This window comes from Streptococcus gallinaceus (assembly GCF_040545695.1).
Taxonomy (GTDB): Bacteria; Bacillota; Bacilli; order Lactobacillales; family Streptococcaceae; genus Streptococcus; species Streptococcus gallinaceus.
Genome location: NZ_JBEPMK010000004.1, coordinates 115,344 through 173,014 on the forward strand (window position 1 = coordinate 115,344; position 57,671 = coordinate 173,014).

56 protein-coding genes and 1 tRNA gene (2 of these 57 cut by a window edge) are annotated in these 57,671 nt (G+C 42.6%); 8 read left to right on the forward strand and 49 right to left on the reverse strand.

The genetic code is table 11. The features are described from left to right. From fabT to ABID27_RS06490, 3 genes are all read right to left on the reverse strand, one after another. Positions 1 to 315 carry the 5' portion of a fatty acid biosynthesis transcriptional regulator FabT gene (fabT, locus tag ABID27_RS06480; RefSeq protein ID WP_354281083.1) on the reverse strand. It extends 120 nt beyond the left edge of the window, so 315 of the gene's 435 nt are visible here — the first part of the coding sequence; its start codon is at positions 313 to 315; the stop codon falls past the left edge of the window. Between the two features lie 80 nt (positions 316 to 395). Continuing rightward, a complete protein-coding gene (gene fabM, locus ABID27_RS06485) occupies positions 396 to 1,187 on the reverse strand; it encodes a trans-2-decenoyl-ACP isomerase (RefSeq protein ID WP_354281085.1) in 792 nt (263 codons plus the stop codon). Positions 1,188 to 1,337: 150 nt separating this feature from the next. After that, positions 1,338 to 1,988 carry an HAD family hydrolase gene (locus ABID27_RS06490; RefSeq protein WP_253365114.1) on the reverse strand — a complete coding sequence of 217 codons (651 nt, stop codon included), beginning with the start codon at positions 1,986 to 1,988 and terminating at the stop codon, positions 1,338 to 1,340. A 159-nt stretch (positions 1,989 to 2,147) separates the two neighbouring features. On the opposite strand from ABID27_RS06490, the gene ABID27_RS06495 reads away from it, so the two are divergent. After that, a complete protein-coding gene (locus ABID27_RS06495) occupies positions 2,148 to 3,503 on the forward strand; it encodes an aspartate kinase (protein ID WP_354281087.1) in 1,356 nt (451 codons plus the stop codon). Positions 3,504 to 3,545: 42 nt separating this feature from the next. Here the strand turns inward: ABID27_RS06495 and nagA are convergent, their stop codons facing one another. The 7 genes from nagA to ABID27_RS06530 all read right to left on the reverse strand — a co-directional run bounded on the left by nagA (position 3,546) and on the right by ABID27_RS06530 (position 12,846). Continuing rightward, positions 3,546 to 4,694: an N-acetylglucosamine-6-phosphate deacetylase gene (nagA, locus tag ABID27_RS06500; protein ID WP_354281089.1), complete on the reverse strand. Its 1,149-nt coding sequence runs from the start codon at positions 4,692 to 4,694 to the stop codon at positions 3,546 to 3,548. Between the two features lie 100 nt (positions 4,695 to 4,794). Then, positions 4,795 to 5,898, reverse strand: a complete 1,104-nt coding sequence (gene alr, locus ABID27_RS06505) for an alanine racemase (RefSeq protein WP_354281091.1) — start codon at positions 5,896 to 5,898, stop codon at positions 4,795 to 4,797. Further along, positions 5,888 to 6,250: a holo-ACP synthase gene (gene acpS, locus ABID27_RS06510; protein WP_253365098.1), complete on the reverse strand. Its 363-nt coding sequence runs from the start codon at positions 6,248 to 6,250 to the stop codon at positions 5,888 to 5,890. Before acpS ends, alr begins: the two co-directional genes overlap by 11 nt. Before the next feature lie 60 nt (positions 6,251 to 6,310). Next, positions 6,311 to 8,842, reverse strand: coding sequence for a preprotein translocase subunit SecA (gene secA / locus ABID27_RS06515; protein ID WP_354281201.1), 2,532 nt, complete (start codon positions 8,840 to 8,842; stop codon positions 6,311 to 6,313). A gap of 82 nt (positions 8,843 to 8,924) precedes the next feature. After that, on the reverse strand, positions 8,925 to 9,866 hold the full coding sequence (gene manA / locus ABID27_RS06520) for a mannose-6-phosphate isomerase, class I (protein WP_253365094.1): 942 nt from the start codon (positions 9,864 to 9,866) through the stop codon (positions 8,925 to 8,927). Between the two features lie 107 nt (positions 9,867 to 9,973). Next, entirely contained in the window at positions 9,974 to 10,852 is an 879-nt protein-coding gene (gene scrK, locus ABID27_RS06525; RefSeq protein ID WP_354281093.1) for a fructokinase ScrK, read from the reverse strand. A 104-nt stretch (positions 10,853 to 10,956) separates the two neighbouring features. Continuing rightward, positions 10,957 to 12,846, reverse strand: coding sequence for a sucrose-specific PTS transporter subunit IIBC (locus ABID27_RS06530; protein WP_354281095.1), 1,890 nt, complete (start codon positions 12,844 to 12,846; stop codon positions 10,957 to 10,959). Positions 12,847 to 13,050: 204 nt separating this feature from the next. Here ABID27_RS06530 and ABID27_RS06535 point away from each other — a divergent pair, with 204 nt between their 5' ends. Continuing rightward, on the forward strand, positions 13,051 to 14,490 hold the full coding sequence (locus ABID27_RS06535) for a sucrose-6-phosphate hydrolase (protein ID WP_354281097.1): 1,440 nt from the start codon (positions 13,051 to 13,053) through the stop codon (positions 14,488 to 14,490). A 1-nt stretch (position 14,491) separates the two neighbouring features. Then, positions 14,492 to 15,457 carry a LacI family DNA-binding transcriptional regulator gene (locus ABID27_RS06540; protein WP_253365087.1) on the forward strand — a complete coding sequence of 322 codons (966 nt, stop codon included), beginning with the start codon at positions 14,492 to 14,494 and terminating at the stop codon, positions 15,455 to 15,457. 60 nt (positions 15,458 to 15,517) lie between these two features. Here the strand turns inward: ABID27_RS06540 and ABID27_RS06545 are convergent, their stop codons facing one another. The 5 genes from ABID27_RS06545 to ABID27_RS06565 form a co-directional block, all read right to left on the reverse strand. Continuing rightward, positions 15,518 to 18,427, reverse strand: coding sequence for an EndoS/ChiA family endoglycosidase (locus ABID27_RS06545; RefSeq protein ID WP_354281100.1), 2,910 nt, complete (start codon positions 18,425 to 18,427; stop codon positions 15,518 to 15,520). Positions 18,428 to 18,737: 310 nt separating this feature from the next. Further along, entirely contained in the window at positions 18,738 to 19,160 is a 423-nt protein-coding gene (gene nusB / locus ABID27_RS06550) for a transcription antitermination factor NusB (RefSeq protein ID WP_354281102.1), read from the reverse strand. Then, complete coding sequence (locus ABID27_RS06555; RefSeq protein ID WP_253365080.1) at positions 19,150 to 19,542, reverse strand: Asp23/Gls24 family envelope stress response protein; 393 nt, start codon at positions 19,540 to 19,542, stop codon at positions 19,150 to 19,152. The genes nusB and ABID27_RS06555 overlap by 11 nt, the downstream gene beginning before the upstream one ends. A 48-nt stretch (positions 19,543 to 19,590) precedes the next feature. Beyond that, entirely contained in the window at positions 19,591 to 20,151 is a 561-nt protein-coding gene (gene efp, locus ABID27_RS06560) for an elongation factor P (RefSeq protein ID WP_253365078.1), read from the reverse strand. 105 nt (positions 20,152 to 20,256) lie between these two features. Continuing rightward, a complete protein-coding gene (locus ABID27_RS06565) occupies positions 20,257 to 21,333 on the reverse strand; it encodes a M24 family metallopeptidase (RefSeq protein WP_354281105.1) in 1,077 nt (358 codons plus the stop codon). Positions 21,334 to 21,564: 231 nt separating this feature from the next. Here ABID27_RS06565 and ABID27_RS06570 point away from each other — a divergent pair, with 231 nt between their 5' ends. After that, complete coding sequence (locus ABID27_RS06570) at positions 21,565 to 22,401, forward strand: hypothetical protein (protein WP_253365074.1); 837 nt, start codon at positions 21,565 to 21,567, stop codon at positions 22,399 to 22,401. An 83-nt stretch (positions 22,402 to 22,484) separates the two neighbouring features. Here ABID27_RS06570 and ABID27_RS06575 read toward each other — a convergent pair whose 3' ends face one another. The 3 genes from ABID27_RS06575 to uvrA form a co-directional block, all read right to left on the reverse strand. Beyond that, positions 22,485 to 23,189, reverse strand: a complete 705-nt coding sequence (locus tag ABID27_RS06575; RefSeq protein ID WP_253365072.1) for a DUF4811 domain-containing protein — start codon at positions 23,187 to 23,189, stop codon at positions 22,485 to 22,487. Between the two features lies 1 nt (position 23,190). Continuing rightward, positions 23,191 to 24,690: an MDR family MFS transporter gene (locus tag ABID27_RS06580; protein ID WP_354281108.1), complete on the reverse strand. Its 1,500-nt coding sequence runs from the start codon at positions 24,688 to 24,690 to the stop codon at positions 23,191 to 23,193. Positions 24,691 to 24,845: 155 nt separating this feature from the next. Next, positions 24,846 to 27,674 carry an excinuclease ABC subunit UvrA gene (uvrA, locus tag ABID27_RS06585; RefSeq protein ID WP_354281110.1) on the reverse strand — a complete coding sequence of 943 codons (2,829 nt, stop codon included), beginning with the start codon at positions 27,672 to 27,674 and terminating at the stop codon, positions 24,846 to 24,848. Between the two features lie 127 nt (positions 27,675 to 27,801). On the opposite strand from uvrA, the gene ABID27_RS06590 reads away from it, so the two are divergent. Both ABID27_RS06590 and ABID27_RS06595 read left to right on the forward strand, forming a co-directional pair. Continuing rightward, positions 27,802 to 28,746: a magnesium transporter CorA family protein gene (locus tag ABID27_RS06590; RefSeq protein ID WP_253365061.1), complete on the forward strand. Its 945-nt coding sequence runs from the start codon at positions 27,802 to 27,804 to the stop codon at positions 28,744 to 28,746. A gap of 24 nt (positions 28,747 to 28,770) precedes the next feature. Next, a complete protein-coding gene (locus ABID27_RS06595) occupies positions 28,771 to 29,415 on the forward strand; it encodes a DUF1129 domain-containing protein (protein WP_253365055.1) in 645 nt (214 codons plus the stop codon). Between the two features lie 88 nt (positions 29,416 to 29,503). On the opposite strand, the gene rpsR is transcribed toward ABID27_RS06595, so the two are convergent. From rpsR to truA, 19 genes are all read right to left on the reverse strand, one after another. Next, on the reverse strand, positions 29,504 to 29,743 hold the full coding sequence (gene rpsR, locus ABID27_RS06600; RefSeq protein WP_049618463.1) for a 30S ribosomal protein S18: 240 nt from the start codon (positions 29,741 to 29,743) through the stop codon (positions 29,504 to 29,506). Positions 29,744 to 29,778: 35 nt separating this feature from the next. Further along, on the reverse strand, positions 29,779 to 30,273 hold the full coding sequence (locus ABID27_RS06605; RefSeq protein WP_253365054.1) for a single-stranded DNA-binding protein: 495 nt from the start codon (positions 30,271 to 30,273) through the stop codon (positions 29,779 to 29,781). 9 nt (positions 30,274 to 30,282) lie between these two features. After that, positions 30,283 to 30,573 (reverse strand): 30S ribosomal protein S6, encoded by a 291-nt coding sequence (gene rpsF, locus ABID27_RS06610; RefSeq protein ID WP_253365053.1) that lies wholly within the window; start codon positions 30,571 to 30,573, stop codon positions 30,283 to 30,285. Between the two features lie 132 nt (positions 30,574 to 30,705). Next, positions 30,706 to 32,367: a DAK2 domain-containing protein gene (locus tag ABID27_RS06615; RefSeq protein WP_354281113.1), complete on the reverse strand. Its 1,662-nt coding sequence runs from the start codon at positions 32,365 to 32,367 to the stop codon at positions 30,706 to 30,708. Positions 32,368 to 32,369: 2 nt separating this feature from the next. Beyond that, positions 32,370 to 32,735: an Asp23/Gls24 family envelope stress response protein gene (locus ABID27_RS06620; RefSeq protein ID WP_222347130.1), complete on the reverse strand. Its 366-nt coding sequence runs from the start codon at positions 32,733 to 32,735 to the stop codon at positions 32,370 to 32,372. A 134-nt stretch (positions 32,736 to 32,869) separates the two neighbouring features. After that, on the reverse strand, positions 32,870 to 33,058 hold the full coding sequence (rpmB, locus tag ABID27_RS06625) for a 50S ribosomal protein L28 (protein ID WP_001140949.1): 189 nt from the start codon (positions 33,056 to 33,058) through the stop codon (positions 32,870 to 32,872). A 294-nt stretch (positions 33,059 to 33,352) separates the two neighbouring features. Next, positions 33,353 to 34,234, reverse strand: a complete 882-nt coding sequence (locus ABID27_RS06630) for a class II fructose-bisphosphate aldolase (RefSeq protein WP_253365050.1) — start codon at positions 34,232 to 34,234, stop codon at positions 33,353 to 33,355. A gap of 163 nt (positions 34,235 to 34,397) precedes the next feature. Continuing rightward, positions 34,398 to 34,483: transfer RNA gene (locus ABID27_RS06635), tRNA-Leu, on the reverse strand. Positions 34,484 to 34,551: 68 nt separating this feature from the next. Then, on the reverse strand, positions 34,552 to 36,156 hold the full coding sequence (pyrG, locus tag ABID27_RS06640) for a CTP synthase (RefSeq protein WP_354281116.1): 1,605 nt from the start codon (positions 36,154 to 36,156) through the stop codon (positions 34,552 to 34,554). A gap of 145 nt (positions 36,157 to 36,301) precedes the next feature. After that, positions 36,302 to 36,892, reverse strand: coding sequence for a DNA-directed RNA polymerase subunit delta (rpoE, locus tag ABID27_RS06645; protein ID WP_253365046.1), 591 nt, complete (start codon positions 36,890 to 36,892; stop codon positions 36,302 to 36,304). Between the two features lie 85 nt (positions 36,893 to 36,977). Next, entirely contained in the window at positions 36,978 to 37,127 is a 150-nt protein-coding gene (locus tag ABID27_RS06650) for a FeoB-associated Cys-rich membrane protein (protein WP_435533070.1), read from the reverse strand. Beyond that, on the reverse strand, positions 37,128 to 39,281 hold the full coding sequence (gene feoB / locus ABID27_RS06655) for a ferrous iron transport protein B (RefSeq protein ID WP_354281204.1): 2,154 nt from the start codon (positions 39,279 to 39,281) through the stop codon (positions 37,128 to 37,130). Beyond that, a complete protein-coding gene (locus tag ABID27_RS06660; RefSeq protein ID WP_253365044.1) occupies positions 39,281 to 39,751 on the reverse strand; it encodes a ferrous iron transport protein A in 471 nt (156 codons plus the stop codon). Before ABID27_RS06660 ends, feoB begins: the two co-directional genes overlap by 1 nt. A 142-nt stretch (positions 39,752 to 39,893) precedes the next feature. Next, positions 39,894 to 41,177 carry a trigger factor gene (gene tig, locus ABID27_RS06665; RefSeq protein ID WP_253365042.1) on the reverse strand — a complete coding sequence of 428 codons (1,284 nt, stop codon included), beginning with the start codon at positions 41,175 to 41,177 and terminating at the stop codon, positions 39,894 to 39,896. A 202-nt stretch (positions 41,178 to 41,379) separates the two neighbouring features. Continuing rightward, entirely contained in the window at positions 41,380 to 41,697 is a 318-nt protein-coding gene (locus tag ABID27_RS06670; protein WP_354281119.1) for a hypothetical protein, read from the reverse strand. Between the two features lie 858 nt (positions 41,698 to 42,555). Beyond that, the gene (locus ABID27_RS06675) at positions 42,556 to 43,119 is read right to left on the reverse strand and encodes a TIGR01440 family protein (protein WP_253364978.1); all 564 of its coding nucleotides are present in this window, start codon (positions 43,117 to 43,119) and stop codon (positions 42,556 to 42,558) included. Next, positions 43,120 to 43,593 (reverse strand): ECF transporter S component, encoded by a 474-nt coding sequence (locus ABID27_RS06680; protein ID WP_354281121.1) that lies wholly within the window; start codon positions 43,591 to 43,593, stop codon positions 43,120 to 43,122. Further along, positions 43,586 to 44,356 (reverse strand): bifunctional hydroxymethylpyrimidine kinase/phosphomethylpyrimidine kinase, encoded by a 771-nt coding sequence (locus ABID27_RS06685; protein ID WP_354281123.1) that lies wholly within the window; start codon positions 44,354 to 44,356, stop codon positions 43,586 to 43,588. Before ABID27_RS06685 ends, ABID27_RS06680 begins: the two co-directional genes overlap by 8 nt. Next, on the reverse strand, positions 44,349 to 45,095 hold the full coding sequence (truA, locus tag ABID27_RS06690) for a tRNA pseudouridine(38-40) synthase TruA (RefSeq protein ID WP_354281125.1): 747 nt from the start codon (positions 45,093 to 45,095) through the stop codon (positions 44,349 to 44,351). The genes ABID27_RS06685 and truA overlap by 8 nt, the downstream gene beginning before the upstream one ends. A 145-nt stretch (positions 45,096 to 45,240) precedes the next feature. On the opposite strand from truA, the gene ABID27_RS06695 reads away from it, so the two are divergent. Together ABID27_RS06695 and ABID27_RS06700 are read left to right on the forward strand one after the other, a co-directional pair. Beyond that, on the forward strand, positions 45,241 to 45,681 hold the full coding sequence (locus tag ABID27_RS06695) for a Fur family transcriptional regulator (protein ID WP_253364971.1): 441 nt from the start codon (positions 45,241 to 45,243) through the stop codon (positions 45,679 to 45,681). 11 nt (positions 45,682 to 45,692) lie between these two features. Next, positions 45,693 to 46,571: an SLAC1 family transporter gene (locus ABID27_RS06700; protein WP_354281128.1), complete on the forward strand. Its 879-nt coding sequence runs from the start codon at positions 45,693 to 45,695 to the stop codon at positions 46,569 to 46,571. Positions 46,572 to 46,583: 12 nt separating this feature from the next. Here ABID27_RS06700 and ABID27_RS06705 read toward each other — a convergent pair whose 3' ends face one another. From ABID27_RS06705 to grpE, 12 genes are all read right to left on the reverse strand, one after another. After that, on the reverse strand, positions 46,584 to 47,252 hold the full coding sequence (locus ABID27_RS06705; protein WP_354281130.1) for an amino acid ABC transporter permease: 669 nt from the start codon (positions 47,250 to 47,252) through the stop codon (positions 46,584 to 46,586). Positions 47,253 to 47,317: 65 nt separating this feature from the next. After that, complete coding sequence (locus ABID27_RS06710) at positions 47,318 to 48,190, reverse strand: transporter substrate-binding domain-containing protein (RefSeq protein WP_354281132.1); 873 nt, start codon at positions 48,188 to 48,190, stop codon at positions 47,318 to 47,320. 102 nt (positions 48,191 to 48,292) lie between these two features. Then, positions 48,293 to 49,723, reverse strand: a complete 1,431-nt coding sequence (locus ABID27_RS06715; RefSeq protein WP_253364962.1) for an amidase — start codon at positions 49,721 to 49,723, stop codon at positions 48,293 to 48,295. An 80-nt stretch (positions 49,724 to 49,803) separates the two neighbouring features. Beyond that, positions 49,804 to 50,634: a rhamnulose-1-phosphate aldolase gene (gene rhaD / locus ABID27_RS06720; RefSeq protein WP_253364960.1), complete on the reverse strand. Its 831-nt coding sequence runs from the start codon at positions 50,632 to 50,634 to the stop codon at positions 49,804 to 49,806. Positions 50,635 to 50,647: 13 nt separating this feature from the next. Continuing rightward, on the reverse strand, positions 50,648 to 50,878 hold the full coding sequence (locus tag ABID27_RS06725; RefSeq protein ID WP_253364958.1) for a hypothetical protein: 231 nt from the start codon (positions 50,876 to 50,878) through the stop codon (positions 50,648 to 50,650). A gap of 41 nt (positions 50,879 to 50,919) precedes the next feature. Then, positions 50,920 to 52,263, reverse strand: a complete 1,344-nt coding sequence (locus ABID27_RS06730) for a PTS galactitol transporter subunit IIC (protein WP_354281135.1) — start codon at positions 52,261 to 52,263, stop codon at positions 50,920 to 50,922. A gap of 31 nt (positions 52,264 to 52,294) precedes the next feature. Then, positions 52,295 to 52,573, reverse strand: a complete 279-nt coding sequence (locus ABID27_RS06735) for a PTS sugar transporter subunit IIB (protein WP_253364954.1) — start codon at positions 52,571 to 52,573, stop codon at positions 52,295 to 52,297. 17 nt (positions 52,574 to 52,590) lie between these two features. Beyond that, positions 52,591 to 53,052, reverse strand: coding sequence for a PTS sugar transporter subunit IIA (locus ABID27_RS06740; RefSeq protein WP_354281137.1), 462 nt, complete (start codon positions 53,050 to 53,052; stop codon positions 52,591 to 52,593). Position 53,053: 1 nt separating this feature from the next. Continuing rightward, a complete protein-coding gene (locus ABID27_RS06745) occupies positions 53,054 to 53,905 on the reverse strand; it encodes a PRD domain-containing protein (protein WP_354281139.1) in 852 nt (283 codons plus the stop codon). Between the two features lie 152 nt (positions 53,906 to 54,057). Next, on the reverse strand, positions 54,058 to 55,191 hold the full coding sequence (gene dnaJ, locus ABID27_RS06750; RefSeq protein ID WP_354281141.1) for a molecular chaperone DnaJ: 1,134 nt from the start codon (positions 55,189 to 55,191) through the stop codon (positions 54,058 to 54,060). Between the two features lie 297 nt (positions 55,192 to 55,488). Then, positions 55,489 to 57,315: a molecular chaperone DnaK gene (dnaK, locus tag ABID27_RS06755; protein WP_253364945.1), complete on the reverse strand. Its 1,827-nt coding sequence runs from the start codon at positions 57,313 to 57,315 to the stop codon at positions 55,489 to 55,491. Between the two features lie 264 nt (positions 57,316 to 57,579). Then, on the reverse strand, positions 57,580 to 57,671 hold the final stretch of the coding sequence (grpE, locus tag ABID27_RS06760) for a nucleotide exchange factor GrpE (RefSeq protein WP_253364943.1). 436 nt of this gene lie beyond the right edge of the window; only the last 92 of its 528 coding nucleotides appear in the window; its start codon lies off the right edge, out of view; the stop codon is at positions 57,580 to 57,582.

A 57,671-nucleotide genomic window follows, 5' to 3' on the forward strand; every position in this document is an offset into this window, starting at 1 on the left:
AAGACGATAAACCAAGCGGCCTTTCTTGGTCAGATAGAGGTGAACAACTCTTCGGTCCTTTGTCGATCGAACTCGTTCGATATAACCTTTTCGCTCAAGATTATTCAGACTAGTCGTAACCGTCCCCAATGTCACCATCAAGGCGCGGGATACGTCACTTGGTGTCGCATCTTTCTTGTCCCCAATGACATCAATGGTATGAACTTCTTTGATTGACACGTCGTTAAATCGACTGCTACGAAGAGTTGCTTCTTCTATGATTAAGACGTTATTAAAGACTGATGTTAGGTATTCATTAATCTTCTGGTCTTCCAAAATAAGCACCTCCTGTATTTTTGCAAACAAAGTATACACCAATACCATTTGATTGTCAAACTTTTTTACCCATCTAATTATTAGAACCCTTTAAACTGTGGACGTCTTCGTTCAGAATGAGCCAAGACGCCTTCTTTGAAGTCTTCCATAAAGGCCAACTCTTTCTGCAAGCGCAATTCAAGCGTACGATAGGCTTCCCATTCTTCAAATTGACTCTTCCACATCATTTCTTTAATGGCGCGATAAGAATTTGCCGACCCGCGCAATAATTTTTTGATGGTTTGTGTGACTGTCTTCTCTATTTTTTCAGATTCAACCGCCTTGTATACCAGGCCATACTCCTGAGCTTTTTCTGCTGATAAACCTTCGCCCGTCATCGCTAACTGGCTAGCACGATTGGCCCCAATAGCGCGCGATAAGAGGAAAAGTCCGCCAGCATCTGGCGCTAAACCAACCCCCACAAAAGCCTGAATGAACTTTGTCTTGAAAGATGAAATGACAAAATCAGCTGCAGCAGCCATATTGGCAGCTGCACCCGCTACGGCGCCATCAGTCACCATTAGCACGACCTTGGGTAGCTTTTTGATGGCAAATGAAATATCATTGACTAGCTCAGCAATCTGAACCAGTGATGAAATGTCATCGGCATCAACTGCTCGCTTCATTTCCACCAAATCGCCCCCAACTGAGAAAATAGAACCGTTGGCTTGAATTTTTAGGATGGAAACTGCTCCATCCTTCTCCACTAATGAGAGGACTTCTAGAATTTCTTGGCACATGGGAATATTGAATCCATTGGAAACTGAAGGTCGATTCAAGGTCAATGTCGCAATCTTGTCATTCACTTCGTACTCAATCGTTGAAAATGCCATACCTTCTCCTTTTGTTTGATAATTAAAACATTTGAAAGTCAAATTTTGACTATTGTAGCATATTTTTTCAAAAAATATACAAATCCTTGCAATTCTGAATGTGACATCGGATGAAAGCTCGGAATAATCAAAAAAATCATTAGCTGCTCGCTAACGATTCTCTTTTATATTTTCTATTACATGACTCAGGTTACGAACGAGGCGATTGGCCTGACTTTGGTCCATCCCAAGCTCTGTATCCTCAATCGCCCAGACCTCTAGTCCTGCACTGACAGCGGCCTGAATTCCTTTGGCGGAATCTTCGATTACCAAGACTTCGGATGCATCATAGGCAAGAAAAGCTTGAGCTTTTTGGTAAACAGCTGGATCTGGCTTATAGGCTGGACAGTCAGCCCCGGAAAAAACAGTCTTAAAATAAGGAGCAATTCCAGCTTCTTCAATAGCCATCTGAACGTATTCTTTCTCAGTATTTGAACCAATAACAAGATCCAAACCCATCTCTACCAAGGCCTTCAGACTTTCCCGCGTATCTGGGAAAATCAACTCCTTATAAGGAATGGGATGTTTTTCCTTATAGGCCGCATATTCCTGACTTAGCTGCTCAATATCCCAATCTACCGGGCTATCTTGTAAAATCAATTCCCAAACCTGGCCGGATTTTCCCCCTACAAAGATTGCTGGTGGCAAATGATCAATTGAAATCCCCTTGCTGGCAAAAAAAGCTCTGCGCCGTTGATGATAAAAATTCTCCGTATCAAATAAGACGCCATCCATATCAAAAATAATGCCCTTGTAAGTCATTGTAATCCTCCAGCAAACTTTCACTTTTACTTCCATTTTACCATAAAATAGGCTATAATTATAGCTTTTAATAGGTTTCTGATATGACTTGAAACTTTTAAGCTTACTGACAAGCTACCTATATTTTGCTATAATAATAAAAAGTTTAAAGGAGCTCTTATGAAAGTTACAAAATTTGGCGGTAGTTCACTGGCTTCCGCTGTCCAAGTACAAAAAGTTTTTTCAATCATCCAAGCTGATCCAGAACGTCGTTTTGTTGTCGTATCAGCTCCAGGAAAGCGCAATGCCGCTGACACCAAAGTAACCGATGCTCTGATTAAGTACTACAAAGAATACGTCGACGGAAAGGATGTGACAGCCAGCCAAGCATGGATCATCAAACGCTACCAAGATATGGTGGACGAGCTAGGTTTTCAAGCAAAATCCATGGCAAAAATCGCTCAGGATATTGAAGTCTTGGCGACTCTTCCAATTGAAGACAACGATTTCCTCTACGATACCTTTCTTGCCGCAGGAGAAAATAATAATGCTCGACTCATCGCAGAATATTTCACCCATGCTGGTCTTCCAGCCCGCTACATCCATCCAAAAGAAGCTGGGTTGATTGTCAGCTCTGAACCTGGAAATGCACGCATTTTACCATCCAGTTATGACCGGATTGAAAGTCTGCATGATGCTGAGGAAGTGTTGATTATCCCTGGATTTTTCGGTGTGACTGTTGACAATCAGATTTGTACTTTCTCCCGTGGCGGTTCAGACATTACCGGTTCTATTATTGCCGCTGGTGTGAAAGCGGATCTCTATGAGAACTTCACTGATGTTGACGGTATCTTTGCCGCTCACCCTGGCATCATCGACAATCCGCATTCAATCGAAGAATTGACCTATCGAGAAATGCGTGAATTGGCTTATGCTGGTTTTTCTGTCTTACACGATGAAGCCTTGTTGCCAGCTTATCGTGGAAAAATTCCCTTGGTCATTAAAAACACAAATAACCCTGACCACCCTGGCACTCGCATTGTTCTCAACCATACAAAAGAGGCTCAACCTGTAGTCGGAATTGCGGCAGACGATGACTTTGTCAGCATCAACATCTCCAAGTACCTCATGAACCGTGAGGTCGGTTTTGGGCGCAAGGTCCTTCAAGTTTTAGAAGAGCTCAATATTCGTTGGGAACACATGCCAACAGGAATTGACGACTTGTCCGTGGTGCTTCGCGGTCGGGAATTAACTCCTATTAAGGAAGAAGAGATTCTTCGCCAACTTAACCACAAACTAGAAGTAGATAAAGCCGAAATTGAACACGACCTTTCTATCATCATGATCGTTGGAGAAAAGATGAAGAGCCATGTCGGAGTTGCTGCGACTGCAACCCATGCCCTTTCTGAAAAACATGTCAACCTTGCCATGATTTCGCAGGGAGCAAGTGAAGTATCTGTCATGTTCGTCGTTAAAACAAGCGAGCGCGACGAAGCTCTTAAAGCTCTCTATGATGCATTTTTCAACGCAAACTAGACCATAAAAAGCTGAGAAGTACTTTTCTCAGCTTTTTATTTTTTATTTTTCAAAACGTTTGACACCATCGAGATAGGTAACTTTCAAATGTCCTTGATCGTCTACGAGGATGAAGTCAGCTGCTCGTCCTGGTAGAATTTGTCCACAAACATTGTCAATGCCTACCGATTTGGCAGGAGCCAAAGAGGCCATCCGTAGAGCATCTGGTAAGGAAACTAAGCCCCATTTCACTACATTTTCAACAGCCTGAACCAATTCTAGGATAGAACCTGCAAGATTGCCTGTCTCTTTCAAACGAGCTGTCCCATCTTTGACCACAACTTCAAACTCGCCCAGTCTAGATTCACCTTCACCTTGACCTCCTGCGCGCATACAATCTGTGATTAAAACTGTTTCTTCCGCGCCACGTGCCTTGAAAACAATGTCTGCCGCAGCAGGATGGACATGATGTCCATCACAAATGACTTCTGCAAAAACTTTATCTAGCTCAAGCGCTGCCCCAACCATACCCGGCTCACGATGATGTAGACCGCTCATTCCGTTGTAGACATGAACAAAGATGTTGGCACCTGCCTCTACCGCCGCCTTGGCTTGGTCAAATGTCGCATCACTATGGGCTAAAGCTGTATGGATGGACTTGCTATTTGCAAAATCAATAAATTCCTTCACGCCTTTACGCTCTGGAGCGATGGCAATTTTATTAACAAGGCCTCTGGACAAACTGTGCCACTTATCCAACCGTTCAATGACAGGATCGCTCATGTATTTTGGATTTTGAGCACCTTTGTACTTTTCAGTGAAAAATGGACCTTCTAGGAAAATACCCTGAATCTTGGCACCTTTTTCCTCACCAGCGTGAAGACCAATTGTCTCACAAACAGCATCCAAATTCTCTGTCGTATCTGTCAAAGTCGTTGGCAACCATGACGTAACGCCACAAGAAAGCAAGCCTTCTGAGATGACTTTAATTCCTTCAAAATCATTGTCCATAACATCGTGTGAGGCGTAGCCATGGATATGGGTATCAACCAATCCTGGAGCCAATATATATTGACTATAATCTTCAATCTCACCATCTGGCTTTTCTAGAAAAATCTCACCAAAGAGACCGTCTTCAGTTACTTCTAGATAAGCATTTTCTACTTCTTTTTCTGCCAAAATCACTGACTTCACATGGATATATCGCGACATGTCTTCCTCCTTTTTTGGTCTATACCGATATTTTCCTTCATTATACGCTTGAAAAGGGAGATTGTCAAGTTAGAAAAAGAGGCCCGTGGCCTCTTTTGTTTTAATCATATACTCTCGGAATACGGTCTGAAAGCAGACAGACCACCTCATAATTGATAGTTTGAAGATAATCCGCCCAATCCTGCGTCGTAATCTCCTGATCATTATCTTCCCCGATGAGAGTCACTCGCGTACCAATCGGATAAGAGCGAGGCAATCGTAGGGTGATTTGGTCCATAGAAACACGTCCAACAACGGGACAAAATTGACCATCAACCAAGACCTTGAATCCTTGCATTTTGCGGATAAAACCATCCGCATAGCCAATTGGTACCGTACCAATCCACTCCTCACCCGAGGCAGTGTAGGTCCCACCATAGCCGACCTTGGCACCACTTTCTACTTGCTTGACATGCACCAATTCTGAAGTCAGAGAAAGAGCTGGTTGAATCGGATAGGGCATCTCCAAGGTACGACCGCTTGGATTCAGCCCGTAAAGCACATCTCCTAAACGCACCGCATTAAAGACTGTCTCCGGATGCCAGATGCTGGTTGCAGAGTTACTAGCATGCACCAGCTGCGGACAACTGTCCAGACTACGAATCAATTCTTGGAAGAAGGCAAGTTGTGCCTCAAATTGCTGCTGATCTTGCTCATCCGCCGTTGCAAAATGTGTAAAAATCCCTTGCACGGATGCTCCATTTTCAAGCAGAAGCTCTTGGGCTGTTTCTAACTCAGTTTTATTTCTAAAGCCAATTCGTCCCATACCACTGTCGACCTTCAGATGCACAATCAAGTTATCCAAGTCCAAGCCAGTTTCCAGTAGTAAATATACCCATTCCAAACTTGCTACTGCCAGGGTGATATTAAAGTCTATAGCTAGTTGAGCAACCGATATTGGAACGACCCCAAGGACAAGAATCGGTGCCTCAATGCCAGATTGGCGCAAATCTAGGGCTTCATCTATATTTGACACGCAAAAACCATCTACCAAAGGCGCCAATTGTCTTGCAACTTGCTGGACACCATGACCGTAGGCATTGGCTTTGACAACGGCCAAGCCTTTGGTTTCAGCCGACAAATGCGCCATTACTTGTTGAAAATTATCTGCAATAGCTTCGACATCTACACGCGCTACAGTTGGTCTATGTATACTAGCTTTCATCTTCTTCCTCCAAAATCAAGCTGGCTTGCACATATTGTCCGGAATGGCTAATGCTCAGCCAAGCTTTCCCATTAAAAGGCGATTTATTCACATAGGGGACACCTTTCTCATCATTCAAAATCTCAATATCATGAAACCCCAAGCTTCCAATACCTGTCCCCCAAGCTTTTGAGAATGCTTCTTTAGCCGCCCACCGTCCTGCCAGATATTCTATTTTTCGTTTTCCACTCAAGATGTGAAACCGTTCCAATTCCCTCAAGGTTAAAACCTTTTCGGCAAAACGGGGGCGCTTCACATATGCGGATTCGATAGCAGAAATATCCTGCAAATCTATTCCATGTCCAATAATCATATCTATCTCAAAAGGGCTGGTTGGTGATTTGATTCACACCTCCAGCCCTCATTCCTCTATTTATTGTAAACCAGCACGTCCGTGACAGTTTTTGAATTTTTTACCAGATTCGCATGGACATGGATCATTGCGGTCAACACCTTCAAAAGTTGGTGTAGCGACAGCTTGAGCTTGTCCTGGAATGATATTCTTAACTGCAGTTGTATGTGCCTCTTGGCTTGTACGTTCACGTTCAATATTGTCATGAATTTGTGCTTTCATCATGAGACGAGTAACGTCAAACTCGATAGCCCCAATCATGTCATTGAACATCGTAAAGGCTTCTGATTGGTACTCAACAACTGGGTTGTTTTGAGCGTAACCACGAAGGCTAACTGCATTACGCAATTGGTCAAGTGCGTCGATGTGGTCTGTCCATTTATTGTCTACCACGCGGAGAATCAAGACTTTTTGGAACTCACGAACGCGCTCTTCTTCACGTAATTTTGCAATTTGACTATCATAAACAGCAACTGCACGTTGGAAGAGGTCATTTTTGATTTGATCATCTGTTTTGCCTTCCAAGTCAGCACGGCTGATTGAATCTTCTGCCACCAAATTAACTTGGGCAAATTTCAGAATAGCATCAATGGCTTCATCGCGTTTACTCGCCTTGTGCCCATCTACCTGACGGTCGATTGTGCGCTTAATCATGCCCTTGATTTCAGGAGCAAGGTTACGGTCAGCGGTAATCACATCATGACGCTGGCTGTAGATGATTTCACGTTGCTCACGCATGACATCGTCATATTGAAGAATTTGTTTACGAGAATCGTAGTTATTTCCTTCAACACGCTTTTGTGCACCTTCAACTTGGCGCGTCAACATACCTGACTTGATAACAGATTCTTCTTCTGTCAGATTCATACGCTCCATAAAGGTTTTGATGCGCTCTGAACCAAAACGTTTCATCAAGTCATCTTCCAATGAAAGATAGAATTGTGACTCACCTGGGTCACCTTGACGACCTGAACGTCCACGAAGCTGATTGTCAATACGACGGCTTTCATGGCGCTCTGTACCAATAACACAAAGTCCGCCAAGTTCACGAACGCCAGGGCCTAACTTGATATCCGTACCACGACCAGCCATGTTGGTTGCGATTGTAACCGCACCACGCTGCCCAGCATTCATGATGATTTGAGCTTCACGGAAGTGATTTTTCGCATTAAGTACTTCGTGCGGAACTCCTGCCGCTACTAAACGTTTTGAAAGGAGGTCTGATGTTTCAACCGCAACAGTACCAACCAAGACAGGTTGCCCTTTTTCGTAACGAGCTTTTACATCCGCCACAACTGCATTGAACTTGTATTCCAAACTTGGGTAGAGCAAATCTTCGTGGTCAACACGCGCAATTGGCTTATTGGTTGGGATTTGTACTACACGGATGTTGTAGATTTCACGGAACTCTTCTTCCTCAGTTTTACCAGTACCCGTCATACCTGACAATTTTTTATACATACGGAAAAGGTTTTGGTAGGTTACTGAGGCACTTGTTTTCGATTCATTTTGAACAGGAACGCCTTCTTTGGCTTCAATCGCTTGGTGGAGGCCATCTGAGTAACGACGCCCTTCCATTGTACGACCTGTAAATGGATCGATAATCATGACTTCTTGCTCATCATTGACCAAGTAATCAATGTCGTAAATCATGATGTAGTTAGCACGAAGCGCATTATCGATAAAGTGCGTAAGAGCTACGTTTTCGATGTCGTACAAGTTGTTCAAGCGGAAGAACTTTTCAGCTTTATCAATACCTGAATCTGACAAACCAATCGCTTTTGATGACACATCAATAATGTAATCATCCTCAGCCAATGACTTCACAAAGCTATCTGCCATGAAGTAAAGTTGGTTGGTTTCAGAATTTGTCGCACCTGATACGATGAGCGGTGTACGAGCTTCGTCAATCAAAACAGAGTCTACTTCGTCGACCAAGGCATAGTTCAATGGACGTTGTACCATGTCTTCCGCACGAACAACCATGTTATCACGCAAGTAGTCAAAACCAATTTCTGAGTTGGTTGAATAAGTGATGTCACAGTTGTAGGCTTCACGTTTTTCAAATGATGATTTGGCTGCCAAGTTAATTCCGACAGACAAGCCCAGCCAAGAGTAAAGCTCACCCATTTCAGTCGCATCACGAGTTGCAAGGTACTCATTGACCGTTACAACGTGGACGCCTTCGCCTGCAAGGGCATTCAGGTAAACGGGCATAGTCGCCGTCAAGGTTTTCCCTTCACCCGTACGCATTTCTGGTACATCACCGTGGTGAAGAACGATACCACCCATGATTTGGACTGGGTAGGGGTACAATCCCAATACACGTTTTGAAGCTTCGCGTACTACCGCAAAAGCTTCGTAAAGTAAATCATCTAGACTTTCGCCTTTTTGGTAGCGTTCTTTAAATTCTGCAGTTTTTGCTTGCAAGGCTTCATCTGACAATGCAGCCATTTGGTCTGCAAAGGCGATAACCTTGTCTGCCATTTTTTCTAACTTTTTTAACTCACCCTTGTCGTTTTCAACAAGAGAACGTAGGATATTTTTTGCCATCATATACTTCCTAATTTTATTTCAGTTCAATACCCTATTTTACCACAATGATAGGATTTTTTCAAGGAAGCACGTGCATTTATTAGGCATGGCTAGCAATCATTTCCAGTTCTCCATCAAATGTCCATCCCTCCACAGTTGCAGGTAGGATAAAATGTTGACCTTTTGTCAGTGGATAAGTTTCCCCATCAACTGTCAAGGAACCTTGACCGGACAAAACACTTACTAGCGTGTAATCAGCCGTCTTTTTCATCTCAACCGATCCTGAAACCTGCCATTTATAAACCGTGAAGAAGGCATTGCTAACAAAAGTAGTCGCTTGCAGATTGCCCACAGAAATAGTATCTGGGTAAGAATTCGCCACGGGTCCAATCGTCATCACATCAATTGATTGCTGGATATGAAGCTCACGGAGATTACCCGCATCGTCGCGACGATCAAAATCATAAACACGATAAGTCGTATCGCTAGACTGTTGCGTCTCCAAAATCATAATGCCTTTTCCAATCGCGTGCATGGTTCCGCTCGGCACATAGAAAAAGTCACCTGCCTTGACCGGTATGTGCGTTAGCAAATGGTCCCAATCTTTTGCATCAATCATAGCCGCTAATTCTTCGCGCGTCCGAGCATTGTGCCCGTAGATAATCTCGGCACCTTCGTCAGCAGACAAGATATACCAACACTCGGTCTTCCCTAACTCTCCTTCATGCTCCATACCATATTGGTCATCCGGGTGAACTTGAACACTTAACCAGTCATTGGCATCCAGTATCTTGATCAACAAAGGGAAAACAGGCTCTTGGCTATTTCCAAAAAGAGCTGGCTCATTTGCATAGAGTTCGTCTAGTTTACGACCGGCAAACTCCCCATTTTCAACAATAGAAACACCATTTGGATGAGCAGATACGGCCCAATATTCCCCTACCTTGTCACTTGGTAAATCATAACCAAACTCGGTAGCTAAACGACTACCACCCCAAATTTTTTCTTGCAAGACTGATTTTAAAAATAACGGTTGTGCCATCACAATCTCCTTTAAACGATGATTTCTTACTGCCATCATACCAAAAAGCACCTGCTTCGTAAATGAAAAGCTGGCCTTTCTAGACCAGCTCCTATCATTTGTTGAATTTATTCTGAAATTTGTTTTGCAAGTGCAAAGTTACCGAGTGTAGCAGAACCATTTTCAGCAACTGCCGATGTCACGATGTATTCTGTCACATCTGGTGTTGGCAAGTAGCCATTCATCAAAGAAGTGAATTTTTCACGAACACGACGTAACATGTGCTCTTGCGCCATAACGCCACCACCGAAAACGATGACTTGTGGACGATAAAGCAAGGTCGCTTGAACAGCAGCTTGGGCAATGTAATAAGCTTGTACATCCCACACATCTGAATTTTGCTCGATCAACTCACCACGAATTCCTGTACGAGCTTCCAATGAAGGACCTGCCGCTAAACCTTCTAAACAGCCATTGTGGAAGGGACATACACCGTTGAATTCACGTGCTTGGTCCTGCGGATGCAAGGCTACATAAGTATGCCCAGCTTCAGTATGACCCAAGCCTCCGATAAATTCACCATTTTGAATGGCACCTGCTCCGATACCTGTTCCAATCGTATAATAAACCAGGCTACGCACGCCTTTACGAACAATGGTTTCACCAAATGCAGATGAGTTTACGTCTGTCGTAAAGTAGAAAGGAATTTTAAATTTTTTTGCAATTAAACCCAACAAATCAACGTTTGACCAGTGAGGTTTTGGTGTGGTTGTCACATAACCGTAAGTTGGTGAGTTTTGGTCAATATCAATTGGACCGAAAGAACCAATCGCAACTCCTGCCAAGCGGTCTTCATAGCGCTTGAAAAACTCGACCGTCCGCTCAATTGTCTCATAAGGTGTTGTTGTTGGAAATTGTGTTTTTTCGACAACCTGAAACTCCTCATCACCAACTGCACAAACAAATTTTGTCCCACCAGCCTCAAGGCTTCCATATAATTTTGTCATCTTTCTCTCCTTGTTTTAATCTTGCTCCATTATATCACATTTTGTAACCGTTTTAAACAATAGAAAAAGGCTTTCGCCCTTTTCTATTTCAGTTTTTTATCACCTTATTTTACAACTTTAATAAAGTCAGCACCGTGTGCAACTATACCTGATACAAGTCCATCAACTGTTGTAAAGTCAGCTGTATTTGTCACGATGATCATAGTTGTGTCATCCAAACCAGCTTCAGCAATTTTCGCTGCGTCAAATTTAGCTATTGGTGTACCCGCAGTGACTTTATCACCAGCTGCGACCAATTTTTCGAAACCGTTACCGTTCATAGAAACTGTATCGATACCGATGTGAATCAACAATTCTGCACCTGAAGCAGTTTTCAAACCGTAGGCATGACCTGTTTCGAAAGCAATGGTTACTTCAGCATCTGCTGGTGCATAAACAACACCTTCAGAAGGTTTTACAGCAAGACCTTTCCCCATAGCTCCTGATGAGAAGACTGGGTCATTTACATTTTCGAGAGCAACTACGTCGCCTGAAAGTGGTGAAATCAATGTTTCTTCAGCAAGTGTTGCAACTGGAGTTACAGCTACTTCTTCTTTTTCATCAGCTTTCACTTCATCTTCATAACCAAACATATATGTCAAGACAAAGGCAAGAGCTGTTGTGGCAAGAACCATGATAACGTATTTAAGAACTTGACCATTGAGGTAAAGAAGGGTACCAGGGATGATGGTAATACCAAAGCTTGTACCTGCAAGGTTCATGATATTTGCCAACCAACCACCGAATGCACCTGCGATAAGACCCATTACAAATGGTTTACCGTAACGCAAGTTAACACCGAAGATAGCAGGTTCAGTAATTCCGAGACCAGCTGAAAGTGCTGCTGGGAATGCAAGAGCTTTTAGTTTAGGATTTTTTGTTTTCACACCAACCGCAAGAGTTGCACCAAGTTGTGCCGTCATAGCAGCTGTGATAATTGCGTTCAATGGGTCCGCACCTGTTTGTGTTACCAAGTTAGACTCAAGCAAGTTGAAGATGTGGTGAACACCTGTGACAACGATAACTTGGTGAACACCACCAAGGATAAGTCCGCCCAAGCCGATTGGCAATGACAACAACCAAGTTGTAGCAATTTCAACACCAGACTCAACTTGGTGGAAGACAGGTCCGATGATAAAGAGTGCCAAGACTGACATTACCAAGAATGTCAAGAATGGTACCAACAAGAGGTCCAATACATCTGGAATTTTTTTGTGCAACCATTTTTCCAACTTAGCACCAAGCAAACCTACGAAGAAGGCTGGAAGCACTGAGTTTTGGTAACCAACAACTGGGATAAAACCAAAGAATATAAGTGGTTTCGCATCACCTGATGCCACAGCCCATGCATTTGGAAGTGCAGAGTTAACCATCATCAATCCCAAGACAAGACCAAGCAGTGGATTTCCACCAAAGACTTTAAAGGCTGACCAAGCAATCAAGGCTGGGAAGAAGGCAAAGGCTGTATCTGTCAACACCACAGTATAAGTGTAAAATTGTGAAGCAGAGAATGCTTTTGCTGTTGTACCAAACAAAGCAAGAACTGTATCGTTATTGATTGCTCCACGGATACCCATGAAGAGACCAGTTGCTACGATAGCAGGAAGCAATGGAACAAACACGTCACCGAATGTACGGATAGCACGTTGGAACCAGTTACCTTGTTTGCCAGCTTCTTCTTTTTGCTCATCTTTTGATGCAGTAGGCAAGCCAAGCGCTGCTACTTCATCATAAATTTTGTTTACTGTACCAGTGCCAAAGATAATTTGGTATTGACCTGAGTTAAAGAAAGCACCTTGTACTTTCTCGATGTTTTCAACAACATCTTTATCGATGATGGACTCATCTTTGACCATGACACGAAGGCGAGTTGCACAGTGCGCTACACTACGCACGTTTTCAACGCCACCAATTGCGTCAATGACCTGTTTTGCAATTTCAGTGTTTGAAGCCATTTGCAAAATTCTCCTTAAATAATTTTTTATATCTCTTGAAAGTGTTTTCACATCTTTCTACGTTCTCCATTATAGCACAATAAAAAAATATGTCAAACGTTTTGCAGAAATTTATTTTTTAATGGGTAAATCATTGATTTTTAGCCTGAAAACGTTTAATATAAAAAGTGACATATTTGACAGAAAACAGAAATAGGAGACACCATGAATTTACCAACTGAAGTCCGCTATCGTCCATATGCTGATTGGACAACTGAGGAAAAAGAAAAAATTGCTGCAAATGTTGCCAATTCTCCTTGGCATGCAAGCTACCATTTAGAACCAAAAACTGGTCTACTCAACGACCCAAATGGTTTTTCCTACTTTAATGGGAAATTTCAACTCTTCTACCAAAACTGGCCTTTTGGCGCAGCACATGGGTTGAAACAATGGATCCACACTGAGTCCGATGACCTAGTTCATTTTACAGAGACCGGTGTCAAGCTTTTACCTGACCATGCACACGATAGCCACGGTGCCTACTCAGGCTCGGCTTATCAGATTGGCGACAAACTCTTCCTTTACTATACAGGGAATGTCCGCGACGAAAACTGGGTTCGCGATCCACTTCAAATCGGAGCTTGGATGAACAAAGAGGGGCAAATCGAAAAATTTAACCAAGTGCTGATCCAACAACCTGAAGATGTAACAGAACACTTTCGCGATCCACAAATTTTTGATTACAAAGGACAATTTTACGCTATTGTCGGCGCACAAAATCATCAAAAACACGGCTTCATCAAACTCTATAAAGCCGTCAATAACGATGTTAAGCATTGGGAATTTGTTGGCGACCTTGATTTCGGTGGAACAGGTTCTGAATACATGATTGAGTGCCCTAACTTGGTCTTCGTTGATGAAAAGCCTGTACTACTTTACAGCCCTCAAGGTTTGGACAAGTCTGAACTCAACTACGACAATATCTACCCAAACACTTATAAGATTTTCCAAAGCTTTAATCCCGAAGAAGCTAAGTTAGTCGGCGGAACAGACATCATCAACCTCGACTACGGTTTTGAAGCTTATGCGACTCAAGGTTTTAACACAGAGGATGGTCGTGCTCTAATCGTTAGCTGGATTGGTCTTCCTGATGTGGATTACCCAACTGACCGCTACGACTATCAAGGCGCTATGAGTTTGGTCAAAGAACTTTCCATCAAGGAGGGTAAACTCTATCAAAATCCTGTCAAAGCCATGAAAAATCTCCGTTCCAGCCAAGAAACTTTCGGAGATAAGAATACAACAAATAATTGCTATGAGTTGAACTTGACGATTGCTGAAAATAGCCAAGCTGAATTGGTCCTCTTTGCTGACCAAAAAGGAAATGGACTAGCTGTTACAATCGATACTAAAAATGGAAATGTGCTGATTGACCGCTCAAAAGCAGGCGAACAGTACGCGATTGACTTCGGTGTGACACGCAAATGTAGCATTGATACTGCTGAAACAAGTGCTCGTATCTTCATTGACAAATCTATCTTTGAAATCTTCATCAACGGAGGTGAAAAAGTCTTTACCGGACGTGTTTTCCCAGGCGCTGACCAGTCAGGCATCCAAGTCCTATCTGGCAATGTGACCGGAACTTACTACGAGTTGACTTACTAATATGGTTGCAAAATTAACAGACGTTGCAGAGTTGGCAGGGGTTAGTCCGACCACTGTCTCTCGCGTTATCAACAAAAAAGGCTATCTTTCCCAGAAAACCATCGACAAGGTCCAGGCTGCTATGCGGGAACTAGGCTACAAGCCCAATAACCTCGCTCGGAGTTTACAGGGAAAATCCGCCAAACTAATCGGACTGATTTTTCCAAATATCAGTAACATTTTTTACGCCGAACTGATTGAGCGCTTGGAAATTGAACTCTTTAAAAAAGGCTACAAGACCATCATTTGCAACAGCGAAAGCGATCCAATCAAGGAACGCGAATACCTGGAAATGCTGGCTGCCAATCAGGTTGATGGAATTATTTCTTCCAGTCACAATTTGGGAATCGATGATTACCAACGCGTTGAGGCTCCTATTGTCGCCTTCGACCGTAATCTCGCTCCAAATATTCCGATTATCTCTTCTGATAACTTTGAAGGTGGAAAATTAGCCGCCCAAACCTTGGAAAAAAATGGCTGCAAACGAATTATCATGATCACCGGAAATGATAACTCCGAATCTCCGACCGGACTCCGACAGTTAGGATTTTCCTATCATCTGGGGAAAACCATCCCTGTCGTCAAGGTTCCCAACAACCTTTCTAACCTCCGTCGGGAAATGGAAATCAATTCAATCATTGGACAATACGAGCCAGATGGTATCTTTGTCTCAGATGATTTAACCGCCATCTTAACTATCAAAGTCGCTCATCAACGTGGGCTTTCTATCCCCCAAGACCTCAAAATTATCGGTTATGACGGAACAGAATTTATCCAAAACTTCTACCCTCAGCTGGCAACCATCAAGCAGCCGCTTGGAGAAATCGCCAACCTGACTGTGGAAGTCCTCTTGAAAAAAATCGCGGGTGAAAAGACAAATCGAGACTACGTTCTCCCTATCGCTCTCCATCCTGGAAACAGCATCTAAAAAAGCGTCCCTATCGGGAACGCTTTTTTAGATTTTAGGAGAACTATTTATGCACGACGGTCAATGTTTAGCGGCTATATCAGCCAATTCTTTCATTTTGAGTTTCATTTCTTCAACTAAATCTTTCAATGCTTGAGCATAGGCTGGCTCACCCAACTTAGCATCTATACGTGAATCAAGGATAGCTGCTTCTGCCAATAGCCGCTGGATTTGTTCCCAGTTTTCAGAATACTCACGTTGAACCAAACTATTTTTCAAAGCTCGGTATTGCTCTTGAATGCTATAGCCCGCAGACTTAGCTTCTGCCGCAGTTTTTAAATCTATGGCAAGAGTGACTAGCTTATCAGCTACTGCGTTCAAGCCAGCTTGACCTTGACCATTTGCCGCGAGAGTATTCATAGCTTCTGTCACTGCTTGATCAAAGGTAGCAACTGCTACTGTGAAACCAGCTTTTTCAGCCTCTGAACGAGCTGTCGCCACCATTTTAGTAGCTTCGGTATACTTTACATCATCTACTTTCCAACCAAGCACTTGAAACTCAGATAGATATGGGACTCCGTGTCCTTGAGTTTCCTTGATGAGGAATTTGCAGAAGCGAGCTACTGTATTCACAGCTTGGCCTTCTATCACTTTCCCATCCTTCACTTCAGCAACTTGCACCCAGTCTTCTTCCTTCAAGTTGGAAATATCTGTCACAGATGCATCTTTTGGAACCAAGAAAATTGCTTCTTTAACGATATTTTCTGAACGATCGAGACCGCCAATTTCTTGCGCATTTATCAGGCGAATATAACGAATATCTGATAATCCACCCAAATCAAGTGTAAAGTCACTGGTTTCTTGGTAGGAAGTGTATTCGGTTGACTTATCATTGTCGAGTGCTTTTTTAATTACCCCGTCCATATCATAACCCGCATTAACAGGCTTAGCTTCTAGACTCAGGTTGGTCATCACTTTTTGACCAGAACCGACCTGAACTGTCATCCGGTGAACTTCTTGACCTTCATGGAACACATGAACAGTATATGTTTCATTTTTATCCGTTGGAATTGTCCAGCTCGTCCCTTCTTCTAGGTTCGAAGTGTAGGTGACAAGACTGTGGTCTTTGTAACTCGCTGCAAATTGCTCATAGGCCCAGCTTGGGTCCACAAATGGTTTCCCTGCGACTGTCAGCTCCTTGTAGTTTGCAAAGTCAGAAGCCTTTCCAATCGGATAACCGACTTTTGTGACACTGCCAAAAACAGATTCTTCTTGAATATTGTAACCCGCATCGCTGATTGGCACTTGCACCTCTGTTTGCGCATAAGTCCTTGGTAAATAACCTTTGGGTTGCTGCTGTTCAAATAATGTTGATGACGCTACGTCCCCTGGATTATTCTTTGTAACAGTGGAAATGAGGATTTCAAGTCCCTCTTTATCACCTGCAAAGTCAAATTGATTCTTAGACAAATCAAATTTTTTCAGGCTCACCAAATCTTGGACACCAAGCTCAGAAAGATCTTCCAAATGACAAGATGGTAATTCTAACACTTCCAGACCAGTCATATGGCTCAATTTAATCTGACCATTTTTTCGGACAGACCCTGGCAAATCTTGACTTCTCAGACTTTTCAGCTCATTCAAGCCCGACAACTCGATACTGGCTGCATGACTTAATTTTTCCAAACCAGCCAAATCCTTTATCGCAAGATTTTCCAGTTTCAATATCTTATCAAAAAGCGCTAAATCCCCTCGATAAAGACCGGCTTGAGACTTCACCGCCTCCAACAAAACAGGATCACGAAAATCAGATGCATCAATCTCATCATATCGATCATCCTTCATCATCAAGGCTTTCAACGCTCTCGAAATCGGATAATCGGTGTGGACAATCTTATCTGTTTCTGGATCAGCAGCTCCCTTCTTGCCACCTCTTGGATGGCCCACACCATCACGGTCAAGTGCATAAGAGAAGATTCCACCTTTCAATCCTCCCGTCTTAGGCTGCCAAGTCGCATATTTTTGAGCCCGTGTCCCTTCGATACTTTGAGCAGATTCTGGGTGGCTCGAATCATAATTGTTAATATCTCCCCAGCGATTTGACCTATCATTTTCTTCATAGAAGGAGAAGCCAATCAGAAATTGTCTTGGCTCAATGTATTTCCGATACCCCTCCCAGTCTTTATTTAAATTTCCAAAGTCATCTCCATTTGACTTTTGTGAACCATAATATTGGCGCAAAACCAGGTCAAGAGAGCCTGCAACTGTCACAAAAAGAGGATTTTTTTCAACAGAAAGAGTCGTATCCATGATTAAGAGCTTAGAAGTATCTTCACCCGATTTACCAATCAACTTCGTGATTTCTTGGAATACAGCTATAGCCCGCGCCAATTCTTCTTCTGTAGTTAGATTATGCGTAATATCATAATCTTCTCGCTCAACATCAATATCCAAACCATCAACACCACGGTCGTAGACGTATTTTTGCACCAAGGCCTTAGCAAGAGCTTTATTGCCCTCCTCATCATTTGCAAATGATTTGGCAAAATCACTCTTTCCTGTCAACTCTTTGACACCAATGGTTTGGACAACTGCTGTGCCCTGCGCATGCATCTTTGGAATATACTGAGTTTTTAATGTATTCCAGAAAGGACTTTGCGGATGAGTCCAGTCTTCGAATATAAAGAGCACATCAACTCCAGCCGGTACTTCTTCAATCGAGTTCGGACGATTAAAGGATTCATTTTTCTCCTTGTCGGTCGCCGCCTTGTCATGCCATGTCCGGAAATAGCCTCCGTAAATTGGCCCACGGGCACCTGCACGAATTTCTGATACGATTCTTGCTGCGCGACTATCTTGGTCTTGAGCATAAACCACACTTGGTTCCAGACCTGGGATAGGTAGCCTTCCGACTACCTGCAAGGATGCTGTCGCCAAAATAGCTGTACAAGCCAATCCAACTACACACTTGGTTAGATGACGTTTATCCATGTTATCCTCCTTGGATATTTATGATAGAACTGACGAAACCGCCATTTATTTGTAAGCGATTTCATTTTTAACGATTCAAGTATAACAGCAGTCCATTCCTTTTAAACATACAGAAAATATAGATTCTATGATACAAAGTCAAGAAAAATGTCTTATTTTTATATTATTTTATCCCGTCATTGTTTTGAAAACATCTCGAAATATCCCTGTAACTATAATATTTTTACTTTTATATTTCTAATTTAACACAATCTATCAAAATAAAGTTTTAATTTTATTATAAAAAACACTCCCGAATAGGAGTGTTTGATTATTCTTCAGTAACAAAATGAGTCAAGACGCCATTGATAAACTTAACAGATGCTTGGTCTGAAAAATCTTTAGCCAACTCAATCGCTTCATTGACAGCAACACGCGCAGGTGTTTCATCAAAATAACGCGCTTCATATAAGCCGAGACGCAAGATGCTCTTGTCAATCGTCGTCAAGCGGTCCAAAGTCCAACCTGATTTCAAATACTGACTGAGCTCTTTATCCAGCTCTTCACGGTGTGCATCCACACCTGTTACTAGATTGAGTAAAAAGAGCGGAATTTCCACTTCTCCTTCTACCTCTTCCTTATCGTAAAGGTAAGAAAATTGTGCTGCCTGCAAGGGATCTTGTCCAAACTCAAGGGACACAATTGCCTGCAAGGCACACTGGCGCAGGTATCTTCTCGAATCTTTATTCTTCATCGAGGAAATCCTCACCGAATAAGTCTTTCAATTCTGGTTTTGGTGTTTTTTCTGGAACAATACCGTCCACATGAACATTCACAGTAGCTACCGTTACTTCAGCATAGTTATGGATAGCCGCTTTAACTGCTTTTTGGATGTTCATTGATACTGTAGGAACATTGACACCGTATTCCAAATAAACATAGATGTCTGCTGTCACAACACCTTCTTCATCTGTACGAAGGTAAACTCCGCGATTAAGAGCTGTTTTTGACAAACCATCTGTAATATTTTTGTTGTGAAGCGAATGCACGCCTTCCACTTTAGCAGAAGCGATACCTGTAATAACTTCTAACACGTGTGGTGCAATAACGATCTCACCAAGGTTCTCTTTTGACATAATTTTTCCTTTCTTCCATTTCCACCTAACCGGTGAAGTAAGCGAGGATTAAGCGCGTGAAACGTAAGTTCCTTCAGCAGTATTGATAACCAATTTTTGACCTGCTTCGATAAAGTCTGGTACGTTTACCACAAGACCAGTTTCCAATGTAGCTGGTTTTCCTGAGCCTGTAACAGTTGCACCTTTGATAGATGGTTGTGTTTCAGTAACTGTCAATTCAACAGTTGTTGGTACTTGAACTCCGATCACTTCTGTTCCGTAGAATTGGATTTTCACTTCTGAATTTTCCAAGATGTAAAGCAATTCTTGTTCTACGTTTACAGTTGGAATTTCGTATTGCTCAAAGCTTTCAGTATCCATGAAGTAAGCAATATCATCCATTTGGTAAAGGTAAGTTGCCACGCGAGTTTCGATGATGGCTTGGTCAAATTTTTCATCTGGACGGTAAGTTGTATCAAATGTTGAACCAGTACGTACATCACGCAATTTCATACGCATGATGGTATTTCCTTTACCTGGTTTGTGGTGGCTAGCTTCCAATACGCGGAGCAAACGGCCATCGTCCGTTGTGAACGTCATACCTGATCTTAATTTACTTGCATCTACCATGTGTAGTCTACCTCTTCAAAAATTTATTATTCGTTCTATTTTATCATAGAACTGGATTTTTCTCAAATCTTTCATACAAAAAGACCGACAAAGTCGGCCTGATTTTTATTTCAAAACAATCAATTCTTTGGGTGCATTTGTCAAGACTTCACAGCCTGTTTCTGTAATCAACAGGTCGTCTTCAATGCGAACGCCGTATTTATCAGGCAAGTAAATCCCTGGTTCATCTGTTATCACATAACCAGCTTTAAGTGTTTCATCCGAATTGCCAAAATAGGGAATTTCGTGAATATCCAAACCAATACCGTGCCCAATACCGTGCGTAAAGTAATCGCCATAACCTGCATCTTTGATAATGGTACGTGGAACACCATCAAAATCTCGATAAGTCATCCCAGCCTTAGCTTGCTCAATCAAAGCTTTATTGGCACGCAGGGTAACATCATAAATCTCCCGTTCTTCATCTGTAACCTGACCAATATGAATAGTCCGCGTCATATCACTCACATAGTGCTGGTAATAGCAACCAAAATCAAAGGTCACAGTCTCACCCGCCAAGATGAGCTTGTCGCTAGCACGTCCATGAGGCATAGCAGAGCGATAACCAGATGCGACGATAAACTCAAAAGAAGCCCCATCTGCCCCCAATTGACGCATACGAGCATCTAGGAAATGATTCACAGCCATTTCTGTCGTTTGACCTGGCTTGATAAAGTCCAGAACATCGACAAAGGCTTGGTCTGAAATGGCACAAGCTTTCCGAATCGTTTCAATCTCGACTTGGTCTTTCACCATCCGCAGTTCTTCGATGAAGTTGGTCTGTGCTGCTAGCGTAACTCCTGGGAAATTGGCTTGTAGCCCTTGATAAAATGAGAAGGTTACTTCACTTTCAAATCCAATTTTTTCCAACTTGTCCGCAGCTACAAACTTAGCAACTTCCACAAGTGGCGTTCGTGTTTCGATGATGTCAAAGCCCTGTACATTTTCTTTCGCAATCAATGTATAACGTGCATCTGTCAAAAAGAGACGGCGTGTTTTTGAGATGAAAACTGTACCAGCAGTTCCCCAAAATCCAGTTAGATAGTAAATATTATTTTGTCCCGTGACCAAAAAACCATCCAAATCTGTCTGTGCCAACTTGGTGCCAAAACGTGCTAGTCGATCTGCTAAATGTTGTTTCATGCCAACTTCTCCTATCTTTTTACTAGTTGTACTCCTTGAAAACCGACCTATGTTAAACTGCGCCTTGTTCTACATCGGCACCGTTTATTTTTGATTTTCATTGAGTATTATTGTAGCACGATTATCTAGGGAATGGAAGAGGTGGACAACCTCAAATTCCCATTGACAGAACACAAACTACATTTTAAAATAGAAACGTAGATATTTTATTATAATTTTAGGGAGATTTTTATGAAAAAGAACAGCATTTTGACAGTTTGTCTCTACATTGTAGGGATTATCTTGGTCTGTGCTATTGTCATCAAGCTCATGCCTTTCATCTTCGTCGGTGGACTAGCCGGACTTTGGTACAATACAAAGAAAAAGCCCAATCAAAAATGGCGTAATTATTCGATTGTTGCTATCGTCATCGGACTGGTTGGGAGTGCTATTTTCCTCCCATCAACTCAAAAGGAGACAACCACCCCGTCTTCTACCAAAATAACTTCATCCACTACAACCACCACCAAGAAAAAGAAAGCGACACAACAAAATTTTGCTACAAAGCCAAGCGTTGACAAGAAAATTGTCGAAGCGGAAAAAGCAGTAGGCTTGCTCGAGCAAAAAACAAGTCGTGAACAGTATGTTCTTGCAGTTACTGCTCTGAGCAAGGTGACCGATTCACAAAAGAAAGCAGAGTTTCAAACTCGCTTGGAAGTAGCTGAGCAGAAACTCATTGCACAAGAAGCCGAAAAAGCAGTCAAATACCTTGAAGACAATCAATATCGAAACAATGTTGATTCCGCCAATGAAAAAGTGAATAAAGTAGTGGATGAAGCTCTACGTGGTAATCTAACCCAACGTGTCGATGCAGTCGTTAACGCAATCAATATAAAAGAGGAACAAGCTGCCGCGGAGGCTGCCGCACAACAGCAAAATCGAATCGTTTATGTGGCGCGCCAAGGGACGGCCAATGTCTACTGGTACTCTAAAAACAGCATGCCTTCAAACACGAACTGGAACAATGTGGTCGAGATGACAGAAGCTGATGCTATCGCGAATGGAAAACGCCCTTCGAAACGAGAGTAACATACGACGCTACACCCAATAACCCGACACAACTACAAGTACCATCAGACAGCAAAAGCCCGAACATCCGTTCAGGCTTCTTTTTATTCTGCAATATTCAGAGCAGCTTTGATCGCTGCGATTTGTTTTTCAGCATAGGTTTGTGGGTTAGACTTGGCCAAAGCCATCATGGCTTGCGCTTGCTCTGGATGCTGAGCAGCTTGTACCTTCATTTTTCCGACCACGTCCTGCAATTGATTGGCCTGGTCTTCTGTCAATGCCATCCATGTTTTTTGAGGAAGATAGGCGGTCGTTTTTTGTGATACCAACTCACCTTCTTCACCACCGATACCGTAGAGCCATTTCGCCCAATCAGACTTCCACTCATAGCGTTTGGTGGTCGTTTCGACATAAGCTTTCTTCACGTCTGCCAACTCATAACCAGAGGTTTTCTTGACGGCTTCTGAGATTTTTTTCGTATTCGGAATAAAATGCGCAGTTGCATCAGCAGAATCCTTGGCATCACGGTAAACCAAAACTTTGTTATCAGAATCAGTCCCAATTTCTTTGTAAACGATAAATCCGTAAGGGGCACTGGTATTCCCTGTGCTATAAAGGTCCTTCTGGGTTGTTGTTGTCACAATTTTCATACCAGTATGATGGACAAAATGATCCGTCAACAGATAGATGGTCCCCCCTAGTGCTAGCAAAGAAAGAATTCCCAAGCTCACACGAATAGCAGGTTTTGAAATCAGCATCCAGCTAGCAAACGTCGCTAGTGTTGCTAGGATAATCAATAAAACTATCATCTTACGCCTCCCCTTCTTTGGCGATGTGTTTTCCTTTACGAAGGAAATGCGCCACAACGAGACCGATTACTGCAAAAGACAAGCCCAGCGCAAAAGACACATGGAAACCATCCAGACTAGCATCCAGCATTTTCGCTGCGTATTGAAGCGGATTAGCATCTTTCAAGGCTGCTGCAGGTTTGTGGTCATTGATAACATTCTGTGTCACGCTAGACAAGAGTGCAACCACAACTGCAGAAGCGATTTGGCGAACTGTATTATTGGCTGCTGTCCCATGAGCAGCTTCATGAGGAGGTAGGGCACTCATAGCACTAGCTGTCAAGGGCATCATCACCATAGCAATCCCAAACATCCGAACTGCATACAAGAGGGTTACAAAATGAGTAGCGGTTGTTGCTGTCAGATAGATAAATGGTACCGTACCAATTCCCAAAACAACAAAACCAATCATCGCCATCCGGCGAGCTCCGACCTTATCGTAGAACCGACCTGAAATCGGGCTGACAATCCCCATGACCAAAGCCCCTGGCAAGAGAGCTAGCCCTGAATTCATGGCAGACATCCCACGTACATTTTGCAAGTAAAGTGGCAGCATCATCTCCACACCCATCATAGCCATCATCGAAAGGGCAATGGCTACTGTAGTAACTGCGAATTGTTTATTTTTAAAAACGGTCACATCCAAGAATGGTGTCTCCATTTTAAATTGGCGATAGACAAATAACGCAATAACGATCGTTCCGAGAGTAATCGGTGCAACCACATAGGTCATATCCCCCCAGCCGTGAGAGGCTACATTTGTGAACCCCCACAAAAAGGCCCCAAATCCAAGGATTGACAGCAACAAAGACGACATATCCAAGCGAACGTCTTTATTTTCAATAACATCTTTTACCAAGAATGGTGTCAAGGCAAAAGCAATAACCAAAATGACTAGCGGAAGGATAAAAATGGCTCTCCAAGTCAAATCATAGCCTGCCACTGTAAAATCTTGCTTCAAAATCCAACCAGCCAAGGTTGGACCAATAGCCGGTGCCAGACCGACAACTAGACCATTTAAGCCCATCGCCGCACCACGTTGCTCAGCTGGAAAGACGTTGACCATCACCACCTGCATCAGAGGCATGGAAATCCCAACTGCAATGGCCTGGATTATGCGTCCAGCCAAGAACAGCGTCCAGTTTGATGTAGGGGACAATGTCGCCATTAATAAGCCAACAATTAGAATCGCATACGAGGCTGTATACAGCCACTTTGTAGAAAAGCGGGTGGCCAAAAAAGCAGACACTGGTATCATGATGCCATTTGCTAAAAGGAACCATGTTGTAGCTTGCTGGGCTGTGGATAAAGAGATATCAAAACTCTTCATCAAGGTTGGGATAGCTGTACCTAGGCTAGTTTGATTCAACACCCCAGCAAAGGTCGCCACCAAAAGAAGGATAATCATAGCTGTCCTATTGTAAGGTTTTCCATGAATATCATGTGTATCTTTGGTATTCATTTTTTCTCCAATTCTATCTATTCATCATGCTCTTTAAAAATAGTTCTCATGAAAACTATTTATGCACGATTGTTAGTGTATTCTTTTTTTGAAAAATATGCAAGAAAAAAGATTGGAAGCTATCTAACATGCAAAAAACAGCTCGAAAGCTGTTTTTACATGTTCAATTTTGGTTTCAGGTATTGGCCTGTATAGCTTGCAGGATTGGCCGCAACTTCTTCTGGCGTACCTGTAGCAACGATGGTTCCGCCACCAACACCACCTTCAGGTCCTAGGTCAATAATATGATCAGCTGTCTTGATGACATCAAGATTGTGCTCGATAACGAGGACCGTATTGCCATCATCGACAAAGCGTGACAAGACCTTCAAAAGACGAGCAATATCCTCTGTATGCAAACCGGTCGTCGGCTCATCCAAGATATAGAGAGACTTACCAGTTGAGCGTTTATGAAGTTCTGAAGCCAATTTCATCCGTTGAGCTTCTCCTCCTGACAAGGTCGTTGCAGGCTGGCCCAAGGTAACATAACCCAAGCCAACGTCTTGAATAGTCCGCAATTTCCGCTCAATTTTTGGTAGGTGCTTGAAGAACTCTACTGCATCATTGACCGTCATATCCAAAATCTCAGCAATATTTTTTTCCTTGTAGTGAACTTCCAAGGTCTCACTATTGTAACGGCGGCCATGACAGACCTCACACGGAACAAAGACATCCGGTAGGAAGTGCATCTCAATCTTGATAATTCCGTCACCCGAGCAGGCTTCACAGCGCCCACCCTTGACATTGAAAGAGAAACGCCCTTTCTTGTACCCACGAACCTTGGCTTCATTTGTCTGGGCAAATAAATCACGAATATCGTCAAATACACCTGTATAGGTCGCTGGATTGGAACGCGGTGTACGACCAATCGGACTTTGGTCAATATCAATGAGGCGATCCACATGCTCAATCCCCGTTAAGGCTTTGTGCTTGCCTGGTTTCTCCGAATTATTGTTGAGCTTGTGAGCCACCGCCTTCTTGAGAATGCTATTGACAAGCGTTGACTTACCTGAGCCAGACACACCTGTAACAGCAATGAATTTTCCAAGTGGGAAACGTGCCGTCACATTTTGTAGATTGTGCTCTGTCGCTCCCTGGATTTCTAGAAAACGTCCATTGCCAACACGACGTTCTGTCGGCACAGGAATCGTCCGTTTGCCTGACAAATATTGACCAGTGATGGATTTCTTGTTTTTAGCAACTTGTGTTGGTGTTCCAGCAGCAACAATTTCCCCGCCAAAAACACCTGCACCTGGTCCCACATCAATCAGATAATCCGCTGCCATCATGGTATCCTCGTCATGTTCCACCACGATTAAGGTATTGCCCAAATCCCGCATTTTTTTAAGGCTATCAATCAAGCGGTCATTATCTCGTTGATGGAGGCCAATCGACGGCTCATCCAAAATATAGAGAACACCTGATAGGTTGGAACCAATCTGCGTCGCCAGGCGAATCCGCTGACTTTCTCCACCTGATAAGGTACCCGCTGTCCGAGATAAGGTCAAATAATCCAGACCAACATTGCTGAGGAAAGTCAGACGATCCCGAACCTCTTTGACAATCGGCGTTGCAATAGTAGCTTCATTTTCTGACAGTTGCAACTTGGACAAGACTTCCAGATGGTCTGCAATAGACAAGTCTGAAATCTGCCCGATGTGAAGTCCCTCTTGACCACCCACCTTAACAGCCAAGGCTTGGTCATTGAGGCGGTAGCCGTGACAGGCTTGACAGGTCAATTCATTCATGTAAGCACGCATGACATTGCGCGTGTAATCACTATTGGTATCGTGGTAGCGACGATTCACATTTGTCACTACGCCTTCAAAAGGAATGTCAATATCGCGGACGCCGCCAAAATCATTTTCATAGTGGAAATGGAATTCTTTCCCATCCGAGCCATTCAAAACCAAATCCTGCTCTTCTGAGGACAACTTTTCCCAAGGCGTGTCCAAATCAACACCAAATTGTGTCATGGCTTGCTCGAGCATACTTGGGTAATAATTAGATGAAATTGGATTCCACGGTGCAATCGCTCCTTCTCTCAACGTCTTACTCGCATCTGGCACAATCAAATCCGTGTCCACTTCCAGACGCATGCCCAATCCATCACACTCCGAACAAGAGCCAAATGGCGCATTGAAAGAAAAGAGACGAGGCTCCAACTCAGGAACTGTAAAGCCGCAGACTGGACAAGCATAGTGCTCTGAAAACAGCAATTCCTTGCCATCCATGGTATCGATGACCACATAGCCATCCGCTAGACGCAGAGCCGCCTCAACCGAGTCAAACAAGCGAGAACGAACACCCTCTTTAATCACAATACGATCGACAACAATCTCAATATCATGCTTCTTGCTCTTTGACAACTCGGGAACTTCCGTCACGTCATAGACTTTCCCATTGACACGGATACGGACATAACCATCTTTTTGAATTTTTTCAAAAATCGTTTTGTGCTGCCCTTTTTTCTTGCGCACAACAGGTGCCAAAATCTGGAGACGCTGGCGCTCAGGGAGGGTTAAAATCTCATCCACAATCTGCTCAACAGACGAAGCTGAAATGGCTCCATGCCCATTGATACAGTAAGGAGTTCCGACACGGGCATAGAGCAAACGAAGGTAGTCATGAATTTCCGTTGCCGTCCCAACCGTAGAACGAGGATTTTTCGACGTCGTCTTCTGGTCAATTGAAATCGCTGGGCTTAACCCCTCAATCGAATCCACATCTGGCTTTTCCATATTCCCTAAAAACTGACGTGCATAGGCCGACAAACTCTCCACATAGCGCCGTTGCCCCTCCGCATACAGGGTGTCAAAGGCCAAACTGGACTTACCCGAGCCAGACAAGCCCGTCACAACGACCAGCTTATCCCGCGGAATCGTCACATCAATATTCTTTAAATTGTGGGCGCGAGCCCCATGAATTACAATCTTATCTTGCATATTTTCTTTACCTCTTAAACCTCACTATTATAACACATTTTCTATAAAAAACTTTTCCTTTACATCCATTTTTGGTATAATAGGGGATGCGCCTTGTGTGCTAAAATTCAACTGAGGAGGGTCCTGTATGAAGCAAATTTTTCTTTCTACAATTACTGATTTAGAAGAAATCCAAACATTCCAACCAGGTGCTTGGATTAACTTGGTAAACCCTTCCCAGAGCGAGTCAATGGAAGTCGCCGAACATTTTAACATCGACATTACCGACTTACGTGCTCCACTCGATGCGGAAGAAAGTTCCCGTATCGTGGTTGAAGACGACTACAAGCTCATCATCGTTGACGTTCCCATTCTCGAAGAACGCAACAACATGACCTACTACGTCACCATCCCGCTCGGTATTATCTTGACAGAGGATTCGATTATCACTACCTGTCTGGAAAAATTGCCTCTCTTTGATCAATTTATCCATCACCGATTGCGGAATTTCTACACCTTTATGAAATCACGCTTCGTTTTCCAAATTCTCTACCGCAACGCACAACTCTACCTCTCAGCCCTGCGGACCATTGACCGGAAAAGCGAAGAAATTGAAAGTCAACTCCATGAAGCCACAAAAAATGAAGAATTGATTGTCCTCATGGAATTGGAAAAAACCATTGTCTACTTTAAGGCGTCCCTGAAAATGAACGAGCGAATCGTCAAAAAATTATCTGGGTCATCCAGCCTCTTACGCAAGTACGAAGAAGACGAAGACTTGCTAGAAGATACCATGGTCGAAACGCAGCAGGCCTTGGAAATGGCTGATATCTATGGAAACATCTTGAACTCCATGACGCAAGCCTACGCCTCTATCATCTCCAACAACCAGAACACCATCATGAAGACACTAGCCTTGGCAACCATCGTCTTATCCATTCCAACCATGGTCTTTTCAGCCTATGGAATGAACTTCAAAGACAATACCATCCCCTTCAACGACATTCCTCACGCCTTTGAATGGGTCATCTTCGCAGCCTTTGCGATTAGCCTCTCTCTCACCTTCTACTTCATCCGCAAAAGATGGTTCTAGGTCCCCACATAGAAAGACAGTCAAATGGAATTACAAGAATTAACTAAAAAAAATCAAGAATTTATCCACATTGCGACAAGCCAACTCATCCGTGACGGCAAGTCAGACCAAGAAATCAAAGAGCTTCTTGAAGAAGTCCTCCCAACTATCATTGAAAATCAGAAAAAAGGAATTACAGCTCGCGGCCTCTATGGCGCACCTAGCGACTGGGCCAAGAGCTTTACAAAATCAGAGGACAGCAACACTGTTCCTGAAACTAATGACAACCCTTGGCTCATGTGGGTTGACTCTAGCCTGCTCATTTTAGGAATTTTAGGCCTTGTCAACGGCTTGATGAACTTCTTCCATTCTGGAACGCAGTACGGACTTCTCACTTTCTTGACCATCGGATTTGGCGTCGGAGCTGGAATCTATCTCATGTATCACCTCATTTACCGTAACATGGGGAAAGTCGGCCAGCGTCCTAAATTTTGGAAAGCTATTTTCTATCTGATTTTAACGACTCTTGCTTGGTCAATTGTCTTCTTCCTAGCAGCTCTGATTCCAGCAGCCATCAACCCAACCCTATCACCAATCGCTACGATTATCATCGCTGCAATCGCCTTTGGATTACGTTACTACTTGAAAAAACAACTCAATATTCGCAGCGCTATGCAGCCTGTACAATAAAAAAGCAGACCAAACTAGTCTGTTTTTTTTGCATAGTAGTCACTCTTTTTCTCAAAGCAAAAGAAAAAGGTCCATAGGACCTCTTTTTTTAATCTTCGTTTACGAATGGCAAAAGAGCCATAACGCGAGCACGTTTGATTGCTGTTGTTACTTTACGTTGGTTTTTAGCTGAAGTTCCAGTCACACGACGTGGCAAGATTTTACCACGTTCTGAGATGAAACGGCTAAGAAGCTCAGTATCTTTGTAATCAACATATTCAATTTTGTTAGCTGCGATGAAGTCAACTTTTTTACGGCGTTTGAAACCGCCACGACGTTGTTGAGCCATGTTTTTCTCCTTTATAATTTTAATTCAGTCCATCCTTAGAATGGAAGATCATCATCTGAAATATCCATTGGATTGGTTGTACCAAATGGACTTTCTTCGCGTGCAAAGTTTGGTGTAGATTGTGCAGGTGTTTGATAAGATGAATTGTAGTCATTTCCACCAGAATATGAATTCCCAGCGTTGTAACCACCACCTTGACCTTCACGTGCAGTACGACTTTCCAAAAGTTGGAAATTATCCGCAACAACTTCCGTCACGTAGACACGTTGTCCTTGCTGATTTTCGTAATTACGAGTCTGGATACGACCTGTAATTCCAACCAAGGCACCTTTTTTAGCCCAGTTTGCTAAATTTTCAGCTTGCTGGCGCCAAATAACAACGTTAATAAAGTCCGCTTCACGTTCACCATTTTGATTTTTAAATTGACGGTTAACAGCCAAAGTAAAAGTCGCAACAGCTTGGTTTGACGGTGTGTAACGAAGCTCTGCATCGCGGGTCATACGACCAACTAGTACTACATTATTAATCATACACTATCCTTACGCGTCAGTTTTGACGATCATGTGACGAAGAATATCGCCGTTGATTTTTGACAAACGGTCAAACTCGTTAAGAGCTGCATCATCGTTTGCTTCAACATTTACGATGTGGTAAAGTCCTTCGCGGAAATCTTTGATTTCGTATGCAAGACGACGTTTTTCCCAATCTTTTGATTCAACAACAGTTGCACCGTTGTCAGTCAAGATAGCGTCAAAACGTGCTACCAAAGCGTTTTTAGCTTCTTCCTCAATGTTTGGACGAATAATATAAAGAATTTCGTATTTAGCCATTGATAGTTCCTCCTTTTGGTCTAATGACCTACACTCATCGGTGCAGGTAAGTGAGGGATACTCACAAGAAATTATTATACCATAATGTACAAGAAAAGCAAGAAAAAAGCAGGCTAGGGCCTACTTTTCTATTTATTCGACACTGAAAAGATATGGATAAACCGGTTGATTTCCTACGTGAATCTCTACTTCGATATCTTCGAATTTTTCTTCTAAGTCATCTGCAATTTCTTGAGCCAAGTCCTTGCTTCCGTCTTCACCGACGTAGATTGTCACGATTTCACTGTCCTCATCCAACATTTTAGCAAATGTTTTTTCCAAGGTTTCCATCATGTCTGGATTTGACACAACAATTTTTCCATCAACCATACCAAGGTTGTCATTCTCATGAATTTCTAACCCATCAATAGTTGTATCACGAACCGCCGTTGTCACGCTACCGCTTTTCACATCTGCAAGCGATGCTGTCATTGCCTCAAAATTATCTTCGATAGACGCATTTGGTTCAAATGCCAAGAGACTTGTGAATCCTTGAGGAATTGTGCGTGTTTCAATCACTTTAACAGCAACTTCTGCAACCTCTGCTGCCGATTGAGCCGCCATGAAAATGTTTTTGTTATTTGGCAAGATGATAACGTTACGTGCATTAACCAAATCAATTGCTTTAACGAAATCTTCTGTTGATGGATTCATGGTTTGTCCACCTGAAATCACATAGTCAACACCTTGTGATTTGAAGATATCTGTCAAGCCTTCACCTGCTGCGACAGCAATCACTGCATATTCTTTTCGCTCAGCTGGCTTTTGGTAACTATCTTTTTCAAGAACAGCCTCATGCTGATTACGCATGTTGTCCACTTTGACTTTTACCAAGCTACCATATTGAAGACCTGCTTGCATAACAAGTCCTGGATCTTCTGTATGAACGTGAACTTTGACAATCTCATCATCATTGACTACAAGGAGAGAATCCCCAAGGTCGTTCAAGTAGTTACGGAATTCTTCGTACTCGAAATTTTTTACATAAGTAGGACCTTGACGAAGTGCAACCATGATTTCTGTACAGTAACCGTAGGTAATGTCTTCTGTCGCAACGTGTCCTGCTACAGATTTGTGGTGCTCCGCATTGATCATTTCAGTCATAACTGCTGGAGTTGCTTGGAATTCCTCTGAAGCGATGTATTCTCCTGTCAATGCTGACAAGAAACCTTCATAGATATAAACCAAACCTTGACCACCTGAGTCTACCACACCAACTTCTTTCAAAACTGGAAGCATCTCAGGGGTTTTCTTAAGGGCACGATTAGCACCTTCAAGAGTGGCGCGCATCACTTCAACTGCATCATCTGTCTCTTCAGCTTTTTTAAGAGCAGCCGTTGCAGCACCACGAGAAACCGTCAGGATTGTCCCCTCAACTGGCTTCATAACTGCTTTATAGGCAACTTCTACACCATTTTGGAAGGCGTGCGCCAAGTCTTTCCCATCCAATTCAACTTTACCTTTGATTGATTGACCAAAACCACGGAACAATTGTGAAGTAATAACACCTGAGTTTCCACGAGCTCCCATCAAAAGACCTTTTGATAAGATTTGACCAACTTCACCAACTGTTGAAGCAGGTTTATCTGCTACTTCTTTGGCACCGTTTGTAATCGTCATCCCCATATTTGTACCAGTATCTCCATCTGGAACCGGGAAAACGTTCAATGAATTCACATATTCTGCTTGTTTATTCAAACGAGAAGATGCTGCTTGCACCATTTCTTGAAATAAACTAGTTGTAATTTTTGACACAATTATTCTCCTACGACCTTAATATTTTGAATATAAACATTGACAGTATCTGCTGCAATTCCAAGTTGATTTTCAAGATTGAATTTTACACGTTCTTGGATATTGCGAGAAACTTCGCTGATTTTGACACCGTAACTCATGACAGTGTAAACATCAACCGCAATGTTTCCTTCTTCAGTCGTTTTAACAACAACACCTTTGGCATAATTTTCCTTACGAAGGAGGGCCTGAAAATTATCCTTGATGGCTGACTTACTCGCCATACCGACTACACCGAAAATTTCAGTTGTAGCGCCACCGACAACTGTGGCAATCACGTCATCAGTCAATTCGATTTGGCCGTCTTTTGTATTGATTTTAACAGTCATATTTTGCTACCTCAAATAGTTTTATCACACTATTTTACCATAATTTCAATCTCCTGTAAAAAAGAAGATTGTGACAACCGATATCTTCTTGACTTTTACAACAAAAAATGACCCTACTGGATCACTTCTTTTTATTAAACACGTTCAACTTTGCCTGATTTCAAAGCGCGAGCTGAAACCCAAACTTTTTTAGGTTTACCGTCAATCAAGACAGTAACTTTTTGAAGATTTGGTTTAACAGTACGTTTTGTTTGGTTCATAGCGTGTGAACGGTTGTTTCCTGAAACAGTCTTACGACCTGTAAAGTAACATACTTTAGCCATTTGTATTTCCTCCTACGTAGTATAATCAAGGATGTGCTAGCACCACATACTAGACTATTCTACCACAATTCAAACCTTGATGCAAGAACTTTTTTCTATAGAAGAAAAAGACCTGAATAATCAAATCTTTCCTTTTTGATTCAATTACGCTTTATTCGCTCCAAATCAAAGATTTGTTCGCAGATAACCTATATTCTCCACTACAAAGTAGAAAAAGATCTGTGAATAATCAGATCTCCTTCACTTTATTCAATTAAGCTTTGTTTGCTCCAAATCAAAGATTTGTTCGCAGTTTTACGCCTTATTCGCTGAACCGAATACGTCAATGCGTTCTTCAACTGATGCTTGGATAGCTTTTACGCCGTCAGCCAAGAATTTACGTGGGTCGAAGAGTTTTTTCTTGTCGTATTCTGCTTCGTTTGCTTCATAAGCTGCTGCAAATTTACGAGTAGCGTTAGCGAATGCGATTTGGCATTCTGTGTTAACGTTAACTTTAGCAACACCAAGTTTGATAGCAGCTTGGATTTGTTCGTCAGGGATACCTGAACCACCGTGCAATACGATTGGGAAACCTGGAACAGCTTCAGTCAATTTTTTCAAGTGGTCAAGGTCAAGACCTTCCCAGTTTGCTGGGTATGGACCGTGGATGTTACCGATACCTGCAGCAAGGAAGTCGATTCCTGTAGCAACCATAGCAACAGCGTCTTCGATCGGTGCCAATTCACCTTTACCGATGATACCATCTTCTTCACCACCGATAGTACCAACTTCAGCTTCAACTGAGATACCTTTAGCGTGTGCCAATTCAACTACTTCTTTAGCTTTTGCAAGGTTTTCTTCAACTGGAAGGTGTGAGCCGTCAAACATGATTGAAGTGTAACCAACTTCGATACACTCAAGTGCATCTTCGTAGTGACCGTGGTCAAGGTGGATAGCAACTGGTACAGTGATGTTCATTGACTCAACAAGACCAGCAATCAAGTTGCGAGCTACTTTGTAACCACCCATGTATTTTGCTGCACCCATTGAAGTTTGGATAAGAACTGGAGCTTGTTTAGCTTCTGCTGCACGCAAGATAGCTTGTGTCCACTCAAGGTTGTTTGTATTAAATCCACCAACAGCATATCCGTTTTCACGAGCTGCTTTGACAAATTTTTCTGCTGAAACTAATGGCATTAGAATCGCCTCCTATTATTTTTTGGGGTTATCCCCATACCCTTCTATTCTACCATTTTTTCATAGAAATGGCTAGTCTAATCTGATTTTCTATGCGCTTTCATAATTTTCTTTTATAAATTGCAACAAAAAAAAAAAGACAGGCACAAAACCTGTCTACCTCTGCGGAAAGGGGGACTTGAACCCCCACGACCTAAAGCGGTCACAGGATCCTTAGTCCTGCGCGTCTGCCAATTCCGCCATTTCCGCTTAACACAAGAATCAGTATACCATGACACTAGTTCCTTGTCAACAACTTTTTTCAAAAAAATTGAAAATTAGTTTCCATTTTCCACTGCAGCAGTCACAAAGGCTGTGTAAAGCTCTTCAGCATGGTTTGGACGGCTGTGGTACTCTGGGTGATATTGAGCAGCTACGAAGAATTTTTTATCTGGCAACTCAACGATTTCCATCAAGCGATTATCTGGTGACACACCTGAGAAGACAAAGCCAGCTTCTTCAAATTGCTCACGGAATTTAGTGTTAAATTCATAACGGTGACGGTGACGGCGTTGCACCACTTCTTGATTATTGTAAGCTGCAGCTGCTTTTGAACCAGTTTTTAATTTACATGGATAAAGTCCCAAACGCAAGGTACCACCCATATCTTCAATATCAACTTGGTCACGCATCAAGTCAATAATTGGGTAAGCTGTGTCTGGATTTAGCTCAGCTGAGTTTGCCCCCTCAAGATTAAGAACATTGCGGGCAAATTCAATACAGGTCAGCTGCATACCTAAGCAGACTCCAAGCATTGGCACATCATTTTCACGTGCATAGCGAATGGCTTGTATTTTTCCTTCTGTACCACGTTGACCAAAGCCACCAGGGACGATAATCCCATCAGCATCACCCAATAAGGCTGCTGCATTGTCTGCAGTCACATCTTTAGCATTGACCCATTTCAAGTCGATGGCTGCATCATTTTCATAGCCTGAGTGTTTGAGAGCTTCAACAACAGACAAGTAGGCATCTGGCAATTCCACGTATTTCCCAACAAGGGCAATCTTTCTGGTTTTCTTAAGGTTCATCACCTTATCCACCATGGCTGTCCAGTCTGTCATATCTGCTTTTGGCGCATCCAATTTCAGGTGATCACAAACGATTTGGTCCATTTGTTGTGCTTGAAGATTGAGCGGGATTTGATACAAGTGCTCAACATCGCGAGACTCGATAACTGCTTCTGGCGCAACATCACAGAATTGGGCCAGTTTGTTTTTAACTCCTTGCTCAACAGGCTGCTCGGTACGAATGACCAACATGTTTGGTTGGATACCAAGTCCACGCAATTCCTTAACAGAGTGCTGGGTTGGTTTGGTTTTCATCTCACCCGCTGCTTTAAGATATGGCAAAAGTGTCGTGTGAATGTACATAACATTGTCAGACCCCACATCTGCTTTCATTTGACGAAGGGCTTCAAGGAAAGGCAAGCTCTCAATATCACCAACCGTTCCACCAACTTCAGTGATAATCACATCTGAGTCTGTTGTCACCGCCGCGCGTTTGATTTTATCTTTCAAGGCATCGGTGATATGTGGAATAACCTGAACAGTTGCTCCTAGGTATTCCCCACGACGTTCTTTGCGCAGGACTTCGCTGTAAATCTTACCTGTTGTCACGTTTGAGTATTTGTTGAGATTGATGTCAATGAAACGCTCGTAGTGACCGAGGTCAAGGTCAGTTTCAGCCCCATCATCAGTGACATAAACTTCTCCGTGTTGGTAAGGACTCATCGTCCCTGGGTCAATGTTGATGTAGGGATCAAATTTTTGGATGGTTACTTTAAGACCACGATTTTTCAATAAGCGACCCAAGCTGGCTGCCACAATCCCTTTACCGATGGATGATACCACACCACCTGTTACAAAAATATACTTTGTCATATTTACTCCTTTTGTATCTTCTCTTCTGGGAAAAACAAAATAGCCCCCTAGAAACTAGGGAGCTTTTTTCTGACCTCTAAAAGAGGTGCCCGAACAATACTATAAACTATTTTCGGTTACTTGTCAAATATCGAACTCTGAAAAATTACTCAACTTCTTCTAAGTCATCGTCTGAGTAATCATCATCTTCTTCATTCAATTCAACGTCTTCTTCCAAGTCATCATCTGGGATGATTTCGTTGATTTCTGAATCGTATGATTCGACCTCATCTTTTTCGTCATCTGGATTTTCTTCGTCGTATGAGGTATTTTCTTCTACGTCTTCATCGTCGTATGAATCTTCATCTTCAGGATCGTCGTTACCATAATCAATGGCATCGTCATCACCATCCATAAAGGCATTAACACGTTTTTTCTTACGTTTTGGTGCATCTTCATCGTCTTCTTCAAGTGTAATCACTTCTTCGTCGATTTCGTCGATTGCATACCATGAACGAAGACCCCACTTGTTTTCACCTAGAGGAATAAAGCTGCCATCCACATTCAAGTCTGAATAGAAGATTGGAAGCGCAGCACGAATCTCGCTGTTTGATTTTTCTAAGTAATTTTGGATTTCGTTTACCAAGTCATTGAAGTACATTTCATTATCACGACCACGTTCTTCCAAGATAGCACGCGCCACCTCGATCATTGATAATTCACTTTTTTCTTGTCCTGCAAATACATTTAATTCCAAGGCTATTCTCCTTTTTTGTCTTTCCTTGCTATTTTACGCTAATTTTCGCAAATAGTCAAAGATATTACCAAGGCAAATCAACTTTCTATCCTTCTTTGTGCGAATGCGGCATTTGTTCTCTCACCGGGCAGTCCACATGACAATCTCCGCAAGAACCTTTTTGATATATCGTATGTCGAATACTGAGTCCGACAGCGAGCGCAATGAGCGCTGCAATAATAATTGTTGCCATCATTTATCCTTCTTTCCAAGCTGCTAAATTATCCAAGCCAATGACTTTTTCCGTAGCCGTACGAGGTTTACGGATAATGAAATACCCCATACCAAGCAAAGCCAATCCAGCTACTCCTGTCCATAAATTGAAGGTTTGTCCATAGAGAAATACCAGTCCGAACTGATAAATCACTAGACTGACCACATAAGCCAAGAATGTCTGAAATACGATGGCGTACAAGGTCCATTTCCACTCAGCCATTTCACGCTTAATAGCTCCCATGGCCGCAAAACATGGAGCACACAGGAGGTTAAAGACAAGAAATGAATAAGCTGCTAGCGCAGAGTAATCCTGCTGCAAGCTGTGCCACAAAACTTTACTCGTTTCTCCCGCATCAGGATTGTTATAAAGAATCCCAAAAGTAGCAACCACCGTTTCCTTGGCCGCCAGTCCCGTGATAGCCGCAACGGTCGCCTTCCAATTTCCAAAACCAAGCGGTGTAAACATCCAAGCCAAACCACGACCTAAGCTAGCCAGCAGAGAATGATCCGTTTCGACTGCTTGCAGACGGAGATTGTAGTTGGACAAAAACCAAATCAAGACCGTCAAGCTGAAAATAATAGTACCTGCTCGTTTGGCAAAACTCAAACCTTTCCCCAGAGCGTAACGAAGAACCGCCGTCCATTTAGGGAGATGATAGGCTGGTAATTCCATAATAAACGGGCTGGTATCACCACTCAAGGCCTTTGTCTTTTTCAACGCAATTCCTGAGAGAATGATGGTGCCAAATCCGACAAAATAGGTGCTCGGAGCCACCCACGGAGTTTGCGGAAAAAACGCTCCTGCAATCAAGGCGATAATTGACAACTTAGCCGAACAAGGCATAAAGGTCGTTGTCATGATCGTAATTTTTCGCTCCCGCTCGTTCTCAATCGTCCGACTGGACATAATCCCTGGCACACCACATCCCGTTGATATCAACATCGGAATAAAGGATTTGCCCGAAAGACCAAAACGTCTAAACACACGGTCCATCACAAAGGCAATCCGGCTCATGTAGCCGCTATCTTCCAGAACGCCCAAGCAGAGAAAGAGCACGATAATCTGTGGCAAGAAGCCTAGAACAGTCCCCACGCCGGCAATAATCCCATCTATAATCAAGGACTGCAACCACGACTCAACCGCTAGACTTTCTAACCAAGATCGAACAGTTTCTGGAATCCACTCTCCAAACAAAACATCGTTGACCCAGTCCGTCCCCATTGTCCCAACAGTCTGAATGGATAAGTAATAGACCAGATACATGACTAGCGCAAAAATCGGCAGCGCTAAGATACGATTGGTCACCACACGGTCAATCTTATCGGACAAATTGAGCTTAAAGTCACTTTCCTGACTTTGCACCAACTGACAGACTTTTTCAATGAAAGCATAGCGCTCATTGACCACGATAGACTCCGCATCCTCTATGAAAATTTCCTCTGTGATACAGATGATATCCTTAATCTCTTTCTCCTGAAAAGCAGATAGAGGCATCTCCGACCAGACCAAACTATCCCCTTCGAATAATTTGATGGCATAAAAACGGCTAGATTTTTCTGAAACGCTATTGCCTAAAACCTCTACAATCTGGGCCAAGGCAGCTTCAAATTTATCATCATAGGTTGGAAAAACTGAAGCATCAACTTGGTTATGCCTTGGCTGAGCCACCACCTTCACCGCCTTATCCACCCCAGTATTGTGCAGCGCACTAATCGCAACAACTGGCGTCCCCATCAAATAAGCCATTTTCTCCATATTGATCGTTCTGCCTTGCGCCTGCAGTAAATCCGTCATGTTTAAGGCAATGGTCACTGGTACTCCAGTCTCAATCAACTGCGTCGTCAGATACAGATTTCGCTCCAGATTTGTCGCATCTACCACATCCAAAATAGCATCTACATGCGGGCTCAAGAGGTAATCTCTAGCCACCTTTTCTTCCGGACTGTAGGGAGACATGGAGTAAATACCTGGCAAATCTTGCACCGTCCAGTCGCTATGATTGCGTACAGTTCCGCTTTTGCGTTCGACCGTTACCCCCGGCCAATTTCCCACTCGCTGGCGTGATCCCGTCAATAAATTAAACAAGGTCGTCTTTCCCGAATTCGGATTTCCAATCAATGCAATCTGTGTCATCATTTTTCCTCCTCGATAGGCGCCACGCTAATGAGCTGGGCTTCTGACTTCCGTAAACTAAGTTCATAGCCTCTCAGACTGATTTCTATAGGATCTCCTAAAGGGGCCACCTTGCGCAAATACACTTTTGTATGCCGTGTTAATCCCATATCCATCAAGCGGCGTTTGGATTCATTGACCGCAAAAATCCCTTGAATAGTAGCAAATCGTCCAACAGGGAGCTCAGATAAAGAGATTACTGCCACCTCATTTGCAGCCTCCCTCACTTCTACCTTAGATAAGATGGAAGCATCAAAAGCTAAGCGATTAGCCTTTAACATGACAATAGCGCTCTGCTTGGTTTTCGATACCAATTCCAAGCGTGAACCAACTTTCAATCCCAGATTCGCCAAATGATGCACACTGTCATCTGGCAGTTCGATAGATATTATTTCATAAGGGCAGGAGACCCTTGCATCTAGCAAAATCAAGTTTCTTGACCTCCGATACAAAATGTGGTATAGATTTCTATTTTATACTAGTATAGCACACTTTAGAATTATCAGACGATTATCATAAAAAAATATTTTCCCACGCAAAAAGACCGGAATCACTTCCAGTCTTTTTAAATGATTATTTTACAGTTGCTGTGCTTGTGATCAATTCAACAGCTTTTTTCACTGTGATGTCATGTTTCAACATGTCTTCTGAAAGAAGCCCACGAACTTGTGGCACTTCCATGTTGTAAGTTGCAGCCAATTCTTCGATTTCAGCAGTGATTTCTTCTGCGCTTGCTTCGAAACCTTCTGCTTGTGCTACTGCTTCGATAACAAGGTTTGTTTTTGTACGTTTTTCAGCGTCAGCTTCGTATTGAGCGTGAAGATCTTCTTCAGTTGTACCTGTGATTTGGAAGTACATTTCTGGTGAGATACCTTGTTGTTGCATACCACCCAAGAATTCGTTCATAGCGCGGTGTACTTCTTCGTGTACCATTTCGCCTGGCAATTCAACGATTTCAGCGTTTGCTACAGCCAAGTCGATTGCTGCTGATTCAACAGCGTCGTCAAAGGCGATTTCTTTTGCTGCTTCCAATTCTTTACGGTATTTAGCTTTCAATTCGTCCAAGGTTTCAACTTCTTCGTCGATGTCTTTCGCCAATTCGTCATCCAAAGCTGGAACTTCTTTTACTTTAACTTCGTGGATTGTTGTCACGAATACTGCTGGTTTACCAGCCAAGTCAGCTGCTTTGTAGTCTTCAGGGAATGAAACTTCAACGTTTACAGTTTCACCAGCTGCATGTCCAACCAATTGGTCTTCAAAACCTGGGATAAATTGACCTGAACCAAGTTCAAGTGAGTAGTTTTCACCTTTTCCGCCATCAAATTCAACTCCGTCGATTGAACCAACAAAGTCAATCACTACAGTGTCGCCTGCAGCTGCAGCGCCTTCTTTGATTGCCAATTCGGCCAAGTTATTGCGTTCGCGTTCAACTTTAGCGTCTACTTCTTCGTCTGTTACTTCTTTAGAAACTTCTACTGAGACTGCAAGGTTTTTGTAGTCACCCAATTTTACTTCTGGTTTTGTAACAACTTCAGCATTTACAACCCAGTCTTGACCTTTTTCCATAGAAACAACGTCAATTTTTGGTTGTGCAACAACTTCGATACCAGCATCTTTAACAGCTGCTTCGTATGCGTTTGGCAACAATGCGTTTACAACATCTTGATAAAGAGCTTCTTCGCCGAAACGTTTGTCAAAAATGGCACGAGTGATTTTACCTTTACGGAAACCTGGAAGGTTGATATCTTTTTTAACTTTGTTAAATACACGATCCAATTCTGGTTTGATGGCTTCTTGAGCGATTGTGAAGGTCAATACGCCATGGTTTGTTTCTTTTACTTCAAATGATACAGACATTAGGTCTTACTCCTTAAAATTTTATTGTCATTCTTATCAATTCTACCATAAAGTCTTAAAAAAAACAAAATTTTTAGCTATTTGGTATGTGTTTAAAGCTCAAGAAACAGTCACTAAATATTAAAGTTGTTTTCCAATCAAAAACAAGCCAACTTTCGCTGACCTGTTCTGATTTTTTTATTTCAACCTTTGATCATTCTACTTATTGATTTTCTGGTATCGCCTTTTTCACCTCACCAACTGTTGCAGGATTGGCATCACTAAATAAAATCTTTTCACCATCCTCACTTCGCATTTCAACTTTATATGTTTCTTTTGTTTCATTTTCATTAACGAAGAAACCACCACACTCAATAATAGGCGTTTCATCAGGATATTTCGCTAGCATTGAAAGCAGATCTTTGTCTGTTTCTGATAATTTCACTAATTCTTTTACAGTTCTGTTAGAATACGTAGCATTAGTGGACTCAACTGCTGAAATATGGCTTGTTGCACGACTGTTGAGAAATACCATACCCAATATTATTAAAACACCACTGCCATATAATATTTTTTCATATCTACCCCCTATTTATTTGATACAACATATCTAGAACCCTTAGCTGGGTTGTAAGTATAAAAGAAAAGCCAAGATCCCTGTCCATTAACATATCGCGACTCTCCATTCCCCCAACTTTGCTCTACCAATTGACTGTTTCGTCTGATAGGTTCTATACGCTTCATATTCATTACCTACAACACCACCATTACCAACCGCTGTCCAAAGAAGCCAAGTCCCTGTCCCCTGAGCAGCTTCAAACTTGTATTCTGAAAAACGCCATCCTGATTCGTAAAACGGTTGTGATGCATACGACTCTCCCGCTGCCAAAATTTTAGGATGTTAGACAGCTTTATCTGGAGAAGCTGCTCGCCAAAAAGGAAATTCAACGAATCCTAGAGAGGTATCAACCATATCACGTTTTAAATAGTCCTTATAAGCCATTAAAGTCCCGCGATTAGTTTCTATAAGTGACGAATCAAAGTTAGAATCCCCGTTATCCTTAAAGATAAAGCCTCCCTCAGGTAAAACTTGACCTGTTCCAGACCAATATTTGTTATACTTGTCGGTTCTATAATTTTTTTAGGTGTCGCTGCAAAAACATTTTTTTGACAAAAAATAGATAATAGCAATATTGCACTGATAAAAACTTTTTTCATAGTAAGGCTCTTTTTAATCTATTAGCTAAAAGTTTTATTCCCAAAAGCAACTATACTAGAATTGAAATCTGACCTTTTAAAATTTCCCCTCCTTTTCCTTTATTAGCCAAGCGACGTTTCAATTCCACCTTTCTTCGTACTTACTTTACAATAAATAAATAAGTCAACTAAAAATACGCCTTCACAACTTGCGAGTATCATCTGTCTGATAGAGAGCTCGCGCTCCACCAATCAGCTTTGAACGGCTTGCCAAGGCTGTTACATGTGCACCTCCCAATTCCCTTTTAGCAGGGCGAATCGGCACCTGTACATGCTTGATGTGCATGCCAATGGCCGTATCCCCAATGTCCAATCCAGCTTGCGCTGTGATAAACTCTACCTCAACAGGGTCTTTCATGAATTTGAAGGCAGCTAATTGACCCGAACCACCTGCATGCAGACTGGGAAGAACGTTGACGATTTCTAAGTCTTTTTGAAGAGCCAGTTCACGCTCCACCACCAAGGCTCGATTGAGGTGTTCACAACCTTGAACAGCTAAGAAAATACCTCGTTTTTTCGTTTCTGCGAGAATCGTTGAGACAATCGTTTCTCCGATTTCTATACTCGAATCTTGTCCAATGTGCCCTCCGAGGACTTCACTTGAAGACAAGCCCAGCACAAAAATTTGTCCAGCTTGAACAGCTGATTTTTCAAGAATTTCAATGATAAGCGCTCGCGTTTCCTGAGCAAGGGTTGTCAGATCCATTTAATCCTTCTTTCTAGTCACACGGATGAAAGCTTGATATAGGAGATAACCCGCCGTCATACCAACTATATTTTGCATGGTATTGGCCACTACTTCTGCCAGAGCTGCGCCAAGGCCATTCATCACACTAGAGGCGAGGAGATAAGTTGCCACCATAAAGAACGTAGCGTTAGCCAAGCCCAAAGGGCGTTTCTTCCCAGTCATCCCCGCCAGATAACCTTGACCACCATGCGCCACAAGGCTAATCAACATCCATTGAGGATAGCCAGACAAAAGGTCAAATAGAAAGGCTGACAGACCACCTACAATAGCCCCTTGGCGTCCTCCTATGTAAAAGGCAGTGAAAAAGATACCTGCGTCCAATAGAGTTACAACTCCAGTCGCAGTCGGGAGTTTAACAAACATACCCAGGACAATGGTCAGGGCTGTCAAAATAGCAATGCGACTTAATTCCTGTGTTTTTTTGTTAGTCATATTCCCTCCTAAACTGTTGGTTAACACCGTACTGGTCGGCTTGTGCAATAGCCTGATAGACAAACCCCTTGGCTTCTACAACCGCACGGTCAATCGGCATTCCTAGAGCCAACTTCGCAGCAATACTAGAAGCAAAAGTACAGCCCGCTCCGACATTATTCGTCTCCAAAACCGGATAGGTCAAGACTTGAAATTCCTTACCATCATAAAAAACATCGATAGCTTGGGCTTTTTGTAGACGATTACCACCTTTAACGACCACATACTTGGCTCCCAAAGTGTGTAATTTTTCAGCGGCTAACTTCATGTCCTCAACCGTTGGAATATCCATTTGCATCAAAATCTGCGCTTCTACCAAGTTTGGCGTGACGATGGTCGTGTAAGGGAGGAATTTTAGCAACTCATCGCGCAAGCGGCTGACTTCCAAGTCGTGAGTTTCCTTGCAAACCAAGACTGGATCCAAAACCACCGGACGATCAGCATGGTTTTTGACAAAGGCCAAAGCCACATCCGCAACCTCAACCGTTGGAAGGAGACCAATTTTTATAGCTGCAAAATCTACATCCTTGAGACTAGCCAGCTGGTCAGCAACAATGCCAGCATCAATCGGAACCACATCAAATCCCTTGTCCGTCATCCGTGTCAAACAGGTCACAGCTACAAAGCCATGCAACTGTTCGCGGGCATAGGTCGTCAAGTCTGCATGCAGACCACCACCGGAAAAAATATCATTTCCTGAGATTGCTAAAATCGGTTTACTCATAGATAATCTCCTTCAAATACAAGCCATTCCCTGCTGCGGTCGGACCCGCCAAGTCACGATTTTTAGCTTCTAAAATCTTCTGAATCTGCTCAACCGGCATCCGTCCATTCCCGATTTTCAAGAGAGTTCCCACCATATTTCGAACTTGCTTATAAAGAAAGCCATTTCCCGTAAAAGTGAAAATCAAAAACTGGCGCTCCTCATCAAAACGAATGTCTGCTCGATAGATCGTACGGACCTTATGTTCCACACTAGTTCCGGCTGCAGTAAAACCAGTAAAATCATGGGTTCCAACTAGGTCTTTGATAGCTAACTGCATTGATTCAAATGCAACTGGATAGGGATAATGGGTAGCGTAATGGCGCATCATAGGGTTTTTAGGACGACCGATATCCACCAAAAACTCATAGGTTTTACTGTGTGGATTGTACCGAGCATGAAAATCATCCGAAACCTGCTCTACAGACACAATGTCAATATCCTCCGGGCATTGTGTATCCAGCCCAAAGCGCAACTTTTCCACATCACGCGCCTGCGGTAAGTCAAAATGAATGACCTGCCCATAAGCATGAACACCCGCATCTGTTCGACCCGCACCGTGTATAGTCACCGCCTGACCGCTATTTAAGCGCAAAAGCGTCTTTTCAATTTCCTCTTGCACTGTACGGCAATGAGGCTGACGTTGAAATCCTGAAAAATCTGTCCCATCATAGGAAATAATTGCTTTGTATCTTACCATAATTAGATTGTAGCTTAGGCGAGAGCTGAGTACAAGTAAAATAGACTCTATCTGTCCTAGACCAGATGAAGATTCGCTTTTCCTAACTAAATAGTGTATAATAACAGAAAAAACACCTAGAAAAACTAGAAAAAGGAGTTGCGCAATGGCTCCCCATACACGAACAGAGGTCTTTCAAGACGTCATTTCTTATCTTAAAACACAAGGTATCCGAATCACTGAGACACGCAAGGCTGTCCTTCAATTTTTGATTGACAGCCCCGACCATCCTAGCGCTGATATGATTTACACTGCACTGCATCCGCAATTTCCAAACATGAGCCTAGCTACCGTCTACAACAATCTGAAGGTGCTTGTAGACCACGGATTCGTATCGGAAATCAAGCGTTACAAGGATGCGACAACCTATTACGACTTCATGGGTCACGACCACCTCAATGTCATCTGTGAAACCTGCGGAAAAATTACCGATATTGAATTGGACATGCCTTCTGCTGAGTCAGAAATCGAGCAACTGTCCGGTTACAAAATTACTCGCGAAGTCACCACAGCCTACGGCATTTGCCCCGATTGTTCTTCAAAATAGGGAGACAAGATGTGAAAAAGATACAGGCACTTCCATTTGCAAGCACAGGGCTGTTACTGGGTATCGTTGCACTCAGCAACCTTATGAAGAACTTCATCGCAATGGTCTCTAGCATTCTTTTTGTGATAGCTGGATGCCTTTTCCTGGCTATCCTCATCAAAATAGTCACCTACCCAGCTGAACTACAGCTTTTACTGAAGCAAAGTTTACCGACTTCTAGCCTGCCAACTTTAGCCATGGCTATGATGCTAGCTGGGCCGCGTATTCCAGTTTTTTGGTATATCGGTTTTATCATCCACCTTGGATTTATGGCCTACTTTACAGGGCTTATCTGGAAAAAGAGTCGACTAGATGACCTCTATCCTAGCTGGTACATCGTCTATGTTGGTCTGGCAGCAGGAGCCATCATCGCTCCACAAATCGGCACTGGCCCCCTCGGTTGGTTTTGCTGGATAGTTGGGCTCATTAGCTACCTAGTACTGCTACCGTCCGTCCTCTATCGATTGAAGAAAATTCCTATTCCAGCTGCAAATCGACTCAACCTTGCCATTTTAGCTGCTCCAGCATCCTTGTTGTTGCTAGGTGCATTGGCTCTCAAGATTTCCTGGGCTATTCTTCCTTTGCTTTGCCTCTCTCAAATCTTTTATATCGGAACCATTTTCCTCCTGCGGACAACTTTCCAACACCCTTTTAGTCCGACTTGGTCTGGCATGACCTTCCCGTCTGTCTCGACAGCGACAGCTTTATTTGATAGCCTCGCCTACCTAGGCAACACTCAGCCAGCCCTGACAGCTCTAGCCTATGCGGAAATCATCTTTGCCACCGGCATCGTTGGACTTGTTGCTCTTCATTATCTGAATTATGTATATACAAAAAAAGGACTAAGTTAGTCCTTTTATTTTTTAATAAGTTGCCAATCGTTTTTCCAATCGATCTTGGCCCCAAGCGTAGAGGGTACAAATCACCCAATAAATCAGGGCTACGCAGATGTAGACCGTCATGTAATCCGACTTGGCCCCACCGACAATTTTGGCTTTATTGAAAATCTCTGGCACTGTAATCATAGCCGTCAAAGACGTTGACTTGACCATATCCAGCAAGACATTGCTCAACGGAGGCAAGGCAATCCGAAAAGCCTGAGGAATAATCACTTTTCTGTAAATAATAGATGTTTTCAAGCCCAGAGACTTGGCCGCTTCCCATTGCCCGTTATCCACAGCTTTCAAGGATGAGCGGATAATTTCTGAAATATAGGCACTGGACATAGAGGTAAAGGCAAGGATGCTAGAAGTGACCGCATCCAACTCAATTCCCATAAACGGGAGCCCAAAATAGATGAAAAAGAGCAAAACCATAAGCGGAATCCCACGCATCAAGGAGACATGGAGAGTCGCCAACCAGCGCAGGGGTGAAATGTGGGACATGCGCATCAGAGCCACAAAAAAGCCGAAGAAAGTCCCCAAGCCGAAACCAATTAGAGACAAGGATAGGGTGAATGGAAGTCCTTCCAATATTTTAGGGACAGCTTCCACTGCCAGTCGCGGGTCAAAAACAGCCTGCCAATTTATCATGTCATTCTCCTTATGCAAACAAAGAAGTTGAGCTTCCTCAACTTCTTTGATGTGCGGTCACCGAATTATTTTTTGCCAGAGGTGTCCACCACCGGAATATCTTTGACATCTTTCAATGGCTCTGTCAAATCTTGTCCGGCATAGTATTTTTCAGAAATTGCTTTGAGCATGCCATCTTTTTTCATTTCTTTGATAACCCCGTCAATTTTATCCTTGAGACTGGTATCTTTTTTACTCATGATGATCACACTGCTTGATGGATTGTATTTGACATTGCCCATTTTCACTTTGATGTCTGGGAATTTTTCAGTAATCAACTTAACCGCAATCACTTGTGTGTAGTAGTCATTTGGGATAAAGTCTGTACGACCTGTTGAGACATCACGGAGGTAAACGTCATTGGTTACATTATCGTAGATGACTGGTTCTGCCCCCAATTTTTCAGCAATCTTCATGAATTGCGTTCCGGCACCACCACCAGCTTTTTTCCCTTTCCAGTCTGAAAGATCTGCTTTGGTGATATTGGATGAACCGTCTTCGCGGACAATCATGCCACCGACTGAGTACTTGTAGGCATCCGAGATGTTGTATTTTTCTTTGCGCTCTTCTGTTGGGTCGAAGTTGTTAACCGTGATATCAACCTTGCCGCTATCCAGAGAGGTAAACGCTTCTGCAACACCGATTTCTTGGTAATCAATCTTGATGTCCAAGCGTTTGCCGATTTCATTGAGCATATCAATCTCATAGCCGACCAACTGGTCTTTGTCATTATGAAATGATGTTGGGTAAAGCGTACCAGGGGTAGCTACCCTGAGAACGCCTGCTTCTTTAACCCGGTCCCACTCGCTTTGGTTAGCAGATTTAGACGAACCATTTGAACACGCTACAAGAGCAACTGACGATAAGACGGCCAGAGAAGCCAGTACTTTTTTGAACATAAAAATCTCCTTTTTTCTGATGTTAAATCATCAACGAAAATAGGTTAACACAATGAAAGCCCTTTTAGCAAACCATTTGTCTGAAAATTTTTATAAACATTTCTACTTTAGCAAACCTCGGTCTTCCAAGTCCGATGCAAGTTGCAAGAGAAGATTTTCTCCTCCCTTAGCTGCCGTAAATTGAACACCAAGCGGGAGACCTTGATCGGTCTCATAGGTTGGCAAACTAATGGCTGGCTGACCCGTTAAATTGGCTGACTGGGTAAAGGGCGTCCAAGCTAGACTATCTGCAAACATCTCCCAAATCAAGTCCTGCTGCTCCATCATGGAATAGTCATCCATGTTGAGCAAACGATCTTTTAATTCCGAACTGAGCGCAAATTGCCCATGACGAGGTGCGGGGCCATTCACCGTCGGGGTCAAAAGGAGGTCATATTGCCGATGGAAATTCCACATCTGTGCGCTGTAATTGTCCCAGTCCTGCAACACCTTGGAATAAACTTTGGCAGGAATTTTTTGCCCGCTACGGAAAATCGCCCAGGTCATCAACTCCATGTCATCTGGCGTCATCGTCCGACCAAATCCCGCCTCTATCTCATCAAACATCTGAGCCGTTTCCACGCTGTTCATGATATAGTAAGACCTCATGGCAGCCAATCCATCAATGGGCTGATGAGTTAGTTCGCTGACGTGATGCCCCAGTTTTTCCAAGATAGGAAGCAGACTCAAGACTGCATTTCTAGCATGGTCTGATACTTGACTACCAATTGGCGACTCCAGGCTATAAGCAATTTTCAAAGGCTGACGAGAATTTGTACTATTCAAAAGTGGATGCGGAAAAGGACTTTCCAGCTGACAAACCTGCATACCGTAAAGAAGATTCCGCGTGTCCCGTACCGACTTGGTAATGGCAAATTGACTGGATGCTCCTTGCCACCCTCGAAAAGAAGTCGGTCCAACTGGAACCCGACCACGGCTGGGCTTGAGACCGATTAACCCATTAAAACTAGCAGGAATCCGAATGGAACCACCACCATCCGAAGCCGCCGCCAAAGGAACCATCCCCGATGACACTGCAGCCGCAGCTCCGCCACTAGAACCACCTGCATTGCGACTGGTATCCGCTGGCAGATTAACCGCTCCGTGCAAGCTCGAGTCCGAAATATTCTTGAAACCAAATTCCGGCGTATTGGTCCGCCCCAAGATCACAAAACCAAGCTCCTCTAGCTTTTTGACATAATTATCTGTTATCCGAGAACGGTTGTTAGCAAACAGCCGAGACCCTGACGTAGCTAATTCTCCCACTTGCTGCTGTCCCAAGTCTTTCAAGAGAATGGGTACACCGCCAAACAATTTCCCAGAAAAATCACCCATCTCCGCTTTTTCTAATGCCTGCTCATACTGCTTTGACACGACCGCATTAAGCTGAGGATTGAGCCGCTCAATCTTCTCAATCGCCTCCGTCACCAGCTCCTTAGATGATACCTTCTTTTCCCTGACCGCTTGCGCCATCTCTGTCGTATCTCTCCACATAGCACCCTCCCTAAAAATCACTTTGGTTTCAGACTATCATGAAAGCAAAAAATCAGCAAGTAATACTTGCTGATTTTGGGTTATAAATAGCGACCTTCTACATGCAAGGCTTTGCAAACCGCACGAAGGTTATCATCCGTTAACACATCATTTTCTTGGACCGGTTTACCACTAATCCGTTGTAAATCAAGAGCAAGACCCGCCGCTTTATTAGCCGTTTCAATCAGACCAAAGCAATCTTCGTAGTCCACTCCGGTGCTAAGCACACCGTGTTTTGCCCAAACAACCAAACGAGTATGCTCCAACAATTTTGCAGTTGCCTGTCCAATTTCTTTCGTTCCCGGCACCATCCAAGGTAAGACATCTATTCCGTCAGGGAATACAACGATGGATTCCGTCAATACACTCCACAAGTCACGTGTCAGCGACTCGCTTGTGACTTCGTTTAACAAAGAATAAAGCACGATATTGGTCGCATGATTGTGAATCACCACTCGATGCTCTTTATTTTGTGCATAACGAGCTGCGTGCGCTAAAATATGCATATATATTTCAGAAGTTGGTCGTTTCCCTGTAACAAAACCTGCTACAATGTCATAACCAGTCTCTGTAACTTTCACGATACCGGTATCCACTGCTGGTTGCTCTTTTAAATATCTAAAATGACTTCCTGAAGCAGTAATCAACAAATATTGCCCTTGAAAATGATGAGGAACCTCTAATAAATTTTCAACGACAATGGGTTCTGAGTAGATACGGTAATCAGTATCAGCTAAATCTGTCGCCATTTCCTGAATTTCTTGTTCAGTTAAGCGATAGCTAATATTTCCCCCATTATACTCATCCCATCCTTTGGACCACATATCGTAGGTCGTCTCTATCATCTCGTTTATATATCTAGGATAAGACATTTTTTCCTCCTTCTCACAACTTCGTTTCTTTTTGCTTTTCAGCACGGTATTTTTCGATGATTTGTGAATAGTATTGTCGTTTTTCCTTTTGTTTTTCATCATAGTCCTTAAAAAGATTTTGACGACTAATGACAAGCCCTAATATCAAAGCAAACACCGTCAATATAATTTGTTTACTGATTACACTATAAACAAACAACAGAAAGGCAAATACAATCATTAATTTCCATTGTAATTTTGTCATATGTCACTCTCTTTCTAGATCTATGTGCGATGCCTACTCAGCTATTCTTCTAACAAGCTCTTGTTGTATTTTGCACGGTTTTTAAGCAATAATACAAACAGAACCAACCAACCTGCAAACAAGACAAAGGCTACAATATCACCTGAAAACATGTGTGTTAACATATAACGCAAATCTGGTCCTTCAAAGGTTGCCCATGAAATCATACCACCTGTTTTATCCTTGAGTGTACCTGATTCTTGTGCCAATTTTGTCATATATGGTGTGAAATAGGTTGCACCATACAAGAACAATGGAGCAGAAAGGAAACCATGGATAATCATACGCAATACATTACCATTTGTTAACAACAAAGCACCAACTACGAAAGAAAGATTGACGATTCCGGCAAATGGAAGCACGATATTACCTGGCAAAACAATAGAGAATCCTAACAAGAATACCATTGTAAAGATAACAGCTACCCACAATTCATTCCGGCCACCAAGAATTGGCCAGTCCAAACCGATATAAACTTCACGTTCTTGGAATTTGTTCCGCATAAACTCTGAAACTGCTTCTGAAATTGGCGCCAAAGCTTGAGCAAACAATTTAGAAACCATTGGGAACAATTGTAAAGCCGTTGCTGCTTGAACAGCCAATGTACATGCATATGGGAAACCATTCCCTGAAGCAAGGCCCAAGGCAAAACCAATGATTGCACCCATGACGGCATTTTCTCCAAAAATACCAATTTTTTCTTTCAAATTATCCGCATTAAATTCCTTGTTCAAAAATGGAATCTTCTTCAATAATTCATCAATTGGATACAAAATAACAGCAATCAAACAAATAAAATGAGGAACCGTCACACCCGGAATACCTGTCAAACGTTCAACTTCGGGTGCAAAAGCATCACCCAATTTTAATTCCAAAACGATTAAAATCGCCGCTGCCAAGAAACCAAAGAAGACGTTATTTGTAAAGTAGGTAACCAATACTGCTGAGAAGATTTTGTTCCAGACATTCCACAAGTCGACGTTCAAAGTTTTTGTTTGGTTAAACATCAACAACAATACGTTGATTCCGACTTGTACTGGAAACATAAGAAAGGCATAAGGCCAAGCCCAAGTAATAGAAGCCGCCCCTGGCCAACCAATATCAACAGCTGGCAACGATAAACCAGTATTGGTTGCTAAATCATTAGCGGCAGCACCCATACTAGTCATAATAAAATTAACCAATAGGTTCATACCGGTAAAGGCAATCCCTAAGGTCAACGCAGAAGTAAAGGCATCCCGCACCTTCATTCGCATACAAAGAGCAATAATAAACATCAAAAACGGAACAAAAACTGCAGCACCCAAATCAAGAATGTACTGAACTATATTTTTTAATACTTCCATTTGTTTTTCTCCTTCTCATCCTAAATAGACCTTATTTGTTAATGAAATCCAATATTTTTTTATATTCTGCGTCTTTTCCCATACCTGTTAAGAAGGCAATTCCATTAAACATTGGAATTGGATACTCTTTTTTAGGCTTCGCAATATAGATATAACCATCCGCATCTTTAATATAATGATCCAATGATTTCATATCAACCGCTTCTACTGTTGCTTGAATTTTGTCTTTTTCAAACATCCGTCCCACTGTACTAGCTACCGTTTGAGAAGTCGCCACACCAGATCCGCATGCTACGATAAATTTTTTCATAAGTAAACCTACTTTCTTTATTTGTTGAAAATTGTCAAAATATCTTGCGCTGACTTGGCTTGAACAAGAGCGTCAATGAATTCCTCTCCATTGAACAAATCCATCAATTCAGCCAAGAGAGCTACTTGTTCTCTCGGATTCGTAATCCCTAGCATCAAAATATACTGAGGTTCAACTACTACATCATCCGTTCCCATCTGAATAAACTGCATCCCTTTTTGAGTTAGCCGATTAAAATAGATAAAGGGTTTCTTGATATGCTCTGGCATCGTATGCGGAATAGCAATCGTAATCGCAGCCATTTCTAGACCTGTTGGATACTCTTTTTCTCTCTCCAGTAGAGCTGTTTCATAGGTAGCCGTAACGTAGCCTAGTTCACGCAACACTTTTGCCTTCTCTGCAAAAAATTCTTCTACAGAGACCGATTTACAATTTAGATCAATCAACTCTTCTTGTAATAACTGAGAAACAATCCCCATCTCAACCTTTCTCCTTTCTACAAATTCTGACGAGATGAAGCAAAAGATATAAATCTTCATCAATACCAAACGAAATTTGATATTCTTTCTGGAGCAACTCTTTTAGAGATTGTAAGATTTCGTACTCTTTAGCATACATCTCTTTGGTCAAGTTCAATAATTCTTCAATACGTTGATCTTCAGTAGGCTCTCCTTTCTTTTTCGACAACATTCTTACCAAAAAATAACGCAAGTGAATCACAAAACGACTATAAGCCAAACTATCTTTTTCCAATCCTCCACCGATTTGACGATCTATCAGCAAAAGAACCCTATTCAGCAATTCACTCAGTTGTACAACATCACTGACCTGTTCACTGTCGATCAAACCGTTCACAAAGTGTAAGGTAAAGAAGGAAACTTCTTGGCGTTTTAATTGAAGATGATATTTTTCATTCAGGAAAGGAATAATCTCTTTTGCAGTTCGGTATTCATCTGGATACAGATAATTCAACTGATACTGAAACGGATCATATTCGATTCCTTCATCATTTCTCTCCAAGGCAAATTCAATATGTTTGGCAATCGTAAAGATAAACGATTCATTTAAGGTTTTATGCAGTTCCTTCTCCGCAAAATGCACAACGTCCTCTGCCATCAAATACACTTCACTGGCAACACTTTTCAGATTTTCAAGCAGACCTTTCTCTTGTTCATTTGACTGAACCGTAAAAATCCGTGAGATGTTTGCTTCACTCACAATATCTCCCTTTTTCTTGTTAAATCCTATTCCTTTCCCAAGAGCAACAATCTCATTGCCATTGCGGTCTAACACCAATAAAGCATTTTGATTCAACGATTGGACGACTTTCATTATTTCCCCCTTCCTTTGTAAAAGCAAAAAAAGCACAACCAACCCTATATCATAGAATCAGTTATGCCTAATTGAATAGTTACATACTTTATATTACTGACATCAGTATATCACTTTTTTACGTTTTTGCAAGCGTTTTTATGAAAATATTTTTATAATTCATCAAATGCATCTTTTACTTTATTAAAGAAACCTTTTTTCTGTGGATTTACAGCAATATTTCCAGCGGCCGCAAACTCGCGTAGGGCTGATTTTTGCTTATCATTCAGTCCTGTCGGAGTGACGACATTGATGGTCACGTACTGATCTCCCATAGCACCACCACGCAAACTTGGAGCGCCTTTGCCCTTGAGACGGAATTTCTTGCCTGTCTGAGTTCCCTCAGGAATCAATAAATCAACATCTCCATGGACCGTTGGAACATGGACTGTGTCTCCGAGTGCTGCCTGTACAAAATTCAAGTCCAATTTATAATGAATCGTTGTGCCTTCACGTTCGAACTTATCTGAAGCCTGAACTTGAATAATGACGTAGAGATCCCCATACGGACCTCCGTTGAATCCTGCTTCACCTTGTCCCGCGAGACGCACTTGTTGACCAGTTTCAACACCAGCAGGAATCTTCACTGTTACTTTATGCGCTTGTTTTTCATGACCTGTACCATGACAAGTATGGCAAGGTTCTTTGATTTCTTTCCCAGTGCCGTGACAGACATCACAAGTCATTTGACGGCGCATGGTACCAAGCGGTGTATGTGTATCAACACTAATTGTCCCCGAACCATGACAGCGACCACACGTTACAGGACTCGTTCCTGGCTTCGCACCCGTTCCTGTACAAGTATGACAGGTTGCTTCACGATTGTAGCTGACTTCTTTTTCAGTACCGAAAATTGCCTCTTCAAACTTGAGGTCCACACGATACTGCAAATCGTCACCTTGACGAGGGGCATTCGGATTGCGGCTTGCACCGCCACCGAAGAAACTTGAAAAGATATCTTCAAATCCGCCAAAACCAGCTCCGTCAAAGCCACCAAAACCACCAGCTCCACCGCCAAAGCCACCATTGGCTCCCGCAGGACCATACTGGTCATAGGCCGCACGTTTTTGCTGGTCGCTCAGTGTTTCATAAGCCTCTTGCACATCCTTATATTTTTGCTCCGAACCATCTTCCTTGTTGATATCTGGATGGTACTTTTTCGACATTTTGCGATAGGCTCGCTTGATCTCATCCTGAGAGGCGTCCTTGGACACCCCCAGACGATCATAGTATTCCGTATTGTTCATGTTTTATTTTCCTTTATTGACAAAAACAGACGGAGCGAGGCGCCCCGCCTATTTGAGTTTCTCCTCATTATTTACGGCATGAGGAAGCAAAATCGATCATATTTTGCTGACGAATTAATAAGGCACTTAGCTGAGCTAACTTATTTTTAGCTATCAATGACAGTCAAGCTAATTTGTTACGCAGTGGTTGGGTGGTATCTAAGTACTGATAAATCAGCACTTAGATACCTACTCAACTGTGCGGAGGTAAAACGACGAAATTGAATTTCTAAGAAATTACCAATTTCTGTTTCACTCTTATTTCTCAGTAAATTCACCGTCTACAACGTCATCGCCTGCTGTTGAACCAGCGTTTGCTGCACCTTCAGCACCTTGAGCGGCTTGTTGTGCTGCAGCGGCTTGTTCATACAGTTTTACTGCAAGAGCTTGTGCTTTTTCGTTAAGAGCTTCAAGTTTTGCTTTCATGTCGTCCAAGTTGTTTGCTTCTTGAGCTGCTTTCAATTCATCAAGAGCTGCTTGAGCGGCATCGCGTTCAGCGTCAAAACCTTTGCCTTCAGTTTCTTTGATTGTTTTTTCAGTTGCAAAGATGGCTTGGTCAACTTCGTTACGGAGGTCAACTTCTTCTTTACGTTTGGCATCTGCTTCAGCATTTGCTTCAGCATCTTTCATCATGCGATCGATTTCTTCGTCTGTCAAACCTGAGTTAGATTGGATAACGATGTGTTGTTCTTTTTGTGTACCGAGGTCTTTTGCTTTTACAGAAACAATACCATTTTTGTCAATGTCGAATGTTACTTCGATTTGTGGGATACCACGAGGCGCTGCAGGGATATCCGTCAATTGGAAACGTCCAAGCGTCTTGTTGTCTGCCGCCATTGGGCGTTCACCTTGGAGAACATGGATATCAACGGCTGGTTGGTTGTCTGCTGCAGTTGAGAAGACTTGTGATTTAGATGTTGGAATTGTTGTGTTGCGGTCGATGAGTTTTGTAAATACGCCACCCATAGTTTCGATACCAAGTGACAATGGTGTCACGTCAAGAAGGACAACGTCTTTGACATCACCAGTGATGACACCACCTTGGATAGCCGCACCCATAGCAACAACTTCATCAGGGTTAACTGATTTGTTTGGCTCTTTACCAGTTTCAGCTTTAACAGCTTCCACAACGGCAGGAATACGAGTTGAACCACCTACAAGGATGACTTCGTCGATTTCTGACAATGACAAACCTGCATCTGAAAGAGCTTGACGGACTGGTTGTTTTGTACGTTCTACAAGGTCGCGCGTCAAATCGTCAAATTTCGCACGTGTCAAGGTCAATTCCAAGTGGAGTGGTCCAGCATCACCAGCTGTGATAAATGGCAAGCTGATTTGAGTTGAAGTAACACCTGAAAGGTCTTTTTTAGCTTTTTCAGCAGCATCTTTCAAACGTTGTACGGCCATTTTATCTTGTGACAAATCAATGCCGTTTTCTTTCTTGAATTCAGCAACCAAGTGGTCGATAATTTTTTGGTCAAAGTCATCACCACCAAGTTTGTTGTCCCCTGCAGTCGCAAGCACGTCGAAGACACCGTCACCGAGTTCAAGGATTGATACGTCGAATGTACCCCCACCAAGGTCAAATACCAAGATTTTTTCTTCTTTATCTGTTTTGTCAAGACCGTATGCAAGAGCTGCTGCTGTTGGTTCGTTGACGATACGCTCTACTTCAAGACCAGCGATTTTACCAGCATCTTTAGTTGCTTGACGTTGTGCATCATTGAAGTAAGCTGGAACTGTGATCACTGCTTTGGTTACTTTTTCACCAAGATAGTCTTCAGCGTAACCTTTCAAGTATTGAAGAATCATAGCTGAAATTTCTTGTGGTGTGTATTCTTTACCGTTTGCAGAAACTTTTTCAGCAGAACCCATTTTTGATTTGATAGAAATGATGGTATCTGGGTTTGTTACGGCTTGGCGTTTTGCAGCATCACCAACGATGATTTCACCATTTTTGAATGATACTACTGAAGGTGTTGTACGGTTACCTTCTGGGTTTGCGATAATTTTTGATTCATTTCCTTCAAGAACTGCTACTGCTGAGTTAGTTGTACCTAAGTCAATACCAATGATTTTAGACATGTTTTTTACCTCTATTAATTTATATCTTCTTTTGACATTCTTCTTAAGTAGTACGGACGCAAGCAACCGCCTTTGGCGTTTCATTGCTAAGATTTGAGCCCCTAGTCTCTAATCTTCCGAGAGTTAGAGTAACTTGCTCTAACTCCTTTACTACAGCGAAGAATGTCGGTTGGGCAAGCTTTCAGCTTGCTATTTTATTTTTACGTTTTTATTGTTTCTAGTTTTACGACTTGGTGGTCGCGTCATTCAAGTATTACAAAATGGCTAGTTGTACACCACTACCATGGCTGGTCGGAGGACGCGTTCATGGAGTTTGTAGCCTTTTTGGAAGACTTGTGCGATGGTGTCTGCTGGAT

Coding starts and splice junctions, on each gene's coding strand:
- fabM (WP_354281085.1), bottom strand. CDS start 1,187: ATGGCATTTTCAACGATTGAGTACGAAGTGAATGACAAGATTGCGACA.
- ABID27_RS06490 (WP_253365114.1), bottom strand. CDS start 1,988: ATGACTTACAAGGGCATTATTTTTGATATGGATGGCGTCTTATTTGAT.
- ABID27_RS06495 (WP_354281087.1), top strand. CDS start 2,148: ATGAAAGTTACAAAATTTGGCGGTAGTTCACTGGCTTCCGCTGTCCAA.
- nagA (WP_354281089.1), bottom strand. CDS start 4,694: ATGTCGCGATATATCCATGTGAAGTCAGTGATTTTGGCAGAAAAAGAA.
- alr (WP_354281091.1), bottom strand. CDS start 5,898: ATGAAAGCTAGTATACATAGACCAACTGTAGCGCGTGTAGATGTCGAA.
- acpS (WP_253365098.1), bottom strand. CDS start 6,250: ATGATTATTGGACATGGAATAGATTTGCAGGATATTTCTGCTATCGAA.
- secA (WP_354281201.1), bottom strand. CDS start 8,842: ATGGCAAAAAATATCCTACGTTCTCTTGTTGAAAACGACAAGGGTGAG.
- manA (WP_253365094.1), bottom strand. CDS start 9,866: ATGGCACAACCGTTATTTTTAAAATCAGTCTTGCAAGAAAAAATTTGG.
- scrK (WP_354281093.1), bottom strand. CDS start 10,852: ATGACAAAATTATATGGAAGCCTTGAGGCTGGTGGGACAAAATTTGTT.
- ABID27_RS06530 (WP_354281095.1), bottom strand. CDS start 12,846: ATGGCTTCAAACACTGAAATTGCAAAACAGGTCATTGACGCAATTGGT.
- ABID27_RS06535 (WP_354281097.1), top strand. CDS start 13,051: ATGAATTTACCAACTGAAGTCCGCTATCGTCCATATGCTGATTGGACA.
- ABID27_RS06540 (WP_253365087.1), top strand. CDS start 14,492: ATGGTTGCAAAATTAACAGACGTTGCAGAGTTGGCAGGGGTTAGTCCG.
- ABID27_RS06545 (WP_354281100.1), bottom strand. CDS start 18,427: ATGGATAAACGTCATCTAACCAAGTGTGTAGTTGGATTGGCTTGTACA.
- nusB (WP_354281102.1), bottom strand. CDS start 19,160: ATGAAGAATAAAGATTCGAGAAGATACCTGCGCCAGTGTGCCTTGCAG.
- ABID27_RS06555 (WP_253365080.1), bottom strand. CDS start 19,542: ATGTCAAAAGAGAACCTTGGTGAGATCGTTATTGCACCACACGTGTTA.
- efp (WP_253365078.1), bottom strand. CDS start 20,151: ATGGTAGATGCAAGTAAATTAAGATCAGGTATGACGTTCACAACGGAC.
- ABID27_RS06565 (WP_354281105.1), bottom strand. CDS start 21,333: ATGAAACAACATTTAGCAGATCGACTAGCACGTTTTGGCACCAAGTTG.
- ABID27_RS06570 (WP_253365074.1), top strand. CDS start 21,565: ATGAAAAAGAACAGCATTTTGACAGTTTGTCTCTACATTGTAGGGATT.
- ABID27_RS06575 (WP_253365072.1), bottom strand. CDS start 23,189: ATGATAGTTTTATTGATTATCCTAGCAACACTAGCGACGTTTGCTAGC.
- ABID27_RS06580 (WP_354281108.1), bottom strand. CDS start 24,690: ATGAATACCAAAGATACACATGATATTCATGGAAAACCTTACAATAGG.
- uvrA (WP_354281110.1), bottom strand. CDS start 27,674: ATGCAAGATAAGATTGTAATTCATGGGGCTCGCGCCCACAATTTAAAG.
- ABID27_RS06590 (WP_253365061.1), top strand. CDS start 27,802: ATGAAGCAAATTTTTCTTTCTACAATTACTGATTTAGAAGAAATCCAA.
- ABID27_RS06595 (WP_253365055.1), top strand. CDS start 28,771: ATGGAATTACAAGAATTAACTAAAAAAAATCAAGAATTTATCCACATT.
- rpsR (WP_049618463.1), bottom strand. CDS start 29,743: ATGGCTCAACAACGTCGTGGCGGTTTCAAACGCCGTAAAAAAGTTGAC.
- ABID27_RS06605 (WP_253365054.1), bottom strand. CDS start 30,273: ATGATTAATAATGTAGTACTAGTTGGTCGTATGACCCGCGATGCAGAG.
- rpsF (WP_253365053.1), bottom strand. CDS start 30,573: ATGGCTAAATACGAAATTCTTTATATTATTCGTCCAAACATTGAGGAA.
- ABID27_RS06620 (WP_222347130.1), bottom strand. CDS start 32,735: ATGACTGTTAAAATCAATACAAAAGACGGCCAAATCGAATTGACTGAT.
- rpmB (WP_001140949.1), bottom strand. CDS start 33,058: ATGGCTAAAGTATGTTACTTTACAGGTCGTAAGACTGTTTCAGGAAAC.
- ABID27_RS06630 (WP_253365050.1), bottom strand. CDS start 34,234: ATGCCATTAGTTTCAGCAGAAAAATTTGTCAAAGCAGCTCGTGAAAAC.
- pyrG (WP_354281116.1), bottom strand. CDS start 36,156: ATGACAAAGTATATTTTTGTAACAGGTGGTGTGGTATCATCCATCGGT.
- ABID27_RS06650 (WP_435533070.1), bottom strand. CDS start 37,127: ATGATGGCAACAATTATTATTGCAGCGCTCATTGCGCTCGCTGTCGGA.
- feoB (WP_354281204.1), bottom strand. CDS start 39,281: ATGACACAGATTGCATTGATTGGAAATCCGAATTCGGGAAAGACGACC.
- tig (WP_253365042.1), bottom strand. CDS start 41,177: ATGTCTGTATCATTTGAAGTAAAAGAAACAAACCATGGCGTATTGACC.
- ABID27_RS06675 (WP_253364978.1), bottom strand. CDS start 43,119: ATGGATCTGACAACCCTTGCTCAGGAAACGCGAGCGCTTATCATTGAA.
- ABID27_RS06680 (WP_354281121.1), bottom strand. CDS start 43,593: ATGACTAACAAAAAAACACAGGAATTAAGTCGCATTGCTATTTTGACA.
- ABID27_RS06685 (WP_354281123.1), bottom strand. CDS start 44,356: ATGAGTAAACCGATTTTAGCAATCTCAGGAAATGATATTTTTTCCGGT.
- truA (WP_354281125.1), bottom strand. CDS start 45,095: ATGGTAAGATACAAAGCAATTATTTCCTATGATGGGACAGATTTTTCA.
- ABID27_RS06695 (WP_253364971.1), top strand. CDS start 45,241: ATGGCTCCCCATACACGAACAGAGGTCTTTCAAGACGTCATTTCTTAT.
- ABID27_RS06705 (WP_354281130.1), bottom strand. CDS start 47,252: ATGATAAATTGGCAGGCTGTTTTTGACCCGCGACTGGCAGTGGAAGCT.
- ABID27_RS06710 (WP_354281132.1), bottom strand. CDS start 48,190: ATGTTCAAAAAAGTACTGGCTTCTCTGGCCGTCTTATCGTCAGTTGCT.
- ABID27_RS06715 (WP_253364962.1), bottom strand. CDS start 49,723: ATGTGGAGAGATACGACAGAGATGGCGCAAGCGGTCAGGGAAAAGAAG.
- rhaD (WP_253364960.1), bottom strand. CDS start 50,634: ATGTCTTATCCTAGATATATAAACGAGATGATAGAGACGACCTACGAT.
- ABID27_RS06725 (WP_253364958.1), bottom strand. CDS start 50,878: ATGACAAAATTACAATGGAAATTAATGATTGTATTTGCCTTTCTGTTG.
- ABID27_RS06730 (WP_354281135.1), bottom strand. CDS start 52,263: ATGGAAGTATTAAAAAATATAGTTCAGTACATTCTTGATTTGGGTGCT.
- ABID27_RS06735 (WP_253364954.1), bottom strand. CDS start 52,573: ATGAAAAAATTTATCGTAGCATGCGGATCTGGTGTGGCGACTTCTCAA.
- ABID27_RS06740 (WP_354281137.1), bottom strand. CDS start 53,052: ATGGGGATTGTTTCTCAGTTATTACAAGAAGAGTTGATTGATCTAAAT.
- ABID27_RS06745 (WP_354281139.1), bottom strand. CDS start 53,905: ATGAAAGTCGTCCAATCGTTGAATCAAAATGCTTTATTGGTGTTAGAC.
- dnaJ (WP_354281141.1), bottom strand. CDS start 55,191: ATGAACAATACGGAATACTATGATCGTCTGGGGGTGTCCAAGGACGCC.
- dnaK (WP_253364945.1), bottom strand. CDS start 57,315: ATGTCTAAAATCATTGGTATTGACTTAGGTACAACTAACTCAGCAGTA.